The organism is Streptomyces sp. NPDC055189 (assembly GCF_053606765.1).
In genome coordinates, this window is sequence record NZ_JBSGSG010000023.1 from 1 (window position 1) to 56,912 (window position 56,912).

Genomic DNA, 56,912 nt, shown 5'->3' on the forward strand with positions numbered 1-56,912 from the left:
CGACCTTGCCGGTCTGGAAGGGCAGTTGGGCGTCACGGCCACCGACGACATCGACGCGGTCCTGGCCGCGGCGCCCGGGGCCGTGGTGTACGCGGCCTCCGGCGATCTGCGTCCCGACGAGGCCCTGGACGACATCGGCAGGGCGATCAGGGCCGGAGCCGTCGTCGTCACCCCCGCGCTCTACGCGTTCTACGACCAGCGCAGCGCCCCGCCCGAGCTGCGCGACCCGCTTCTCGCCGCGGTCGCGGAGGGCGGCGGCTCCCTCTTCGTGTCCGGCGTCGACCCGGGCTGGGGCAACGACGTCCTGCCGCTGCTCGTCAGCGGACTGGGCAGCACCATCGACGAGGTCCGCTGCCAGGAGATCTTCGACTACTCCACGTACGACCAGGAGGATTCCGTACGCCACCTGATCGGCATGGGCCATCCCATGGACTACGAGCCCCTGATGCTCGCCGAGACCATTCCGACCATGGTGTGGGGCGGTCAGATCCGGCTGATGGCCAGGGCGCTCGGCGTCGAACTCGACGACATACGCGAGACGTTGCAGCGACGCGCGCTCGACACCTCGGTGAGCACGCGGACGATGGGCGACTTCGAGGCGGGCACCCAGGGCGCCGTGCGGTTCGAGGTGCAGGGCATCGTCGGGGGCGTACCGCGCATCGTCATCGAGCACGTCACCCGCATCCACCCCTCCTGTGCACCGGACTGGCCGACGCCGCCCGACGGCGCGGGCGCGCACCGGGTCATCATCGAGGGCCGCCCGCGCATCCAGGTCACGGTCGAGGCGACCGACGAGGGCGACAACCGGTCGGCGGGCGGCAACGCCACCGCCGTCGGCCGGCTGGTCGGCGCCATCGACTGGCTCGTGGAGGCGGAACCCGGAATCTACGACGCCCTCGACGTCCCCCTGCGCCCCGCGACCGGCAAGCTCGGAAGGAGCAAGCAATGAGCGCAATGCACATAGACATCCCCGAGGGGCAGGAACCCATCGGGTACGTGTGGGGCGACATGGTCCCCGGCATCGGCACGGCCGCCGCGAACTTCTCCCTCGCTGTGTACGAGCACACGACCCTGGGACTGAGGGAGTTCGAGGCCGCCCGGCTGCGCGTCGCGCAGATCAACGGGTGCCTGTTCTGCCTCGACTGGCGCACCGAGCGCGAGGGGCAGAAGGTCGAGGAGGAGTTCGCCGAAGCGGTGACCCAGTGGCGCACCACCGACGCCTTCGACGACCGGACACGCCTGGCCGCCGAGTACGCCGAGCGGTACGCCCTGGATCACCATGGCCTCGACGAGGAGTTCTGGACGCGGATGACCGCGCACTACAGCCAGCGCGAGATCGTGGAACTGAGCATGAGCCTCGGTTCCTGGCTGGCGTTCGGCCGGCTCAACCACGTGCTCGGCCTCGATGCGGTGTGTGTGCTGCCCGGGCACTGAGTGTGTACTGCCCGGGCACTGACTCCCCGGTCAGCGAGGGATGGCGCTACACATCGGTGGCGATGATCTTCTCGATGTTCCGCTCGGCGAGCGCCGTGATGGTGACGAACGGGTTGACGCTCGTGTTGCCGGGGATCAGCGAACCGTCGATGACGTAGAGACCCGAATAGCCGTGCAGGCGGCCGTAGTTGTCGGTCGCCTTGTTCAGGACCGCGCCGCCGAGCGGGTGGTAGGTGAGATGGTCGCCCCAGATCTTGTACGTGCCGAACAGATCGGTGCGGTAGATCGTCCCCTCCTTTGAGTTGATCTTGTCGAAGATGGTCTTGGCGGCGTCGATGGCCGGCTGCTTCCAGGCGGTCTGCCAGTCGAGGTCGACCTTGCCCGCCGCCGCGTTCCAGGTGAAGGAGGCGCGGTGGGGGTTCTTGGTGATCGACAGGTAGAACGAGGCGTAGGTCTCGATCCCGGTGGGCAGCGGCGCGACCTCGGCGAAGGCGCCACCGGCCGCCCAGTTGTCGATGCCGCCCGTGGGGATGGCCGACTGGACCTTGCCCGTCGCGTCCCACATGTGGTTCGCGCGGCCGCACATGACGTTGCCGTTGTCGCCCCAGCCCTTGCCGATCTCGCCGTTGAGGTTCGGCAGCGCGCCGGTGGCTTTCAGTTTGACGAGCAGTTTGCTGGTGCCGACGCTGCCGGCCGCGAAGAACACCTTGGCCGCGGTCACGGACTTGGTGGCGGTGGTGGTGCCGCCGGTGTCGAGCTGCTCGATGACGACGGTGTAGCCGCCGCCGGACGCGGGGCGGACCGAAGTCACCCTGTGCAGCGGGGAGATGGTGACCTTGCCGGTCGCGGTGGCCTTGGCGATGTAGGTCTTCTGGAGTGACTTCTTGCCGTAGTTGTTGCCGTAGAGGATCTCCCCGGTGACCGCCGACTTGGGGACCGTCCCTGCCGCCTCCTGCTTCATGTAGTCCCAGTCGTAGACGCCGGGCACGAAGACGAACGGGAAGCCGGAACGCTGGGCGTGCTTACGGCCCACCCGTGAGTACTGGTAGCAGTCGACGCTGTCGAACCAGGCCGGGTCGATGGTGCTGACGCCGAGACCGGCGTTGGCGCGCGGGTAGTAGGTGGAGTACATCTCGTCGGCGTTCACCGACGGGAGGATGGCGCCGAAGTTCTCGCGCTTGGGCGTGACCGCCATGCCGCCGTTGACCAGCGAACCGCCGCCGACGCCGCGGCCCTGGTAGACGATGATCCCGCCCATCTCCTCGGCGTCGAGGATGCCGGTGTAGCGGGGGATGCTCTTGTCGATCGGGAAGCCGAGGAAGTTGCTCAGGGGCTGTTTGGTCTTGGTGCGCAGCCAGTAGGAGCGGCCGTCGGGCGAGGTCGTGTGGGCGAAGATCTTGCCGTCCGAGCCGGGGGTGTCCCAGGCCATGCCCATCTCGATCATGTGGACGTCGACGCCCGCCTGGGCGAGACGCAGGGCGGCGACGGAGCCGCCGTATCCGGTACCGATGATCAGCACGGGGACGCGGGCCCCGTCGCCGATGGGTCCGGCCGCGGCTGCGGACCGGGTGCGGGCGGCGGCCGGGAGGGCCTGAGCGGAGAGCGTGACGGCGCCAAGAATAGAACCAGTTCCAGCAATGAATCTTCGCCGCGTCACACCCTCTGAGCCAGTAATACGCATGGTAGTGCCACTCATGTGATGTTCCTCACTCTCGTAGGAATGGGAACGAGTTCTACTGCTACTGGCTTATTAAGTCACTGCATACCTAGAGGTAACTTCTGTCCGATCTTGTGCCGGTGCGGCGGCCCTTGTAAAGAAGTCTTTCTAAAGATAGCTTTACATCATGTCGGAGACTTCTGATCCAATCGACGCGGCCGGGAGTCACTTCCCGCCCCGCAGCATCCGCCTCACCGACCCCCGCGCCCTGCGCGCCTACGCCCACCCCACCCGCATGACCCTGGTCGGACTGCTGCGGCAGAGCGGGCCCTTCACGGCCACCCGCGCCGCCGAGCTGACCGGCGAGTCCGTCGCCAGTTGCTCGTACCACCTGCGGATACTCGCGAAGTACGGGCTCGTCGAGGTGGCGCCAGGCGGCCGGGGCCGCGAGAAGCCGTGGCGGGCGACGGCCCGGTTCACCGACTGGCCCGGATACAGCGAGGACGCCTCCGTGGCCGAGGCATCGGACGCCCTGAGCGCGGCGGTCGCCCGGCAGTACTTCGACCGTGCCGTCCGGGCCATGGAGCAGCGGCACCGGCTGCCGCGCGACTGGCGCGAGGCCGAGCAGTTCAGTGACTCGCTCCTCCACCTCACCCCCGAGGAGTTGACCGGCATCAGCGCGGGCGTCGACGCGCTGCTGCGGCCCTACGAGGACCGTGCGGCGGGCGAGCGCCCCGAGGGTGCGCGGCCCGTCAGCGTGCTGCGGCTCGCCTTCGTCGACCGGGAGATCCCGGAGGAAGTCCCGGACGGGGGAGCGGCGGACGGGGGAGCGGTGGACGAGGCGGCCGCGAACGAGGCGGCCGCGAACGAGGTGGGCTCGGACGGCGGAGACACCGGGACCGGCAGATGAAGTTACGGGAGCGGATACCCGGCCTGCTGCGCGAGCGCAGCTTCCGGCGCTACTGGACCGGGCAGACCGTCTCGCTCGTCGGCGACGAGATCTCGCTGATCGCCATCCCGCTCGCCGCCGTGCTCGTCCTCGGCGCCGACGCCGCCGAGATGGGCTGGCTCAAGGTCGCGGGGCTGCTGCCCACCCTGCTCCTGAGCCTGCCGCTCGGCGCATGGGCCGACCGGCAGACCCGGCGCAGGCGCGCCATGATCGCCGCAGACCTTGCCCGCGCGGCACTGGTCCTCACCCTGCCTCTCGCCTACCTGCTCGACGCCCTCACGCTCGGCCAGCTCTACGCGATCGCCTTCGGTGTCGGTGCGCTGACCGCCCTCTTCGACGTCTGCAACGCCACCCTGTTCGTGTCCCTCGTGCCCCCCGAGCGCTATGTGCAGGCCAACTCCCTTGTCAGCGGCAGCCGTTCGATGTCCTGGCTGGCCGGACCGGGGGTGGGCGGCTTGCTGGTGCAGTACCTCACCGCCCCCTTCGCCCTGGTCGCCGACGCCCTCACCTATCTGGTCTCGGCCCGCCAGCTCTCGACCATCAAGCCCGTCGAACCCGAACCGGCGCCGGTCACCAAGGGGCACTTCACGGCGGGGCTGCGCTGGGTCGTCGGGGACCCGACGATGCGGGCGCTGTTCGCGTGGTCCGGGACCATCCAGTTCTTCAACTTCATGTTCCACACGCTCTTCGTGCTCTACGCGACGGTCGAACTCGGCCTGAGCGCGGGCGTTCTCGGCGCGATACTCGGCGCCGGAGCCGTCGGCGGACTGATCGGGCGCCGCCTGCAGCGGCCGGCTCGTGCGCCGCTTCGGCGTCGGGGCTTCCGTTGTCGGCGGCTCCCTGGGATTCACGGTGCCCCTGCTGCTCGTACCACTCGCGGACGGGCCGCCGCCGCTGGTCGCCGGCACGCTCTTCCTCGCCGAATTCCTCTCCTGCGTCGGCGTGATGGTCGTCGACATCCCCGCCGCGTCGCTCCAGATGGCCCTGATCCCGCGCGCCATCCGGTCGCGGGTCATGGGCGCCTACCGCACCCTGAACCACGGCTTCCGCCCGCTCGGCGCACTGGCGGGCGGTGTGCTCGGCACGGCGATAGGTCTGCGCCCCACACTCTGGATCGGCACGGCGGGCGCCGTCATCGCGGTGCTGTGGCTCCTGCCGTCGCCGGTGCCGGGCATCCGGGAGCTGCCGGAGCCTGCCCCGCAGGACACCGTGCCCGCTTAGACCTCACAACTCCCTTACGCAACGGCCCTGTTGCGCGAACCGCAACCGCCCTGTTGCGCGAACCATTGACATCCCATCGCGGCGTGGAGAAGCTCCATCACGCCTGTGTTAACGCTAACACCGGGCCGTCACACACCTGGGGGAGCCGCCCATGTCAGGTAGACGCCACAGCCTTCAGCCGTCGCCGGGTGCCGTGTTCGACCGTCGTGCGCTCCTCGCCGCGGTCGGCGCCGGAGCACTCGTCACCGCCTGCGGGACCGCGAACGGGCAGCCGCCCGGCAAGGTCGCCGTGCTCGGCGACAGTGCCGCCTGGGAGAAGCCGATGGCCGCCGCGGGGGCGGCCATGGACGTGGTGGCGGGCCTGCGTCTCGTGCCGGAGGTCAATCCGTCCCTGGAGTCGTTCGAGCAGGTCGTCAAGTCCTCGCTGCGCACCTCCAAGACACCGGACATGCTCAAGTACTGGTCGGGCTACCGCCTCCAGGACCTGGCGCGGACCGGCGGCATCGTCGACCTGACCAGGCAGTGGGAGAACGCGGCCGGGAAGGGCTGGGTCGACGCCTCGTTACGGGACGCGTTCACCTACCGGGGACGGGTCTACGCCCTGCCGATGAACCTCGCGTACTGGGTGTTCTTCTACAACACCGAGGTGTTCGAGAAGCACCGCCTCAAGGCCCCCGGGACCTGGGACGACTTCCTCGCCGCCTGCGAGTGGCTGAAGAAGAGCGGGATCACCCCGCTGCACGGCTCGGCGGCCGACCGCTGGCCCGCCTTCATCTGGTTCCAGGAGGTCCTCAGCCGCCAGGACCCGCAGTTCTACGAGGACTTGATGAACGGGCGCGAGCGCCACACCGACCCGCGTGCCGAACGCGCCCTGCGCACGATCGAGTCCTTCTTCGACAAGGACTGGTTCACCCCCATGGACATGAGCCACGCCGACGCCGCCGCGGAGCTCGTCCACGGCAAGGTCGGCATGGTCCCCTGCGGCACCTGGCTCGGCTCGACCCTGGTGGGCGCGGGCGCGAAGCCCGGCAAGAACCTCGGCGCCTTCGTACTGCCCATGGCGGACCCGAAGGCCCGCCCCTGCGTCGTCTTCGAGTCCAGCGCCCTTGTCTGCACGGTGAAGGGACCCGACCGGACCGAGGCGGTGAAAGCAGCGGACAACTGGCTGCGTCCCCCCGTCATGGAGGCCTTCTCGCACAGCCTCCAGGACGGCTGCCCCAACCCGGCGACCATGCCTCCGAACCAGATGATCGCCGGCCTCGCGAGGAAGGTGCGCGGCGACAAACTCCGGCTGCTCAACCGCTTCTGGGAGCAAGGCCCGCCGGAACTGGTCGAAGCGACCGTCGACGACCTGGCCGGCTTCCTGCTGAACCCCTCCTCGTCCCGCGAGGTGCTGCGGACCATGCAGGAGCGCGCGGACGACGCATGGCAGGTGTGGCGGGAGGCGGAGGAGACATGACCGAGATCGTGACCCCGGCCCCGCACACGGCGAAGCCCGTACGCGTACGCCGCCGCGTCCCGACCCGCACCCCGCACCAGGCCGCCCGCGGCAACGGCAGACTCGGCGGACCGCTCGCCGCGCTGCCCTGGGCGCTGCCCGCCTTCGCCTTCGTCGGCGTACTCCTGGTCTATCCGTTCTTCCGCAGCGTCTACGACAGCTTCTTCGAGGCCAACGGCTTCACGAGCAGCTTCACCGGATTCGACAACTACGCGCGGCTCGCCGACGACCCGGTCTTCGGCCGCTCCCTGCTCAACACCCTGATGTGGGTGGCCGGGACGCTGCTTCTGCCCGTCCTTGCCGGACTGCTCATCGCCGTCGCCACGCACCGCATGCGGTTCGGCGGGATCGCGCAGCTGATCATCGTGCTGCCGTACGCGATCTCGGCCGCCGCCACCGCCGTCCTGTGGAACTTCATGCTGACCTCCGACGGCGCGGTCAATCAGGTCCTGCGCGGGATCGGCCTGGACTCCTGGGCGCAGACCTGGCTCCTGGAGTGGCCGCAGAACACCCTCTCGATGATCGTCGCCAGTACGTGGCAGGCCACCGGACTCAACGTCGTCCTCTTCGCGATCGGGCTGCGAGCCATTCCGAAGGACACCGTCGAGGCGGCCCAGCTGGACGGGGCGAGCGGCTGGCGGATGTTCCGGTACATCACACTGCCCCAGCTGCGGGCCGTGACCGTCGTCGTGGTCGGGATGGCCATCGTGAACAGCCTCAAGGCCTTCGACATGATCTGGATCCTCACCAAGGGCGGCCCCTCCCGCTCCTCCGAGACCCTCGCCCTGAGCATGTACCGCGAGGCCTTCCGGCTCTTCCACATCGGTTACGGCTCCGCGATCGCCCTGGTCCTCTCGGTGATCGTCGTCGCCTCCTCCTGGATGTACCTGCGCCGCCAGATGCCCGAGCCCGACTCCCGCGCCGCCGACGCCAAGGCCTGAGGAGGCTCCCATGGGACGCGCCCTGCGCCATGTCTTCGTCGCCGGATGCGTGCTGCTCTGGCTGATCCCGCTCTATCTCCTCGTGGTCAACGCCCTGACCCCGGCCGCCGAGTACACGGGCAAACCGGACTGGACCGTCCAGGGCTTCGACCTCGTCGAGAACCTCAAGACCGCCTGGAACGTGGCGGGCATCGGCGACAGCTTCCAGGCCTCGCTGCTCTACGCCGTGGTGTGCGGCCTCGCCGCGGTCCTCATCGCGGCCATGGCGGCGTTCGCCGTCGTCGTCCTGCCCATCCCGAAGCCCGCGTTCTGGTTCTGGCTGATCTACTCCGGCACGCTCTTCCCGCTCCAGATGTTCCTCGCACCGCTCTTCGGCCTGTACGCGGACGCCAACCTGTACGACACCAGGCTCGGGCTCATGCTCGTCTACTCCGCGTGGGCCGTGCCGTTCGCCTTCTTCCTGATCCGCAATCAGATGACGACCATGCCGCCCGAGTTGACCGAGGCGGCACTCATCGACGGGGCCTCCTTCCGGCGGATCTTCTGGCGCATTCACGTACCGCTGATGAAAGCGGGCCTCGCCGCGGCCTTCATCTTCCAGTTCACGGCCGTCTGGAACGACCTGCTCCTGGGCATCACGCTCAGCCGCAGCCCCGACGTCCAGCCGGTGATGGCCGCCCTGACCACCCTCAACAACGCCTACTCCTCGACAGGACCGCCCGTCATCCTGGCCGGCGCACTGATCGTCTCCGCGCCCACGCTCCTCCTCTTCCTGGTGTTCCGCGGTCTGTTCCTGCGCGGCGTCACCGCAACCGCCCGCTGAGACCCCCTGAGACCCGCCGAACCCCGCTGGAGGCAACCGCATGACGACACGGGCCCTCGTCCGCACCACCGACTGGGACAACGACCGGATTCGCGACAGCCTGCGCTCCTCCGTCGTCACCGCGGAGGGAAGTCTCGGCGACAGCGCCCTGAAGCTCACGCAGGAACCGCTGCTGCGCGAGGCGGCGCACGGCGACGGTCTCACACAGTCGCTGCGGATCGAGGCGGTCGACGGCTCGGCTCTGCCGTCGGAGTTCACCGTCCGCACCGAGTCCGGGACCGCACTGCCCGTCGAGCGACTCGAAGGCCCCGGCGGCTCCGTACGCCTCATGGTTCCCGCCGTCGACACCGGGACCCGCCTCACCGTCTGCCTCCCGGACAGCACCGAGGGCATCGGCATCGGACTCACCCCGCAGCGTCGCTGGACCCTCCACCTGATCCACCACTCCCACCTCGACATCGGCTACACCGACCCCCAGGGCCATGTCCTCGCCGAGCACCTCTCCTTCCTCGACTCCTGCCTGGAGCTGACCCGGGCCACCGACGACTGGCCCGCCGAGTCACAGTTCCGCTGGTGCGTCGAGTCGCTGTGGTCCTTCAGGCAGTGGGCCGACGCCCGCCCCGCCGAACAGGTCCGGGAGTTCGTACGCCGGGTGCGCGAGGGACGCATCGAGCTGACCGCGCTGCCGTTCAACCTGCACACCGAGACCTGCTCCACCGACGAGCTGCACGAACTGCTGCGCCTCGCCCGCGACGTGCGCGACCGGCACGGCGTCACGTTCACCTCCGCCATGCAGACCGACGTGCCCGGAGCGGTCGTCGGCCTGGTCGACGCGCTGTCCGCCGCCGGGATCAAGTACCTCTCCGTGGCGCACAACTGGGCCGGACGCTCCGTGCCCCACCTGGTCGGCGGGGAGAAGCTGCCCCGCCTCTTCCGCTGGCGCGCCCCCAGCGGCAACAGCGTCCTCGTCTGGGTCACCGACACCCCGCACGGCCTCGCCTACATGGAAGGCCCGCTGCTCGGCTTCGACACAAATTACGCGGACGTCGACGACCTGCTGCCCGCCTATCTGACCTCCCTGGCCACCAACCCCTACCCCTACCGCGGCGGCATCTTCGGCTGGGCCATGGACCAGACCGAGGTCAAGCGCGAGCCCTACCCCTGGGACGTGCTCCACCTGCGCGTCCAGGGCAAGTTCGGTGACAACGCGCCGCCCCGCCGCATCATCGCCGACACCGTCCGCCGCTGGAACGACACCTGGGCCTTCCCCCGGCTGCGGCTCTCCCGCAACGAGGACTTCTTCACCGACGCCGAGGCCAGGCTCGGCGGCGAGATCCGCACCTTCGAGGGTGACTGGACCGACTGGTGGGTCGACGGAGTCGGCTCCGGCGCGCGGCCGCTGTCCCTGGCCCGCACCGCACAGTCCGTGGTCGCCGACGCCCAGACCATCGGCACGTTCGCAGGCATCCTCGACGCCACGGGGGCCGAGGACGACACGCGGGACGCCGCCGGGGTCTACGAAGCGGTGTCGCTCTTCGACGAGCACACCTGGGGCGCCGGCGACCCGTGGACCCACGGCGACGAGGGCGGCCACTCCGGAGAACACCAGTGGCACTGGAAGTACGGGCAGGCGCTGCGCGCGTACGACGACGGCAACGCGCTCATCGGCCGGGCGAGCGCCCGCCTGGGGCAGCGGCTCGCGGTGTCACCGGGCGCCGCCGCCACCTACCACGTGATCAACACCTGCTCGTGGCCGCGCACGGACGTCGTACGGCTCTTCCTGCCGGAGAGCAGCGTGCCGCTTGAGCAGCCCGTGGCCGTGCACGACGCCCGCGACGGGCGCCGCCTCGACCACGAGGAACAGCCACAGACCAACGACGACCACCGCGACGCCGGACGGTTCCTGCTTGTCCGCGTGGACGAGGTGCCGCCCGCCGGGTCGGTACGCCTGGACATCACCGCCGACGCCACGCGGGCCGACGAGCGGTCACGGACCACCACCGTGAAGGCCGCCACCGGCTGGAACCCCACCGGCGGCACCGAGCGCGAGAACCCGGCCCAGACCGCCGCCGCGGCGCACGCCGTCCCCGGGGCGACCCTCCTGGAGAACGAACACCTCGCCGTCCGCGTCGACCTGGCGCACGCCTGTATCGCCTCGGTCGTCGACAAGGCGACCGGCCGCGAACTCGTCCGGCAGGACGCCACCGTCGGCTTCAACGGCTACATCCACGACAGCTACACCACCGCCGGAGCCTTCAACCACAACTCCAGCCGTACGACGGCGTCCGACCGCCTCGAACACCTCGGCAACCGCGCCGTGGCCCCGCCCGCCGCGCTCATCGCCCGCCGCTCCACGCCGACGGCCGAATCGATCACCTACGAGACCCGCCCCGCCGGAGCCAACCGGCTGCGCACCACCCTCACCCTGCCCGCGGGCGTACCCCGCCTCGACATCGAGAACCGCCTCGACAAGGACGCGACGCTGCGCAAGGAGAGCGCCTACTTCGCGTTCCCCTTCGCCTTCGAGGAGCCGGTCGTGCGGATGGAGGCCTCCGGCGGCCTGACGGGCACGAACCTCCCCGTGGTGCCGGGATCCGCCCTGCACATGCGGGCCGTACGCCGCTGGGTGACCCTCGCCGACGACGGGCTCGCGGTGGCCTGGTCGACGCAGGACGCGCCGCTGGTGCAGTTCGGCAACATCGCGCTGCCGTACGCGCCCTTCCCCAAGACCATGGGGCACGACGAGCCCGCCACCGTCTTCTCCTGGATCCACAACAACCTCTGGGACACCAACTTCCCCGGCGCGCAGGGCTTCGAGTTCACCTACCGCTACAGCCTGGCCTGCGGCCCCACCGCCGACGGGCTCGGCCCCCGGACGGCGGCGGCCCGGAGCCGTCCGCTGCGGGCCGTGCGTGCCAGAGGAGCCGAGCACGGCGGACCGGCGTCCCTCACCTTCGCCGACCTCGGGGACACCAGGGTCCGCCTGGTCGGTGCCACGACGCCGCGGCCCGGCGAGGTCCTGCTCCGGCTCCAGTCGTTCGCGCAGGAGCCGGTGGCCTGCCCGGTACGCGTCGGCTTCCCGGTCACGGCCGCCCACCGCGCGGACTATCTGGGCGGAGCAGTCAGTGAACTTCCGCTGTCGGGGGGCACGTTGACCGTCGACGTACCGGCACTCGGCACGACCGCCGTGCTGCTCGTACGTCCCTGAATTCCAGTGAAGAACCTCCGCTCGAAGGAGCATGCGTGTACCGGCTCGACCCGCGTTACCCCCCGGCACCGGGGACCGTACTGACCGGCGGCTGGCAGGCGGTGGCCGCCCAACTGCCCTCTGAACCCGCGATCGTGGCCGTCGAGGGGCCACCCGCCGCCGACTGGGAGACCATCGCGGCCCGGCTCACCGCCGCCTGCCCCTTCCCCGTGCGCACCCTCGACATCCGTACGCGCTACGCACCCCCCGCCGTGGTGCGCCGCCGCACCATGAGCGCCCCGGACGCCGACGACCCCTACTACTGCAAGCTCGCCGAGAACCCCCTGTCCGATCTGTTCGAGGAACTCCCGCGCGGCGACGACGGCGACAGCGACCTGGAGGACCTGCTGCTCGTCTACGGCCCCGGCGCCTCCCTGGTCCTGCACGACGTGCTCTGGTACGCCGACCTGCCCAAGCGGCACGCGGAGTCCGCGGTGGCGGCCGGGGAGGTGAGCAACCTCGGACTGCCCGGTGAGCGGGCCGAGTTGAAGCGGCTCTTCTTCGTGGACTGGCCGATGCTCGACCGCCACCGCGACGCGGTCGCCGGCCAGCTGGACGGATGGCTGGACGTGCAGGACCCCGAGCAGCCGGTGTACCTCGACGGGGACGGCCTGCGAGCGAGCTACGCCGACCTCGCGCGCCGCCCCGTCCGCACCAGACCGTTCTTCAACTCAACGCCCTGGGGCGGGCATTGGGGGCAGCGCGCACTCGGATTCAACTCGGGCGCACTCAACACCGCCCTCGGCTACGAACTCATCGCCCCCGAAGCGGGCATCCTCATCGGCCACGGTCCCGGGGCCCAGGCGGAGGTCCCCTTCCAGCTCCTGTGCGTCCTGCACCCCGACGAGGTGCTCGGGCCGGACGCGCACGCCCGCTTCGGCACGTCCTTCCCGATCCGCTTCGACTATCTGGACACCGTGGGCGGCGGCAACCTTTCGGTGCACTGCCACCCCAAGGAGCCGTACATGAGGGAGCGGTTCGGCTGGCACTACACGCAGCACGAGACGTACTACATGACCCTCGGCAGCGCGGACACCCGCGTCTATCTCGGCCTGCGCGAGGACGCCGACCCCGCGCTCTTCCGCAAGGAGATCGAGGAGGCGGCGCACGACGGGGTGGCGATGGACCCCGCCGACCACGTCATGACGTTCCCCGCCGACCAGGGCAGGCTCTTCATGATCCCGGCGGGCACCCCGCACGCCAGCGGCGCGGGCAACCTCGTACTGGAGATCAGCGCGACCCCGTACCTCTACAGCCTGCGCTTCTACGACTGGCTGCGGCCGGACGCCGACGGCAAACCGCGCCCCCTGCCCTACGAGCACGGCCTCGCCAACCTGGAGACCGAGCGGCGCGGGGACGCGGTGAGACGCGACCTGGTCCAGGAGCCGTACGTCCTGCGGCGCGGGCACGGCTGGCACGAGGAACTGCTCGGCTCGCTCGACGAGATGTTCTACGAGGTCCGGCGCTACGTCCTTGACGCGGACGCCGAAGCCGCCGACGACACGGCGGGGCGCTTCCACGTCCTGAACGTGGTGGAGGGCGAGGGGATCACGGTGCTCACCTCGGCGGGCGACCGGCACACACTGGCGTACGCGGAGACGCTGACGGTGCCCGCGGCCGTCGGCGGCTACCGCCTGCTGGCGCGGGGAGGCCCGGCCAAGGTGGTCAAGGCGCTCGTGCGGGACCGCCGCGGTGCGGGTGCGAGCCCGTCGTGAGAGCCGTCCTGGAGATCGGCGGCACCCATGTCACCGCCGCTCTCGTGGACCCGATGCGCGGCCGGGTGAGCCGGCGGATCCGGCGGCCACTGGACGCGTGGGGCAACGCCGAGCACATTCTCGGCACGGTCGTGCGCTGCGCCGGTGAGCTTCAGGTGCCCGCCGGTCAGGTGTGGGCCGCAGCGGTGCCGGGGCCCTTCGACCACGAGAAGGGCATCGCCCGCTTCAGGGGCGTGGGGAAGTTCGACGACCTGTACGGCATCGACGTGCGCGCGGTGCTCGTCGACGGCCTGTGGCCCCGGCCCGCGGACGTGGTGTTCCTGAACGACGCGCACGCGTTCGCGCTGGGGGAGTGGAGCGCGGGCGCGGCGGTCGGCCACCGCCGCTGTGTGGGCATCACCCTGGGGACGGGGGTGGGGTCGGCGTTCCTCGCGGACGGGATCGTGCGCCGCGAAGGGCCCGGCGTGCCGCCCGGCGGCCGCGTCGACCTGCTGCGCTGGTCCGGCGCGCCGCTGGAACACTTCGTGTCGCGGCGGGCGATCCTGGCCCGCTACGAAAGCCGGTACGGCGCACGCCCCGGCGAACGCCGCGTGGATGTCCGGGACATCGCCGTACGGGCGAGGGAGGGCGAGCGCTGGGCCGCGCAGGTGCTTGACGAGGCCCTGGCCGCTCTCGGTACTGTCCTGGCCCCGTACGTACGGGACTTCGGCGCGTCGGTGGTCGTGGTCGGCGGCGCCATGGCGCTTTCCTGGGACTTGGTCGGCCCCGCCCTGAGCACCGGCTTCGGGAATACTCCGGTAAGACCGCGCCAGGGCACGCTGGGCGCGGACGCGGCGCTGATCGGGGCGGCGGAGTACGCCGGTGTCGCCGGGCGGTGAGGGCGGCCCGTGGGACCCGGGAGAGAGGACAACACGTGACGATGCCTGAACCGCGTTCCCCCGCGGACGGCCCGGCCACCCTGCGGGACGTCGCCCAGCGGGTGGGAGTCAGCGCGATGACCGCGTCCAGGGCCCTGCGCGACGACCCCAGCGTGCTCCCGGCCACCCGGGAGCGCATCCGCGCCGCTGCGGCGGAGCTCGGCTACCGGCCCAACGAAGTGGCCCGCAGCCTCCGCCTGGGCCGGGGCACCGGCCTGGTCGGGCTCGTCGTCACGAACCTCGCCAATCCCTTCTACTCGCGCCTCGCCCTCGGAGTGGACTCCGTCATCGGGGGCGACGGCTTCAAGACCGTCATCGGGAACACCGGGCAGGACCTGGACAGCGAACGCGAACTCGTCGCCGACCTGGTGGCCCGCCGCGTCGACGGCATCATCGCCGTACCCGCCGCGGCCGATCAGCGCCATCTCGCCGCCGCGGCGGCCGACGGCGTACCCGTGGTGCTCGCCAGCAGGCCGCCCGAAGGGTTCGAGGCCGACTGCGTCCTGGTCGACGACTTCGGCGGGGCCCGCGCCGCCACCGCCCGGCTGATCACCCGCGGCCACCGCAGGATCGGCTTCCTCGGCTCACCGCCCGCCGTCTACACCGGAACCGAGCGCCTGCGCGGATACGCCGCCGCCCTCGCCGCCCATGGCATCCCCTTCGACGACAGCTGCGTACGGCAGGGCCAGACCGAGCCGCGCGAGGCCCGGCGCGCCGCAGCCGAACTCCTTGCGCTGCCCGAGCCGCCCACCGCGCTGTTCTGCTCCAACAACCGCAACACGATAGGGGCGTTCCGCGCCATCCGCGCGTCCGGCACCGACACCGCGCTCGCGGGCTTCGATGACTTCGAGCTCGCCGACTCGCTGGGCCTGCCGCTCACGCTCGTGGCGTACGACAGCGATGAAGTGGGCCGGGTGGCGGGCCAGTTGCTCGCGGACCGGCTGCGGGGGAAGGGCTCCGACCCCGACAAGAAGTCCGTACTGGGCTCGGTGCAGCGCATCGTGACGCCCACCAGCCTGGTGGAGTACGGCAGTTGACGCCAGGGCCGCTCGTTTGGATCAGGCCCTAGCCGCCCGGCGTCGGTTCCGCTTCGGCGCCCGCCCTGCGGCGCTGCCGCGAGGCCCGCAGGTTCGCGGCGTTCCCGCAGTCGCGGGTGGAGTGCCAGACGCCGCTGTTGTTGCGGGAGCGGTCGTAGAACGCCGTGGCGCAGCGTTCGTTGCGGCAGATCTTCAGGCGCCGCCACTCTCCGGTCGTCTGGGCGAGCAGCGCCTCGCACAGCACGGCCGAGGTCAGCCAGCGCCAGCCCTCGCCCTCGGGTTCGGTGGTCAGGGCCGCGTCGCCGTGCAGGCTGACCTGGAGGGCGCAGGAGGTGTAGCGCGGGGTGTCGCCCTCGCCGCCGTCGCTCTCGCCGCCGGTGCTGCCGCACCGCGAGTGCAGGGCGCGGCGCAGCTGTTCGCGCAGTTGCCGCAGCTTGGGCAGGTCCTCTTCGGTGAGGGTGAGCCGCACCGCCGTGCGCCCCGTCCGCTCGGCCCAGGTGGGCAGCGCCACGGAGATCCAGTCCTGCGCGGCGGTCACGTCACCGAGCAGATCGGCGTCGGGTGCGCCGCCGGAGGGCGCGGTGTTCAGCATGTCCTGCACGAGCCCCAGGCCGCCGGGGACGGCGGTGGGGAAATAACGCTCGGTGGCAGGCCAGGTCATGGACATATCCTACGCGACCGCGGGCGACAGTAGCGTATGGGCTTAGCTGCCGTCGCCCGGAGTGCGGTCCCGGGCGTCGCCGGGACCGCATCGGGTGGCTGTCGCTCAGACCAGGCTCGTCAGCTGCGACTTGTCGAAGGGCAGCGCGTCGCCGAGCCGGCTCTCCAGGGCCTTGGCCGCCCACTCCGGGTCGGCGATGAGGGCGCGGCCCACCGCGACCAGGTCGAACTCGTCCCGCTCCAGGCGGTCGATGAGCGGGTCGATGCCGGTGGCGGCGGACGGCGCCGCCCAGCCCTGCGCACCGATGAACACCTGGTCGAGGCCGACCGAGCCCACGGTGACCACGGGCACCCCGGACACCTTCTTGACCCAGCCCGCGAGGTTGAGGTCGCTGCCCTCGAACTCGGGCTCCCAGTAGCGGCGGGTGGAGGCGTGCAGGACGTCGACGCCCGCGTTCACCAGCGGCGTGAGCAGGCGCTCCAGTTCCTCGGGGGACTGGGCGAGCTGCGCGTCGTAGCTGCCGGCCTTCCACTGCGAGAGCCGGAAGAAGACGGGGAAGTCGGGCGAGACGGCGGCCCGTACGGCCGCGACGATCTCCGCGGCGAAGCGGGTGCGGGACTCGATGTCGCCGCCGTAGCCGTCGGTGCGCCGATTGGTGCGCTCCCAGAGGAACTGGTCGATCAAGTAGCCGTGCGCGCCGTGCAGTTCGACTCCGTCGAAGCCGATGCGCTCGGCGGCGGCAGCGGCGTCCGCGAACGCCCGGATCACGTCGTCGAGGTCGTCGGCCGTCAGGGCGCTGCCCTTGGGCTGTCCGTCCAGGCCGATCGCGGAGGGGCCCGCCGCGGGGGCGGAGGGCACCGGGCCCTTGCCCTCGTCGCGGGTGATGCCGACGTGCCACAGCTGCGGAATGATCTTCCCGCCCGCTCCGTGCACGGCGTCGACCACCTTGCGCCAGCCTTCGAGGGCGTCGTCGCCGTGGAAGCGCGGGACCCGGTCGCTCGTGCCGGCGGAGGCGTGGCCGACGTACGTCCCCTCGGTGATGATCAGGCCGACGCCGGCGGCGGCCCGGCGGGCGTAGTACTCCGCCACGTCCGCGCCCGGTACGCCGCCCGGCGAGAACTCCCGGGTCATGGGTGCCATCACGATGCGGTTGGGCAGGGTGAGGCTGCCGACGCTGAAGGGGCGATCGAGGGTCTGGGGGGTGCGCGCGGTCTGCGACGGCGAGGTCATGCGTCCTCCTGGCAGGGAACGAGGGTTGATCATTATGTGATCGATGACGCAAGCGTACCCGCTTTACTCATGTCGCCGGGTGTGGGTCCCGCCACGCCGTCCCCGCGGCCCCGACGCCGGCCCGCACCATCCGGGGCCCACGGTCATGAGCCGACGAGGGCCGAACCTCCCGACGGCCCACGGGAATACGCCGCAGCGTGGGACAATTCCCGCGTGGACGGGGGGATCCTCGAGCGGGATCGCGAACTGGTTCGGCTGACCGCCGCGGCACGGGAAGCGGCCGGCGGCGCGGGTTCGGTGGCGCTCGTCTTCGGCGAGGCCGGGATCGGCAAATCAAGCCTCGTGAACGCGCTGCCGGGAGCACTGTCCGCGCAGGCCAGGGTGCTTGTGGGGCAGTGCGACGACCTCGCCATGCGGCGCCCGCTCGGCCCCTTCCGTGACCTTGTCGGGAGCGTACGGGCGGAGCTGGCGCAGGCGGTCACCGAGGGCGGCGACCGGTACCGGGTGTACGACGCGCTGCGGGCCGAGCTCGGTGATCCGCCGCATCCGACGGTCCTGGTCGTAGAGGACGTGCACTGGGCGGACGAGGCCTCTCTCGACGCACTGCGATTCCTGGTACGCCGCATGGACCGCATGCCCGCGGTCCTCGTGCTGACCTACCGTGACGACGAGCTGAGCCGCGAACACCCCCTGCGCCACCTCCTGGGCCAGGTGTCACAGGCCGCCCGCGTGCACCGGGTCCCGCTGTCCCGCCTGTCCCGCACCGCGGTGCGCACCCTGAGCGCGGCGAGCCGCCTCGACGCCGCCCAGGTGTACGCCGTGACGTCGGGCAACCCCTTCTACGTCGCCGAGGTCGTCGCGGCTGGCGGCACCGGGGACGTGCCCCCGACCGTGGTCGACGCCGTCCTGGCCCGGCTTCGCGGCCTGGACGACGCGGCACGCGACGCGCTCGAACAGCTCGCCGTGGTGCCGTCGGCGGCCGAGCGCCCCCTGGCCGACGCGCTGCTGCCGGAGGGCCTCGGCCAGCTGACCGCGGCCGAGCGGCGCGGCCTGCTCGTCGTGTCCCCGGAGCGCGTGATGTTCCGGCACGAGATCATCCGGCGGGCCATCGCGGACTCGCTGCCCGCGGCACGGCGCATCGAGCTCAACCGCAAGGTGCTCACCGTCCTGGTCGCACAGCCCGGCGCCGACTACTCGCGCATCGTCCACCACGCCGCCCAGGCCGGCGACCAGGACGCCATCGCACGCTACGGCCCCGACGCGGCCAGGGACGCCGCGCGCACCGGCGCGCACCGGGAGGCCGCCGCCCAGCTGCGCCTTGTCCTGCGCCAGCGCGGCCGCTACGGCCCGGCGGAACTCGCCGACCTGCTCGAACGATTCGCGGTGGAGAGCTACACCATCGCCGACTCCCCGGCCGCCGTCGGCGCCCAGCGGGAAGCCGTCGCCCTGCGCCGCTCGCTGGGCGACCTGCGGGCGCTCGGCGCCGATCTGCGCTGGCTCTCGCGCATCCACTGGTGGGCGGGCGACGCGGACGCGGCGCAGGAGGCCGCCAGGGAAGCCATCGACGTACTCGAACAGGCCGGGGACGAGAAGCTGCTCGCGCTCGCGCTCAGCAACACCTCCCAGCTGCGCATGCTCTCCGACCGGTATGCCGAGGCCGTCGGATTCGGCGAGCGCGCCATCACCCTGGCCCGGCGCACCGGCGACGCGGCGATCCTCTCGCACGCCCTGAACAACGTGGGCACCGCACGCTGGCGCGGCGGCGATCCGCTGGGGCGCCCGCAGCTGGAGGAGAGCCTGGCGGTCGCCCTGAAGGCGGACGAGGCCGAGCACGCCTGCCGGGCCTACGCCAACGTCATCTGGACGCTCCTGGAGAACCTCCGCTTCGCGGAGGCGGACCACTTCCTGGGGCCCGCCATGGAGTTCGCCGACCGCACGGAACATCTGGGGTTCCTGCGCTACCTCCAAGTGGAGCTCGCGCTGCGGCAGTTCGCCGCGGGGAAGTGGGACGAGGCGGAGCAGCAGGCCGAGTCCGGTGACGCGCAGGAGTTCCCGCCCGCGCGCTGCCCCGCGCTGACCGTCCTCGCGCGCGTGCGGATCCGGCGCGGCGCGGACGGCGGCGAGGAACTTCTGGGACGGGCCTGGGAGGTCGCCGCGCGGACGAGGGAGCTCCAGCGCACGGCCCCGGTCGCGGCGGCCCGTGCGGAGGCGGCCTGGCTGCGCGGTGACCTCGCGGCCGTGACCGACGCCGTCGGCCCGCTCTACGCACAGGCGCGCTCCCTGGCCGCGACGCCGTACCGCGCGGAGCTCGGCCACTGGCTCGCCAAGGCGGGGCAGCCCGTCTCCGTGGACGGCTCGGACCATCCCTACGACCTGCAGGCCGCCGGGCGATGGCGCCCGGCCGCCGAGGCCTGGCGGGCGGCCGGCTGCCCCTACGAGCACGCCGCCGCCCTCGCGGACAGCCCGGACCCGACGGACAAGCTCACCGCGCTCGCCGCCCTCGACGCCCTGGGCGCCGAGCCCCTGGCCCGCATCGTCCGCGCCGATCTGCGCACCCTGGGCGTGGCCCGCATTCCGCGCGGTCCGCACGCGGCGACCCGCCGCAACCCCGCCGGCCTCACCGGACGCCAGCTCCAGGTCGGCCGCCTCCTGGCGGAGGGCCTGACCAACATCGAGATCGCCGCCCGGCTCTTCCTGTCCGTCCGCACGGTCGACAACCACGTCCGTGCGGTCCTGGAGAAGCTCGGCGCCCGCACCCGGCGCGAGGTCGCCGCCCGCGCGGCGCAGCTGGGCATCGAGATCGACCGCGAAAAGTAGGCAACGGCCGGACATTAGCTGGGTGGCGAGGACGTCTACCGGCGCGGCGGGGGCGGCACTAGAACGGGCTCATCGGATGCCCCGATCCAACGGGGGAGACCATGACGGGGGAGCCCATGACGCCAGCACAGGAAGCACGCAGGGAACTGGCCGGATTCAAAGGGGAGTTGAAGGGACCGGACGACGCCGGGTACGACGAGGCGCGCGCCGTCTACAACGCCATGGCCGACAAGCGTCCCGCACTCGTCGCCCGCTGCACCGACGCCGACGACGTCTCCCGCGTCATCGGCTTCGCCCGCGCGCACGGCCTGCCGCTCGCGGTCCGCGGCGGCGGCCACCACGGAGCGGGCCTGGGCACCGTCGAGGGCGGCGTGGTCGCCGACCTGTCACCGCTCAAGGCGATCGAGGTCGACGCGGCGGCCCGCACGGTACGGGTCGGCGGCGGCTGTGTGTGGGGCGAGGTGGACCGTGCCACGCACGAACACGGCCTGGCCGCACCGAGCGGCATCATCTCCTCGACGGGCGTCGGCGGCCTCACCCTGGGCGGCGGCCTCGGCCACCTCACGCGCAGGTTCGGGCTGAGCATCGACAACCTCCTGGAGGCCGACCTCGTCCTCGCCGACGGCCGTCAGGTGCGGGCCGGCGCCGAGGAGAACAGCGACCTGTACTGGGCGGTCCGCGGGGGCGGCGGCAACTTCGGCGTCGTCACCTCTTTCCTCTTCCGGCTGCACGAACTGAGCACGGTCATCGCGGGCCCCACCTTCTGGGCCGCCGAACAGGGCGGTGAAGTCCTCGCCGCCTACCGCGACTTCCTGCCCGGGCTGCCCCGCGAGGTGACCGGCTTCTTCATGTTCGGCACCGTGCCCCCCGCCCCGCCCTTCCCCGAGAGCCTCCACCTGCGCAAGATCTGCGGCGTCGTGTGGTGCCACACCGCCGGGAACCAGGCCGCCGCGGACCGGGCCATGGCGCCCCTCCTCGACGCGCTGCCCGATCCGCTCCTGCACGCCGTGGGGGAGATGCCGCATCCGGTGCTCCAGTCCATGTTCGACGGGCTCTACCCGCCCGGCGACCAGTGGTACTGGCGGGCGGACTTCGTCGACGAGATCCCGGACGACGCCGTCGCCCTGCACGCCAAGTTCGGCGTCGAGGTGCCGACCATGAAGTCGACGATGCACCTGTATCCCATCGACGGGGCCGCCCACGACCCCGGCGCCGCCGACACCGCCTGGAGCTACCGCGGCGCCCGCTGGGCCTGCGTGTACGCGGGAGTGGACACCGACCCGGCCAACGCCGACCTCATCAAACGCTGGACCGTCGACTACTTCGACGCGCTGCACCCGTACTCGGCGGGCGGCGCCTACGTGAACATGATGATGGACGAGGGCCAGGAACGCGTACGGGCGAGCTACCGGGACAATTACCCGCGCCTGGCGCGCATCAAGGCCGCCTACGACCCGGACAACGTCTTCCGCCTCAACCAGAACATCGAGCCCGACCCGCACGGCCCCGCGTAACTCCCGCGGCCCGCCCGCCGCGCCGGTGCGCTGCGGGGACCGTAGCGTGGGCCCATGTGCTGGAGCGAGACGGCCGATCTCGTGGCGGGCGCGGGTGTCGCGGCCGTGGGGGTGGCCTGTGTGACCAGGGCGGTCCGCGGCGGGCGCCCGCGCGACGTGCCGATCGCCGCGCTCCCGCTGCTGCTCGGCGCCCACCAGATCATCGAGTCGCAGGTATGGCGGGGCGACGGCGGCACGGGCCCCGCCACCCTCGCCTGGGCCGTGATCGCCCTGCCGCTGCTCCCGCTGTGGCTGCCCCTCGCGGTGCTGTGCGCGGCGCCGCCCGAAGCGCGCCGCCGCCTCGCGATCCCTCTTGCGGCGGGGATCGCGACGGCGGCGGCGCTGTCATACTGCCTGGCGACCCGCACCGTGACGGCCGAGATCCGCGGCCACACCGTCGGGTACGTGCTCGACCTGCCGCAGTCCGGTCTCATCGTCGCCGGATACCTCCTGGCCACGGTCGGCTCCCTGTTCCTCTCCGGCGACCGGGGTCTCGTCCTGTTCGGGGTCCTGGTCGCCGCCGGTGCGGCGGTGTGCGTGCTGCTGTGGCGCCGGGAGTACATCTCCACGTGGTGCGCGTTCGCGGCGGTGTGCTCGGTGGTCCTGTACTTCTGGATCAGAAGGCGTTCTCGTCCAGTTCGAGTGCGGTCCGGTCCAGGCTTTCGAGAAGCGTGAACTGGGCCTCGGTCTTGGGCAGTTCATGGCGGAAGAAGTAGCGGCAGGCCGCGAGCTTGCCCGCGTGGAAGTCCTCGGTGCCCGCTTCGGCCGCCAGCATCTGCTCCAGCCACATCCAGGCGACGACCACGTGCCCGACCGCTTCGAGGTAGACGCTCGCGTTGGCGAGCGCCGTCTGCGGGTCACCCGTCGACCACAGCCGCTGGGTCACGTCCACCGCACGGGCCACGGACGCGTCGAGCGCACGCCCGTACCCGGCCGCGGAGCCGCCCGCCGCGGCGGCACGCGCGCTCGTCCGCGAGATGCGCTCGCCGAGCAGCCGCAGCCCGGCGCCGCCGCCCATGACGACCTTGCGGCCGAGCAGGTCGAGGCCGTGGATGCCGTGCGTGCCCTCGTGGATGGGGTTGAGGCGGTTGTCGCGGTAGAACTGCTCGACGTTGTACTCACGTGTGTAGCCGTAGCCGCCGTGCACCTGGATCGCCAGGTTGTTGGCCTCCAGGCACCACTGCGACGGCCAGCTCTTGGCGATGGGCGTGAGCACGTCGAGCAGCAGCTTGGCCTCGTCGCGGTCCTGCTGCGAGGCGCCGGTGTTCTGCTCGTCGAGCAGCCGCCCGCAGTACAGGTTCAGCGCCAGAGCGCCCTCCACGTACGCCTTCTGGGCCAGGAGCATCCTGCGGACGTCGGCGTGCTCGATGATCGGGACCTGCGGTGACGCCGGGTCCTTGGCGGTGACGGGGCGGCCCTGCGGGCGGGTGCGCGCGTAGTCCAGGGCGTGCAGATAGCCGGTGTAGCCGAGCGCGGTGGCGCCCAGGCCCACGCCGATCCGGGCCTCGTTCATCATGTGGAACATGTACGCGAGGCCGTGATGGGCCTCCCCGATGAGGTGGCCGACCGCGCCGGGCTCACCGCCGGGCCGGTGGGCGCCCTCGCCGAAGTTGAGCAGGGTGTTGGTGGTCCCGCGATAGCCCATCTTGTGGTTGAGGCCCGCGAGCACGACGTCGTTGCGCTCGCCGAGCACGCCGTCGTCGCCGACCAGGACCTTGGGCACGATGAACAGCGAGAGCCCCTTGACGCCGGGCGGGCCGCCGGGGATGCGGGCGAGCACCAGATGCACGATGTTCTCCGACAGATCGTGCTCGCCGCCGGAGATCCACATCTTGTTCCCGAAGAGGCGGTACGTCCCGTCCTGCCGCTCCTCGGCCCGCGTCGCCACATCGGCGAGCGACGAACCGGCCTGCGGCTCCGACAGACACATCGTCCCCAGGAAGCGGCCCTCCACCATGGGGCGTACGTAGGTGTCGATCTGCTCCTTCGACGCGTGCGCCAGGAGCAGATTGGCGTTGCCCATGGTCAGGAAGGGATAGGCGGCCGTGCCGACGTTGGCCGCCTGGAACCAGGCGAAGCAGGCCTGCGCCACCACGGCGGGCAGCTGCCCGCCGCCGATCTCGTGATCCATGGCGCTGGCGAGGAGCCCCGAGTCCCCGAAGACGCGCAGCGCCTCCTTCACCTCGGGGATGATGTGCACCCGCTCCCCGTCGAAGGTGGGCTCCTGCGCGTCGGCCTTCTTGTTGTGCGGGGCGAAGTGCCGCGTGGCGATCTGCTCGCTGAGTTCGAGGGCGGCGTCGAAGGTCTCGCGGGAGTGGTCCGCATACCGCTCCCGGCCGGTGAGCGCGGGCACGTCCAGCCACTCGTAGAGCAGGAACTCGAGATCGCGACGGGACAGGAGCAGGGATGCCATGCGGATTCTCCATGCGGTGACGGTTACGGCGGGACCGATCCCGGGGCAGGGAGCCCCGCACACCCGATACTAAGCGGTTGCTTATGGGGTTTGTCGAGGGTGTCCGCGGCGAGGAGCCTCACTCGGCCCCTTCCGCCCGGAACGTGGCCGCGTGCACGGCCTCGAACAGCGCCGTGACGTCCTGCCCGGTGAGCCCCTCGGACCGCGCCTGGCGCATCCACTGGGCGAGGGCGTTCTGCAGGGGGGAGTCCGGGCCTGCCTGCGGCCGGGCCAGCGAGCGGGTGATGAACGTGCCCGCTCCCTGGCGGACCTCGGCGAGGCCCGCGCGCTCCAGCTCGCGGTAGGCCTTGAGCGTCGTGTTCGGATTGACCTTCGTGGCCGCGGCGACCTGCGCGGCCGTGGGCAGCCGGTCGCCTTCCACCAACGCGCCCATGTGCAGGGCCTGTTCGACCTGGCGCACGATCTGCAGATACGTGGCCACCCCGCTGCGCCGGTCGATGCGGAATTCGACCACTGTCCCCACTCTCTGCTCGTTTGCGGACACTTTACGTATGTGCCTTCGTGATCGCCCTAGAGGGGCCGCCGCGACGCCCACCACAGGACGAAGACGGCCACGGCGGCGGTCGCGCCGAGCAGCAGGGCGGCGCCGGTCCACTGCATGCCCGGCATCTGGTCGTAGCCGAAGTACTCGACCACGTTGTTGACGATGCCGTGCTCCTTGATGCAGGCGTTGGTGGCCTTCTCGGTCTGCTCGGCGCAGGTGCCCCATCCGTAGAGCTGCCCGTCGGCGCTGCCGATCCAGCGGTCCGTCTCCACCGCGCTGCCGCTGTCGAGGATGGGGGGCGCGTCGCCGTTCAGCGGATACGTGATCAGGCGCGGGGTGGCGAGACGGCCACGGGACTCGCCCCAGGCCACCACCACGAACAGGGCGAAGAAGAAGGTGGCCAGCATGGCGGGCAGCACCCTGCGCAGCAGCATGCCGATCGCGACGCCGCTGATGGTGAGGAAGAGGGAGAGCGCGGCGAGCATGGGGCCGGTGTTGTCGAACACCTCGCCCGACAGCCAGTCCGTGAGCATGAGATCGCGGTAGGGCTCCCACCACCAGAAGAGCAGCGTGGAGAGTACGACGGTGGACAGCAGGACGAGCGAGAGGCACCAGGCGAGCTTGGCCGCGAGCCAGCGGCGGCGCGGCACCGACTGCGTGGTGACCAGCTGGGCGGTGCCGTGTTCCTGGTCGCTCGCGATCAGTGGGGCGCCGAGGAAGACACCGAAGAAGACGGGCAGGGCGCCAAGCGCCGAGGTGATGTACTCGAAACCGTGCGGGGCCGACATCAGGTGGACCTCTCGGTCCGGCCAGCCCTTCCCGGCGAGCATGTCGGCCATCGCGCCGCGCTCGTGGATGATCCCGGCCGCGCCGAGCACGACCAGGGCGACGACGAGCCACGTCGTGGCGCGGTGCTGGCGCAGGACGAGCCAGGTGAGCCCGTGCAGCAGGCCGGGCTTCTTGGCGGGCTGCCCCGTGCGCGGCTGCTCGGTGAGGGTGGTGCTCATGCGGCGGCGATCCCTTCGGCGGCGATGCGTGCGTCGTGCGTGAACAGCGGCTCCGTGTCCGGCGAGCGGAGGTGGGCGAGCAGGACTTCCTCCAGGCTCGGTTCGGTGACCTCCCAGTCCGGGGCCATCGGCCCGCCCGGGCGCAGCAGGGCGCGGAACTGCCGTCCCTGGGAACGGAACTCGACCACCGTGTGCGGGGTGAGGTCCGCGGGCGGCTTCCCGTCGGGAGCGAGGCCGGTCACCAGGGCGTGGGCACTGACCAGCTCATCGGCGTCGCCGGCCATCCGGATCCTGCCGCCGGCGACGACCAGGAGGTAGTCGCACATGTCCTCCAGCTCGGCCAGCATGTGGGAGGACATCACTACCGTCGTGCCGCGCTCGACGGCCTCGGACATCAGCAGGGAGCTCATCTCGTCGCGGGCCAGCGGGTCGAGGTCGGCCATCGGCTCGTCGAGCAGCAGCAGTTCGGGCCGCTTGCCGAAGGCGAGGGCGAACGCGACGCGGGTGCGCTGACCGCCGGAGAGCGTGCCGACCTTGGCGCCCATCGGGACATCGCCGGAGCGCACGATCCGCTCGGCGGCGGCCATGTCCCAGCCGGGGTTGAGTTCGCTGCCCATGCGCAGCGTCTCGGCCACGGTGAAGCGCTTGTACAGCGACTTGTCCTGGGAGAGGAAGGCGTAGCGGGGCATCGCGGCCGGATCGTCCGCCGGTACGCCGAAGATGCGCAGTTCGCCCTCGGTCGGGTTCACCAGACGGGTGGCGAGCCCCAACAGGGTGCTCTTTCCTGCGCCGTTGGGTCCGACGAGGCCGCAGATCCGCCCGGCGGGCAGCCGGAAGGAGCAGTCACGCAGCGCCCAGCCGCGACGATAGCGCTTGCCCAGGCCGCGGGCCTCGAGCGCGGTCACGCCCGAGGGGTCGCCGGTCTCGGCGGGATCGGCAGGGGTCATGTCCATGCGCGCCTCTCTCGATTCCATTAAACAATTAATGGAATGATGATCTGCGCGACGCGCACCTGTCAAACCCTCCTGGGTCACTGGGTTTCGGGCAGGGGTGAGCCCCTCAAGGGGCTTTAGGGGCGCGGGGAACTGCGCGACAAGCCCCCACCGGCCCGCGGTGAACGGCTCGCCCCGGAGGGAACTGCGGGCGCCTTTAACGCCCCGCGCCGGCGGAGTGCCCCTCGCCGTCAAGGGAAGACTGCAGCCGTACGTTCGCCATACGCATGTGCTCCGCCATCGCCCGGTCCGCCGCCTCGGGGTCGCCCGCGCGGATCGCGTCGAGGACCGCGCCGTGCTCGCACAGGGTGCCGCTGACGGTGCCCTCGATGTCGCCGGCCCGCTCCATCCACACCTGGAGCAGCGCGCGGATGCTGTGCAGGATGTCGCTGAGCACGGAGTTGCGCGCGATGTGCGCCGTCTCCAGGTGGAAGGCGATGTCGGCGTCGACGAACGCCTTGACGTCCGAGCCCGCCTCGCGCATCCGCTCCAAGTGCCCTTCCAGGCGCCGCACATCCTCTTCCCCGGCCCGCTCGGCGGCCAGCCGCGCCGAGACGCCCTCCATGTACGTACGCACCTCGACCAGGTCCTGGGTGCGCCGCTGCCCCAGCATCAGGCCCCAGTTGATGGCGCGCGGCAGGAACTCCGATGTGCCCTCGCGGACGTAGGAGCCCGAGCCGGGCCTGATCTCGATGATGCCGAGGACGTCGAGCGCGGACAGCGCCCCGCGCACGCTGGAGCGGGCCACCCCCAGGGCCTCGGCGAGCTGGCGCTCGGCGGGCAGCCGGGTGCCCGGCTTGATGTTCCCGGCGGAGAGGTGGTCGAGGAGGCGCTTGGCGACCTCGCTGACCGAGGACTCGCGCACCACCGGGCGCAGGAGCTGGGCGAGATCCGGCTGCTGCTGATCGGGCTGACTGGTCACGGTCACCAGTAGACCAGACCGCCGTATCCGGTGGCCGGGGAGTCCTGGCTCCGCGCCCGCGTGCCTCCCGCCGCCTGGTGTTTGTCAAGGCTTCAACGACTCCGACCCTTGCGACATTCGCCACTTTGGTAAATTGGTGACCAATTTGAAAATCGGGCCTAGCGTGAACTCCAGATCGGCCCCGGCGTGGCCGCCCCCCGCTGCCCACGCCACCTGCCGAGAGTGACCCAGACCGGACAAAGCCGTCCGGCGAGCCGAGGAGTCGCCACATGCCTGCCAGCGCAGCGCCCCCCGTAGCACCGGTGACGAGACAAGCCGTCGAGAAATCGGCGATCAGGAAGGTCTCGACCCGTCTCGTTCCCTTCGTGGCCCTGATGTTCTTCGTGAACTATCTGGACCGCACCGCCGTCTCCTTCGCGGAACCCAACGGGATGGGCCACGATCTGGCGCTCACCGCCGCGCAGTTCGGCTTCGCCTCGGGGATCTTCTTCCTCGGATACATCGTTCTCGAAGTCCCCAGCAACATGGCCCTGCACCGCTTCGGCGCCCGCCGCTGGCTGGCCCGCATCATGGTGACCTGGGGCGTCGTCTCCCTCCTCTTCACCTGGGTGAACAGCAGCACCGAGCTCTACGCCCTGCGCTTCCTGCTCGGCGTCGCGGAGGCCGGGTTCTTCCCCGGCGCGATCCTCTTCCTGAGCCAGTGGGTGCCCAGCCGCCACCGCACCAAGATCCTCGGGCTCTTCTACCTGGCCCAGCCGCTGACCACGGTCTTCGGTGCCCCGCTCGCGGGCTGGCTGATCGGCCACCACGGCCTGTTGGGCCTGGAGGGCTGGCGGGTGATGTTCCTCTTCGTGTCGGTCCCCGCGATCCTGCTCGGCGTCATCGCCTGGTTCTATCTGATCGACCGCCCGGCCGACGCCAAGTGGCTGACCCCGGACGAGAAGGCCTGGCTCACCGAGGAACTGGCCGCCGAGAACGCCCATAAGACCGGTCACGAGTCCGGCGACGAGTCCGGTCACGCGACCGACGAGGGCAAGCACGCCAAGGGCGACCTGAAGGCCGCGTTCACCAACGGCCGCGTCTGGACCCTCGCCGTCGTCTACTTCGGCTTCATCTACGGCCTCTACGCCCTCGCGTTCTTCCTGCCGACCATCATCAACGGCTTCCAGGACCAGTACGGCACCACGTTCAGCGTGATGGACAAGGCCTGGATCACCGCGATCCCCTACCTCCCTGCCGCGATCGTCCTCTACTTCTGGACCCGGCACGCCACCCGCAAGGGCACCCGCACCTGGCACATCGCCGGGCCCGCGATCGTCGGCGGCGTCACCATCCCACTGGCCCTCTACATGGGCTCGCCCATGGCCACCGTCGCCGTCATCACCGTCACCGCGTGTTCGATCTTCGCCGCCCTGCCGGTCTTCTGGTCCGTGCCGTCCAGGTTCCTCACCGGCGCCGCCGCGGCAGCGGGCATCGCCCTGATCAACACCGCGGGCAACATCGCGGGCTTCGCGTCCAGCTACATCACCGGCTGGCTCAAGGACTTGAGCGGCGCCTACTACCTGCCGCTCTACCTGGTCGGCTTCTTCATGCTGCTCTCCGCCGCCCTGATGATCCGGCTCGGCGCCCGCGGCGGGACCGACACAGAGCCGGCAGCCCACGAGCCGACGGAGGCCATGCGATGACCCGCCTGCACAACGACCCCGCCGCGTTCGCCGACGAGGCGCTCGAAGGGTTCGCCGCGGCCCACGCCCGCTGGGTGCGCTCCGTGCCCGGCGGTGTCGTCCGCGCGACCCCTAAGACCCGCGGCCAGGTCGCGGTCGTCATCGGCGGCGGCTCCGGCCACTACCCGGCCTTCTCCGGCCTGGTCGGCCAGGGCCTCGCGCACGGAGCCGCCGTCGGCAACGTCTTCGCCTCGCCCTCCGCCCAGCAGATACGCAACGTGGCCAAGGCCGCCCACTGCGGCGGCGGGGTACTCCTCATGTACGGCAACTACGCGGGCGACGTCCTGCACTTCGGCCAGGCGGCCGAGCGGCTGCGGGGCGAGGGCGTCGACACCCGTACCGTCGCCGTCACCGACGACGTGGCGAGCGCGGCCCCCGCCGAGTCCGCCAAGCGGCGCGGCATCGCGGGCGACCTGCCCGTCTTCAAGGTGGCCGCGGCGGCAGCGGAACAGGGCCACTCCCTCGCCGAGGTGACCCGTGTCGCCGAGCACGCGAGCGCCCGTACCCGCTCCTTCGGAATCGCCTTCTCCGGCTGCACCCTGCCCGGCGCCGAAGAGCCGCTGTTCACCGTCCCCGAGGGACGGATGGCCGTCGGCCTCGGCATCCACGGCGAACCCGGCATCGACGAGCGGCCCGTGCCGAGCGCGGACGAGGCCGCCGAACTGCTCGTCGCCACCCTCCTCAAGGAACTCCCCGACGAAATCAGCGAGTTGAGGGGGCAGCGAGCCGCCGTCATCCTCAACGGCCTCGGCTCGGTGAAGTACGAGGAGCTGTTCGTCGTCTACCGCAGAGTCGCCTCGCTCCTCGCCGAAGCGGGCATCGAGTCCGTCGACCCCGAGGTCGGCGAACTGGTCACCAGCTTCGACATGGCGGGCGTCTCGCTCACGCTGACCTGGCTCGACGACGAACTCGAAACCCTGTGGACGGCCCCCGCCGACACCCCCGCGTACCGCAAGGGCGCCGTCACCGCCTCCGCGGACGACTCCTCGTACGAGGACGAGGGCGAGGGTGAGAGCGGCCTCGACGACATCTACGTCAGCGAGACCGCCCTGCCCGAAGCCACCGACGACTCCCGCCGCGCCGCCGCCACCGCCCTGGACGCCCTGCGGGTCATCAAGGACACCGTCGAGGAGCACGCCGACGAACTCGGCCGCATCGACGCCGTCGCGGGCGACGGGGACCACGGCATCGGCATGCGGCGCGGATCGACCGGCGCGTACGAAGCAGCCGTACGGGCCCGGGAGTCGGGCGCCGGAGCGCAGTCCCTGCTCACCCTCGCGGGCGACGCCTGGGCCGACAAGGCGGGCGGCACATCGGGCGCCCTGTGGGGCGTGATCCTGCGTTCCGTCGGCGCCGCGCTCGGCAACACCGAGCGCCCCGATGCCGAAGCCGTCGCCCACGGCGTACGAGAGGCGTCCGAGGGCGTGATCGCCCTGGGCGGCGCGCAGGCGGGCGACAAGACGATGGTCGACGTCCTCGTGCCGCTCGCCGAGACCCTCGGCGCACAGGTCACCGCCGGAGCCGACCTCGCCGCCGCCTGGAACGCCGCCGCCACCGCCGCCGAACAGGCAGCCCGGGACACCGCACACCTGCTGCCCCGGATGGGCCGGGCACGTCCGCACGCCGAGAAGTCCCTGGGCACCGTCGACGCCGGCGCCCACTCACTCGCCCTGATCGTCCGCGCCGTGCACGGCGTTCTCACCCAGCGCGGCTGAGCGTCACCACCCACCGCAGTCAAAGGAAAGAGCCATGACCGAGAAGCTCCGTGTCGTCGTCGGCTGCGACGACGCCGGTTACCAGTACAAGGAAGCCCTCAAGCAGGACCTCCAGGGCAGTGACCTGGTCGCCTCCGTCACCGACGTGGGCGTGGACGCCGACGGGCACACCGCCTACCCCAAGGTCGCCATCGCCGCCGCCGAGATGATCGCGCGCGGCGAGGCCGACCGCGCCCTCCTGGTGTGCGGCACCGGACTCGGCGTGGCGATCGCGGCCAACAAGGTGAAGGGGGTGCGGGCGGTCACCGCGCACGACTCGTTCTCCGTGGAGCGCGCGATCCTCTCCAACAACGCCCAGGTGCTCACCTTCGGGCAGCGCGTCGTCGGCATCGAGCTGGCCCGCCGCCTCGCCGCCGAGTGGCTGACCTACCGATTCGACGAGACCTCGCCGTCCGCCGCCAAGGTGCAGCTGATGAGCGACTACGAGGCCGCCTGATGCCCGCAGTACCTGCACCTGCACCGGCACCGGCACCGGTCACCATCGGCGTCAGTCTGAAGATGTACTTCGGGCACACCCAGACCCTCAACTGGGCCCGCCGCCTGGCCCGCACGGCCGACCGGCACCCCGCCGTCACCGGTGGCGCGGCCCGCCTCTTCGTCCTGCCCGCGTTCCCCGCGATCGTCCCGGTCGCCGGGATCCTGGCCGGGTCCGGCGTCGCGGTCGGCGCCCAGGACATCGCCACCGAGGACGCGGGCCCGTACACCGGCGAGGTCTCGGGACCCTCACTCAAGGAGATCGGCTGCCGCTACGCCGAGGTCGGTCACGCCGAGCGCCGCCGCCTCTACGGCGAGGGCGACACCGTCGTCGCAGCCAAGACGGCCGCCGCCCTGCGCAACGGCCTCACCCCGGTGCTCTGCGTCGGCGAACTCGACCCGGTCACCCCGGACGAGGCGGCCCGCCGCACCGTCGCCGAGGCCGAACGGCTGCTGCACACAACGTCCGGTGAAGTCGTCCTCGCCTACGAGCCGCAGTGGGCGATCGGTGCCCCCGAGCCCGCCTCGGCCGAGCACATCACCACGGTGTGCGCGGCCCTGACCCGCTGGCTCGACGAACACCCCGCGCACACCGGCTCGACCGTCATCTACGGCGGCAGCGCGGGCCCCGGCCTGCTCACCCGGCTCGGCCCGGACGTCGGCGGCCTCTTCCTCGGCCGGTTCGCGCACGACCCGGCCGCCGTCGAAGCCATCCTCGACGAGGTGCTCAACAGTTCCAGCTCCCGCGCGGAGGTGGCCTGATGGCGTACGGCATCAGCACCTACGCGTACTTCTGGCGCATCTCCGAGCGCGCCCCGCGGCCCATGACACTGCCGGACATGCTGCGCGACACCCGCGCCCTGGGCGGCGAGGTTTTCCAGATCTGCGACTACCCCGAGATCGAGACGTACGACGCGGCGCAGCTCGCAGACGTCCGTGCCGCCGCCGACGACCTGGGCCTCACCCTGGAGCTCGGCACCCGCGGTGTGCGGCCGGACCACCTGCTCAAGTGTCTCGACATTGCGGGGCAGTTGGGCGCCACGCTCGTCCGTTCCATGATGAACACCGCCACCCACCGGCCGACCCCGGGCGAGGCCGTCGCGCTGCTCGGCGAGTCCGTGCCCGCCTACGAGGCGGCCGGAGTGACGCTCGGCCTGGAGACGTACGAGCAGGTCTCCACGGAGGATCTGCTCACCGTCGTCCGCGGTGTGGCGAGCCCGCACCTCGGTGTCGTCCTCGACCCCGGCAACAGCGTGGCCCGCCTGGAGCGCCCGGCCGACGTGGTCGCGGCGACCGCGCCGTACGTCGTGAACATCCACGTCAAGGACTTCGCCTTCACCCGCCGTGACGGCTGGGTCGGCTTCACCTACGCGGGCTGCCCGCTCGGCACCGGCCTCCTCGACTACGACGGCATGATCGCCGCGGTCGACGGGGCCCGCACACCGGGCGCCCCCGGCGTGAACCAGATCGTGGAGCACTGGCTCCCGTGGCAGGACGGCGGCTTCGACGCCACCGCCCGGCTCGAACACCAGTGGACGCACATCAGCATCAGCACACTTCTGAGGAGCGAGTAATGGCCACCGAGATCAACACTGAGGCCGGCGTGCAGACCGTCGCCGTCATCGGGGCCGCCGGCAAGATGGGCCAGCGTGTCTCCGACAACCTGGTGAAGAGCGACTTCAAGGTCCTCTTCTCCGAGGCGTCCGCCAAGGGCCAGGAGCTCATCCGCGGCCTCGGCCGCGAACTGACCGAGTCCGCCGACGCCGTCGCGGAGGCGGACGTCGTGATCCTCGCCGTGCCGGACGTCGTGCTCGGCACCGTCTCCGCCGAACTCGTCCCGCTGATGCGGTCCGGAGCCGTCGTCCTGACCCTCGACCCGGCCGCCGCCTACGCGGGCCTGCTCTTCGAGCGCGACGACATCCACTACGCGTGCGCCCACCCCTGCCACCCCTCCGTCTTCCTTGAGCGCACCACCAAGGAGGAGTGGCAGGACACCTTCGGCGGGATCGCCGCGCCCCAGGAGGTCGTCGCCGCCTACGAAGGCGGCGACGAGGACAGGCGCGAACTCGCCGACTCCGTGATCCGCGTGATGTACGCGCCGGTCGTCGACGTCCACTGGGTGACCGTCAAGCAGCTCGCCGTCCTGGAGCCGACCCTCGTCGAGACCATCGCCTGCATGGTCGGCGCGCTGCTCACCGAGGCGCTGCACGAGACCGTGCACACCGTCGGAGTCCCCGAGAAGGCCGCCCGCGCGATGCTGCTCGGCCACACCCAGGTGGCCCTCGCCAACACCCTCAAGGGCTCCAACCCGTTCTCCGACGCGTGCCTGATCGCGATGGACTACGGCCGTGAGTCGATCGTGCGCGACGACTGGAAGAAGGTCTTCGAGGACGAGGAGCTCGACAAGGTCATCACGCGCATGCTGAAGATCAAGGAGATCAAGCGCTGATCCGTGCGCGGGTTACGGCACCGGCTTCGTCGCCGGTGCCGGGGCCTCGCGCTGGTGCGGGATCAGGCCCGGCGGCAGCTCGCCCTGCTGGACGTTCACCGTCCTGACCGGGGCGGGCACCCGGATGCCCTCGGCGCGGTAGCGCTGGTGGAGCTGCTTGATGAACTCGTGCTTGATGCGGTACTGGTCGCTGAACTCGCCGACGCCCAGGATCACCGTGAAGCTGATCCTGGAGTCGCCGAACGTGTGGAAGCGCACGGCCGGTTCGTGCTCGGGGAGAGCGCCGTCGACGTCCTTCATGACGCTCTCCACGACCTCGGTCGTGACGCGCTCGACCTGCTCCAGATCACTGTCGTAGCTGACACCGACCTGGACCATGATGGACAGGTCCTGCTCGGGGCGGCTGAAGTTGGTCATGTTCGTGCCCGCGAGCTGGGCGTTGGGGATGATGACGAGGTTGTTCGACAGCTGACGCACCACCGTGTTGCGCCAGTTGATGTCGACGACGTAGCCCTCCTCGCCGCTGCTGAGCTTGATGTAGTCGCCCGGCTGGACCGTCTTCGCGGCGAGGATGTGCACGCCCGCGAAGAGGTTGGCCAGGGTGTCCTGAAGGGCCAGGGCCACCGCGAGGCCGCCCACGCCGAGGGCCGTGAGCAGCGGGGCTATGGAGACGCCGAGCGTCTGCAGGACGACGAGGAAGCCCATCGCGAGCACGACGACACGGGTGATGTTGACGAAGATCGTCGCCGAGCCCGCGACGCCCGACCGTGACTGGGCGAGGGACTTGACCAGGGTGGTGACCACGCGGGCCGCCGTCAGGGTCCCGGCCAGGACGAGCAGGGCGGTCAGCGTCATCGAGACGTTGCGGCCGGTCCGGGGCGTGAGCGGGAGCGCCGCGGCGGCGACGGCCGCGCCGGCGGTTATCGCCGCGCAGGGGACCAGGGTGCGCACGGCGTCGACGATGACGTCGTCGCCGCTCCACCGGGTCCGGCTGGCCCGCTCACCGAGCCACCGCAGGATCATGCGCAGCAGCAGACCAGCCGCGATGCCGACGGCCACCGCGATACCGGCGGTGATCAGGTCGTGCCATGTGAGGGCTCGCTCCATCAGTTCCTTCTCCAGGTCGTACGGGCGCGCCGGACGTGTGTTCGTATCCGGCGCGAGCGTCATCCTGCCCCATGGGTGCGGCACCGTTGCCGGGGGCCCGCGCCAAGCCTGCCGTCAACCGGCCGGGCGCAGGGCGATTTCAGACATCCCGTGCACCTGGCCCTACGGTTTGCGCGCCACCCCCGCGTACATCGACACCGGGGTCTCGTTCCTGACCTCGTCGACGCCCAGCTCGGGATGCCAGTCCGGCACCCAGCCGATGCCCGGGTCGAGCAGCTCCAGGCCTTCGAAGAACCGCTCCACCTCGCCCCGGGCGCGCGGCACGAGCGTGACGCCGCCCGCCTTGTACATCTCCACCGCCTGCCGCGTCCGTACCGGATCGAAGTCGCTCGAAATCTGGGAGAGGACCAGATGGCTGCCCGGCGCGAGCGCGGCCACCAGCTTCTCCACGACGTCGTACGCACCGTCGTCGTCACTGATGAAGTGCAGCAGCGCGTTCAGCGAGACGGCGACCGGACGGGTGAAGTCCAGTACGCCCTCCGCCTGTTCGAGGATCTTGTCCGGCTCGCGCGCGTCCGCCTGGAGGAACTCCGTCGCCCCCTCGGGCGTCCCCTGGAGCAGCGTCTCCGCGTGCGCGAGCACGGTCGGATCGTTGTCCACGTACACGACGCGTGCCTCGGGGGCGGCCGACTGGGCGATGCGGTGGAGATTGGGCTCGGTGGGAATCCCTGCGCCGATGTCCAGAAACTGGCGTATCCCGGCCTCTCCCACCAGATGGCGCGTGGCGCGCTGCATGAACCAGCGGTTGTGCTGCGCGTAGTACTTGGCCTGCGGTTCGAGCGAAACGATCTGCTGCCCGAGCTCCACGTCCACCGGGTAGTTGTCCTTGCCGCCCAGGTACCAGTCGTAGACCCGGGCGGGGTGTGCCTTGCTGGTGTCGATCGGGTGGGTGGCGGGCGGCGGGATCGCGGTCATGCGTCAACTCCCATGCGGTGGGCGGGCGTTCAGACGGACTTCGCGTGCATCCGGCCATCGTGCCCGCTCGGCCCACCGCGCTCAAGAACCACTCGGCTCCCGCAGCAGACTGCCCGCGCCCGGCACATGCGGCGGCAGACCCAGTTCCGTCAGGATGCGGTACGCCGTCGCGGTGGCCGCAGAGAGGACGGGCAAGCCCGCCGCGTCCTCCACCGCCTGGATCGAAGCCAGCGAGGGCATCTGCACACAGGCCGAGAGCACGAGCGCGTCGGCGCGGCCCAAGTCCACACGCCGCCAGTGCTCGCGCAGGTCGGCGGGGTCGAGCCGGGCGACCGCCAGATTGTCCGGCACCTCGAGGCTGAGCGCGTCCACGACCTCGACCCCGGTGTCCTCGATGTAGTCGGCGACCAGCTTCGTCAGCGGCTTCATGTACGGGGTGATGATCGCGACCCGTGAGGCGCCGAGCGCCTTGATGCCGTCGAGCAGGGCGCCCGCGCTGGAGATCACCGGCGCCCGCGCACCCTCGGAGCGCAGGGCGGCGGTGATCTCGTCCTCCGCCGCGCAGTGGTGGCCGGGACCCTGCGCCATGATCGCGACGAGGCAGGCCGTGGCGACCACATCGGGCCTGGCGTCGGCGAGTTCGAGCGCGGCGCGCTCGGTCTGCGCGTTCATGGCCTTCAGCTGCTCGGGCGTCACGTGCTTCATGCGCATCCGGCTGCTGTGGAAGACGAACCGATCCTGCGGGGCCACCGACTCGCGGTCGCGCAGCATGCGCGGAAGCTCCGTCTCCATCGTCAGATTCGAGCTGGGCACGATCATGCCGATGTGGTGGTCGGTCGCTGTCGTCGCTGTCGTCGCGGTCATGGCCACGGGATCCTCCGGATGTTCTCGTACGGCGATGCGTACGGCTATGAGTCCTCGGTGAGCCCCTCCCAGTGATCGGCGAGGGACGTGAGGAGATGCATGACTTCTTCGCGCCGCTCGGCGCCGAACGGCTCAAGGAGCCGCTCGTCGAGCTCACGGGCGCGACGGTTGGCGTCGAGGAGGGTGCGCTCACCCTCCTCGGTCAGATAGAGCAGCTTGCGGCGGCCGTCGTCGGCGGCCGTTTTGCGCAGGAGCAGTCCCCGGTTCTCCAGGCGGCGCGCGACGTCCGCCATCGTCGACGTGTCCAGGGCCACCGCCGACGCCATCGACCGCTGGTCGCGGCCGGGCGACGCGTCCACGGCCTGGAGGACGGCGAACTGCGGTCCGGTGAGGGTCGGGTCCACCGCACGGATCCACACCGCGAGGTATGCCTGGTAGAGGCGCCGGACCTGGTATCCGGGGGCGGCGGTGAGGGCGGCGGGCGGCCCGGGCTGCCCTGACGTCGCAGCCGTCGTGATGGAGGTTTCGTCAGCCATGGGGCCCACTTAAGCATGGGGATTGATCGGTTCGGACGGTCAGGTCAGCATCGGGCGCAGCGCCTCTCGCAGGGCGGTGAGGGCGGCACGGCCGCTGTCCCAGAACAGCATGTGACCGGCGTCCGGGACGCTGCCGAGAACGGCCGCGGGGTGCAGCCGCGCGGCCTCGGCGGCACCCGCCGCGGTGACCACGGGACTGTCCGCCCCGTACAGGAGCGCCGTGGGACCGGGCACGGAGGGCCACCAGTCGAAGAAGTCCTCCGACTCGAAGCCGCGGTGCGTGGCCGCGATCGCCTCCGCGTCGCAGCTCGCGAGCCAGCGGGCCCTCAGCTCCTGCTCCCTGCGCGGCCAGCGCGGCCAGGACAGGGCCACCTCGTCCGCGTCGGTGCCGCGCCGGGCCTGCGCCAGCTGGTCGAGGAAGGCCGCCAGAGGGGTCGGATAGGGCCCGCGTCCGGGGCCGCTCATCGGCGGGTCCCCGAGCACCGTGCCGCGCAGCGCCACCTTGCCGCGGACCGCGGTCACCGCGGCGATGCGCGCGCCCATGGAGTGCCCGAACAGGATCGGACGGTCGAGGCCGAGCCCCGTGACGACGGCTTCGACGTCCTCGGCGTACTCCTCCAGGGTGTAGGAGCCGCCGCCGTCGGAGAGCCCGCGCCCCCGGACATCGAGCACCAACGGCCTTATGGAAGAGACCAGTTCGCGCGCCACGAAGTCCATCGTCACGGCGGGGCTCGTGATGCCGGGCAGGACGAGGAGCGGGACGCCGTGGCCGCCGTAGTCCAGGACGTGCAGGCGCGCGGCGCCCGAGCGGACCCAGCGGCCGGTGGCGGGCACGTCGGCCAGGTCGGCGAGTGCCGACTGGGGCAGGCAGCGATCGGGCGGGGTCATGTGTTCCTCCCGGAGAGGGCTTCGAGGTAGGCGGTCGCTTCCTTGAGGTCGATGACGTCGCCGTACTTGGCCTGGATGTCGAAGAGGCTCGCCTCGTGGGGCCCGGCCGCACGGTCGCCGACGCACGCGCGCGGCACGAGCACCGAGAACCCGCTCTGCACGGCATCGACCGCCGTGGCCCGCACACATCCGCTGGTCGTCGCCCCGCACACCAGGACCGTGTCGCAGCCGAGACCGGTGAGCAGGGCGGCGAGCGAGGTCCCGAAGAAGGCCGATGCGCCCTTCTTCACCACCATCAAGTCCTGCGGCTCGCGCGGCAGTCGGGGATCGAGCGCGACCTCCTCGCTGCCTTCGACCAGGGATCGCATGCCCTGCGCCTTGTGCAGCCAGGTGACGGCGTCGCCCGTGGCCTCCGCGGGCGTGTAGGAGATCGCGGTGAAGATGACGGGCACGTCGGCCGGGCGTCCGCTGCCGATCAACTCACCTACCGCGCCGACCACATCGGTCAGATCCGCGCCCGAGGGGAAGCCGTCCTCGGTGAAGCCGCGGGTGAGGTCGACGACCAGGATCGCGGGGCGGCTGCCCCTGCGTACGGGGGCGCCGAACCCGGCTCGCTCGTAGGTACGTTCCGTCTCCTGACCGTAGTTCACGATGCCCTCCTCAGCGCGCGCAGCTCCCTCGCCTGTGCGCCCAGCCGGCCGAGCAGCCAGCCCTCGAAGAGGCCGAAGGCGAAGGCGCCCGCGACGACGCCGTACTTGGCGGCGGCCGGACCGAGCAGCATGGAGAGGCCGTCGAGTTCGGCCTCCGCCGGGGCCGCGGGGTGCGGGGTCCGGGGTGCCGCGGCGGACGGGGACGAAGAGGGGGCCGGTGCCGTCGACCGGTCCTGGTCGAGCAGGCTCCCCAGGTTCTGCGCGAACTGCTGAAGGATGCGGTCGGACACCGTCGCGATGGCGCCCTTCCCGAACTGCGCGATCTTGCCGCGGATCACCAGGTCCGTGGAGATCTGGAGCAGCGCGCCCTCCGGCGCCGCGAGCACTTCGAGCGCGACCTCGGCCTCCGCGTCGCCGCTGCCGTGGGTGTCGGCCCCGCGCGCCTGGACCCGGAGGCGCCGCCCTTGCGGATCGACCTCGAGGAAACGGACCGTACCGGCGTACGCGGCACCGATCGGGCCGACCTTGACCTTCACGGAGCCCTGCCAGGAGTCCCCGTCGCGCCCGTCGAGTGCCGCGCCCGGCATGCACGAGGCGACCCGCTCGACGTCGTTCAGCAGGGCGAAGACCTCATCGGGCGAGGCCTTGACCGGGACGGAATTGGTGAGCCGCATCAGCACTCCTTGGGGCAGCGCCGGGCGACGGCGCACCCGTCGATCGCCTCGACGATGGTCTGGTAGCCGGTGCACCGGCAGAGGTTGGAGGCGACGACCTCGCGGATCTCGTCCTTGGTCGCCCCGGGCCGCTCGGCGAGGAACCCCTCGGCGAGCATCAGGAAGCCGGGGGTGCAGAAGCCGCACTGCAGACCGTGGTGTTCGCTGAACGCCGCCTGAAGATCGCTCAGTTCGGACCCGTCCGACAGCGACTCCACGGTCCGGATGCGGGCGCCCTCGGCCTGCGCCGCGAACATCAGACACGCGCGCACGGGCCGGTCGTCGACCAGAACCGTGCACGCCCCGCAGATGCCGTGCTCACATCCGACATGGGTGCCGGTCAGGCGCAGCTCGTGCCGGAGCACGTCCACCAGGGTGCGGCGCGGCTCGGTGATCACTTCGTGCCGCTCGCCGTTGACGTCGAGCGTGAGCAGCAGGGCGTCGGTCGTATGGCCGGGGCCGGCCATGTTGTCGGTACTGGTCATGGCGGTACTTGTCATGTCGGTACGGGTCATGAGGACAGCTCCAGGTTCAGGGCGCGGTGCACCGTCTCCGGGGTGATGGGGGTGTGGTCGAGCTCGACGCCCGTGGGCCGCAGGGCGTCGTTGACCGCGTTGAGCACGGCGGCCGGCGCCCCGATGGTGCCGCCCTCACCCGCGCCCTTCGCGCCGGTCTCGGTGAACGCGCACGGCGTCTGAAGGTGGTGGATCAGCACGTCGGGGATCTCGTGGGCGGTGGGCACCTTGTAGTCCATGAAGCTGGTCGCCGACGGCTCGCCCTGCGCGTCGTACGTCACCTGCTCGAAGAGCGCCCCCGCGATGCCCTGCGCGATGCCGCCCCGGCACTGCCCCTCCACGACCTGCGGATTGATCGCAACGCCGCAGTCCTCGACGCAGACGTACCGCAGGATCTCCACCTGCCCGGTGCCTTCGTGGAGTTCGACGACCACGGCGTGGGTGGCGTTGGAGAAGGTGCCGTCGTTGAAGACGTCGAACGTGGCGGTGGCGCTCAGGCCGGGCTCGATGTCCTTGGGCAGCAGGTGCGCCCGGAGGTAGGCGATGTCCGCCAGTTCCTCGTAGGTCAGGCTCGTCCCGTCACGGAGTCGTGCGCTCCCTCCTGCGAGCTCCACCTCCTGCGGTGCGACCTCCCAGCGGGCCGCCGCGATCCGGATCAGCTTCTCGCCGAGCTTCGCCGCCGCGCGCCGTACCGCGCTGCCGCCCACCGTGATGGAGCGGCTCGCGAACGTTCCCCAGCCGTAGGTGATGCGCTCGGTGTCGCCTTGATGGAGCTTCACCTTGGCCATGTCCAGGCCCAGTTCGTCGGCCACGATCTGCGCCATCGTCGTCTCGTGGCTCTGCCCGTGGCTCATCGTGCCGGTGGTGACGGTCACCGCGCCGCTGGTGTCCATCCGGACCTCGGAGATGTCGAAGCCCGGCACGACCCGCATCTTGCGCTGGGCGAAGGCCGCCGAGCCGTATCCGGTGCGCTCGCTGAAGCAGGAGTAGCCGATGCCGATGTGCCGCCCCCGCGCCGCCGCCTCCGAGCGCTTCTCGTACCAGCCCTCGTCCTTGACGAGCCGCTCGCACAGGTTCAGCGACTCCAGATAGGAGCCCGGGTCGTACGTGATGTTGTTGACGCCCGTGTACGGGAACTCGGTGATGACATTGCGGCGGCGGATCTCGACGGCGTCCAGGCCCAGTTCACGTGCGGCCCGCTCGAAGAGCCGCTCCACCACCATCACGTACTGCGGACGGCTCACCCCGCGATACGGCGCGGTGGGCGCCTTGTTGGTGGTGATCGCCCGGCCGCGTACCCGATAGGCGGGCACTTTGTAGACGCCCGGCATCTCGGCCGACGCCATCAGCGGCTCGATTCCCGCCGTGAACGGATAGCAGGAGTAGGCACCCATGTCGCACACCACATCGGCGTCCAGGCCCAGGATGCGGCCCTCCTCGTCGAAGGCGGCGCGCACGTCGTAGTGCTGTTCGCGGGCGAGGAAGGAGGCGGACAGGGCGTCTTTGCGGTCCTCGATCCACTTCACCGGCCTGCGCAGGCGCAGTGCGGCGGCGGCCGCGGCTAGCTCCTCGCGTCCCACGACGCACTTCTGGCCGAAGCCGCCGCCCATGTCGGGCACCACGACGCGCACCGCCCGTTCGTCCAGGCGCAGACAGCGGGACGCCACCGTCCTTACCTGGTGCGGGACTTGGGTGCAGGTCTGCAGGACGAGTTGTTCCTCGCGGTCGTCCCAGTTCGCGACGACACCGCGCGTCTCCAGGGGCAGGGCGTTCTGCCGACCGGTCCGCGACGTGACGTGCACGACGCAGGTCGCGGTGTCGAAGATCGTGTCGATGCCGTCGGTGGCGAAGAGCGAGACGTCCACGAGGGTGTTGCGCGCGGCCTCTTCGTGGAGGAGGGGAGCGCCGGGTGCGAGGGCCGCCTCCTCGGAGGTGACGGGCTGAAGCGGCGCGTAACTCACCTTGGCCGCTTCCAGGCCGTCCTCCGCGGCGTACGCGTTCCGTGCCACGACGATCGCGACGGGCTCCCCGACGTAGCGGACCCGGTCGCGGGCCAGGACGGGCATCGCGGTCGGCACGAACTCCGTGAGCGGGCGGCCCAGTTCGGCGGTGATGTCGAGGAGCTCCAGATCGTCGGCGGTGAACGCCGCGATGACGCCGGGCACATCGCGTACCGCCGTCAGGTCGATCGAGGTGATCTCGCCGTGCGCGACCGTGCTGCGGACGAACTGGGCGTGCAGCATGCCCGGCAGCGCGATGTCGTCGACGAACCGGCCGCGCCCGGTGAGGAGCCGGGGATCCTCGCGCCGGGACACGGAACGGCCGACCAACTGGCCTTCTTTCGCCGGTTTGTTCATCGGGACATCGCCTCCTCACAGGCACGCCGGACCAGCGTGCGGACGAGCTGCTTGCGGTAGTGCGTGCTGCCGGACGCGTCGGCCGGCGGGTCGACGGCATCGGCCGCCGCGTCGGCGCACTCGGCGAAGGAACCGCCGTCCGCGAGGACGGCCTCGGCCTCCGGCACGCGCACCACGGCCGCGGCGACCCCGCCGAGCGCGACGCGCCCGCCGCGCACCGCACCGCCTGCGGCATCGAGGTCCACGACGGCCGAGACGAGGGCGAAGTCCCCCTGCCGCTCGGCGAATTCGGTGAGCGCGGCGTGCGGTGCAGGGCGCGGGAAGACGATCTCGACGAGGATCTCGTCGAAGTCGATGGCGGTGGTGTAGTAGCCGAGGAAGAAGTCCCCGGCGGCGATCCCGCGCTCGCCGCGCGGCCCGCGGACCACGAACTCGGCGTCAAGGGCGAGGGCGAGCAGACACCACTCGGCGGTGGCGTCGGCGTGCGCGATGCTGCCGCCGACCGTGCCGCGGGTGCGGATCGGCAGATGCCCGATCCACCGCATGGCCTCGCGCAGCACGCCGAAGTCCGCCCCCAGCCGCCCCGCCGGGTCCCTCTCCACCGTGTGGTGGGTGGTGAGCGCCCCTATGCGCAGCCCGCCCGCCGCGTCGGTGTGCACCCGGTCCAGCTCGCGAAGACCGGCTATGTCGACCAGGTGCCGGGGCCGGGCGAGCCGGAAGTTCATCATCGCGACCAGGCTCTGGCCGCCGGCGACGACCTTGGCATCGTCACCGAGTTCGGCGAGCAGCCGCGTGGCGCCTTCGAGGTCGCGGGCCCGGTGATAGGCGAAGGGGGCGGGCTTCATGGTCCTCCTGTCGTACGTGCGTACAGGGCATGGGGTGGCGGACGGGCGGGACGGGCAGGGCGGGCGGGACCGGCAGGACCGGCGTACTCAGTGCGCCGCCTGCTCGGTGATGGGCAGGGGCGTCGGCGCCGGAGGCTCGTCCCCGCCGTCCAGCTCACGCCCCTTCGTCTCCGGTGCCGCCACCGCCATCCACACGACGGCCACCAGGACCGTCCCGCCGAGCACGGCGAAGGTCAGGGGCAGCCCGAGCAGCGGCCACATCACCGAACCGAAGAGCAGCGGCGCGAACCCGGTGAGCGCCCGGCTGACCGAGGAGGCCCAGCCGAAGCCGCTGGCCCGCAGGGGAGTGGGGTAGAGCTCGGAGACGTACGCGTACAGGGCGGGGATGGCCAGCTGGGCCAGGAAGCCGAAGACGCCGATGGCCACCACCGAGCCGGTCGGCATATCCCTGACCAGCGCGAACACCACCAGGGCGAGCGAGGCGACCGGGGCCGACACGCCGATCAGCCACTTGCGGCCGACGAGGTCGACCAGGGCGGTGGAGACCAGCACACCCACGATGCCGACGCCGCTCATCAGCGTGGTGCTCATGAACGCGGCCGTGTCGCCCTGGCCCTCCTCCTTGAGGATCGAGGGCATCCAGCTCAGTGCCGCGTAGTAGACGAGCATGATCGTGGCGAAGAGCAGCCAGGCAGCGGAGGTGACGCGCGGGCTGAAGGCCCAGATGCGGCGCAACTGGTCGAGGGCTGCGGCCACACCGCGCGGCCCGTCGTCCACCGGCGGCTCGGGGATGACGTAGGGCTCCACGGGGGCGCCGGTCCGGGCCACCAGGTCGTCGATGACCTTGCGTGCCTCGGCCTCGCGGCCCTTCTTCGTCAGATAGATCGGCGATTCCGGGATGCCGCGCCGGGCCCAGAAGAGCAGCAGCGCGGGCAGGACCATCGTCGCCAGCATCCACCGCCAGTTGCCGTCGAGGGTCAGCATCGCCGTCGACACCAGCCCGCACAGGGTCACGCCCACCGGCCACCACGCGTCGAGCGCGGTCAGGATCCGGCCCCGGTACTTGCGCGGCGAGAACTCGCCCACCAGGGCGTAGTCCACGGGGATGCAGCCGCCGAGTCCCACACCCGCGAGGAACCGCAGGGCGAGGAAGACCGGATAGGTCGGCGCGAGCGCTCCGAGCACGGAGAACATGGCGAAGATCAGCAGCGTGACGCTGAACGCCTTCTTGCGCCCGATGCGGTCGGCGACCGCGCCCCAGGCGACGGCGCCCACGGCCATGCCCACCAGGTTGGCGGTGGCGACGAGCCCGCGCTCGCTGAGCGAGAGGTCGAAGTGCTTGCCCAGGAGCGGCATGAGGAAGCCGTTCAAGGCGATGTCGTACGCGTCGAAGAGGTAGCCGAGGCCACCGATGATGAAGATCTTGCCCTGGACCGACCATCTCCAGGGAAGTTCCTGAACGATCTGATCGCCTGTTTTCACGTTCGCTCCCAATGGGCTCAGCGTGTGAACTGGTACTCAGCGTGTGAACTGGTAGGAGAACGCGCCGAGATCGGGGTCATTGAGCGGGCTGCCGCCCCAGAGCCAGTCGTAGGAGAGATCGGACTCGCCGTCGAAGTTCCGCCGGAGCTTCTCGTCCCTGGCCTGCTGCTCGGGGCCGTCGGGGAAGTGGTAGAAGGTCTTGTTCTGCAGCGAGGCGTCCTGGACCATCCCGGCGTGCTTGGCGCGCCGGCCGACGTAGCGGCGCAGCGCCTCCTCGATGCCGCCCGTCGTGACCGCGCCCAGTTCCTCGGCGAGCACGGCGGCGTCCTCCATGGCTTGGGAGGCGCCCTGCGCCTGGTACGGGAGCATCGCATGGCAGGCGTCGCCGAGCAGGGCGACGCGGCCGTCCTGCCACACCGGGTCGCGGCGCCGGTGGTAGAGCGCGAAGCAGGAGACGTCCTCCTTCGCCTTGGAGAGCATCGCGGGGACGCGGTCGTCCCAGCCGGGGAAGGCGTCGACGAGGTCCTGCGCGGTGGCGGCGACGGACCACTTCTCGGCGACCTCGTCCGTGCAGGGGACACAGGCCACGATGTTGAGGTACTCGCCGCCGCGGATCATGTAGTGCACCAGATGGCGGTCGGGCCCGTACCAGATCGTGGACTGGTAGCGGTCGACGAGCCAGCGCGTCGCCGGGTCGGCCGCGATCAACTCGCCCGGTATCAGCGCCCGGTAGGCCATCTCGCCGGAGAACTGCAGGGTGTCGGGGGCGCCCATCAGATCGCGCACCCGGGAGCGGATCCCGTCGGCGCCGATGACGACGTCGGACTCGTACCGCCGCCCGTCGTCCGTGACCGCCACCGGGCGCGCCGGGTCCGTGCGGTCGAGCTCGGCGACCTTGCTCGCGGTGTGCAGCGCGACGGCGGGTCCTGGACCGGCCGGGTCGACGCAGGCGTCCATGAGGACGCGGTGCAGATCGGCCCGGTGGTAGTGCCAGTACGGCGCGTTGAACTGCTCCTTGCACCGCCGGCCCAGCGAGGTCAGACCGACGACGCTGCCGTCCTTCCAGCGCCGCCGCACCTGGTCGAGCGGTTCGGTGTGGATGGCTTCCAGCTGCCGGCGCAGCCCCAGGCCGAGCAGGACGCGGCTGGCGTTCGGCGCCGTCTGGATGCCCGCGCCGACCTCGCCGAGCTGCGGCGCCTGTTCGAGCACGGTGACCCGCAGACCGCGGTGCCGCAGGGCGAGGGCCGCGGTCAGGCCACCGAGACCGCCCCCGACGACGGTGACTTCGTACGACTGGCTGGACGCCACGCTTCCTCCATCTTCCTTGTGCCTAAAGGCAGTTGCCGCGTGGGTCGGATCAGCGCTCGGTGAGCCTGCCGCCCGTGACGACCTCGGTCTCGTCGACCGTGACCGTGCAGCCGCGCATGGCGATGTCGAGGTGTGCGTACGACTCGCGCCCGAGGACGGGGTGGGGTCCGGTGGACCACAGGAAGTTCCCGGCGAAGGCGCGGGCGTCCATGCCCATCAGGTCGTCCTTGCCGTACATCGCGGTGGCGAACCAGTCGGCCGTGCGCATCAGGCCCCAGCCCATGTGGGAGAGGCTGCGCGCCCACTGGTCGTCCGCGTCCTCGAAGAACGTGTTCAGGAGCTCGGCCTCGGCGCCGCCCGACACCTTCTCGATCTGCCCGCCCGAGATCTGCAGGGTCACGGGCTGGCGCACGTATTCCTTGAAGGGCAGCAGGATGTCTCCCTCGGCGAGCACGATCTGCCCGTCGGAGATCTCCGGCCAGGCGAGGACCATGGTGCTCGGCCAGTGGTCCCAGCGGCCCGGGTCGTCGGCGAAGCCGCACTGGAACTCGGGCTTGGAACCCGCGAGTTGCACGGTCAGATCCGTCCCCGCGTCCGAGGTGACCTGCATGACGGTCGACCGCTTGAGGAGCTGGACACCTTCGAGCACCTCGTCCTTGTCGGACTCCTTGGGGAGGTTGCGGATGAGGACGTCGGGTGCGTCGCAGACGAAGATGATGCGGGTGCCCGCGCGCAGGATCTCCTGCTGCACCGGCGCGTGGATGAAGCCCTCGCGGGTGATGTCGACGACCAGATCGGCGGACTTCAGCAGGTCCTGCGCGGTGGAGTCGTTGAGCACCGAGACGAGGCCGGGGCCCGCCCCCGTGTGGGTGCTCGGCATCGGTGCGGGGCTGCCGCCGGGGACGGTCGCGGCGATGACATGGGCGCCGCACGCCTTCGCGGCGCCGAACGCCGCCGCCACGTAGTCGCCGCGGCTGCCGGGCTCGGAGAGGACGACGACGTGTTCGCCCTCCTGGAGCTTGCACAGTCGCAGTTCGCGGGTGAACGCGTCGAGCAGATCGACGGACGAAAGATCGAACACGGGGGATCCCTTCTTGCGGGCTGCCGCAGACACGGGGGCATGCGGGCAGCACGACTCCGGACACATCGTGCGAGGGGGAATTTCGTGCGGGGGACGGTGGCAGTCGTGGGCGAGCTATGAGGTGCTCGGGCAGGCCTCACCGGCCCGCCGCACAGGGTCTGAACTGCGGATACGAGGCGGTGGGTGGCCGCCCGACTGAGATAATCCGAACACGTACGATCTGCCTTGGCAAGGGGTCGCGCACGGAGTTAACGCGGCTCTTTCCTGACGGCCCATCAAGAAACCTCGGCGTAATTCTGTTCCCGCGCAGGGGGTTCCCCGGCGCCGGTGATTATGCAAGTCTCCTCCCTAATCTCCGGGAGAAGCGGTTGACCCACAGGTCAACAGGGCTGCCCTGGCCTCGACATGGGGTGAAGAAGTGTTGCGGAACGGAACACGGGGGCACGACCTCGCCTCGCTGCGCCGCCTGAACACCACCGTGGTGCTGCGCGCCCTGCACCGCCGCAGCCCGCAGACCCTCGCGGAGCTCGCCGCGGGCACCGGACTGTCCCGGCCCACCGTGGAAGCCGCCGTCGAGGAGCTGGCCGCGCACGGCTGGGCGGGGGAGGCCGGGCGCGACGAAGGCGAGCGCACCCCCGGCCGCCCCGCCCGGCGATTCCGGTTCCGCGTGGAGGCGGGCCGGGTCGTGGGCGCCGACATCGGCCTGCACAAGATGGTGCTGCTCCTCGCCGACCTCGGCGGGACGGTGCTCGCCGCGCACCGCGAGGACATCGACCCGGAGCTGGGCGGAGCCCGGCGGCTCGACCTTCTGCGCAGGGCACTCGAAGCATTCCTGGCCGCCCATGCCGTACGGCGCGACGACATCCTCGCCCGCTGCGTCGGCGTACCCGGAGTGGTCGACGCGGGCGGCACCATCACGTCCCACGTCATCCCCGAATGGTCCGGCGTCGACCTCGGGCGGCTCCTCGCCGACCAGGAGCCGGGCCACACCCTCGTCGAGAACGACGTGAACCTCGCCGTGCTCGCCGAGCGCTGGCAGGGCGCGGCCACCCTCGCCGGTGACGTCGTCTGCGTCCTGACCGGCCACCGGGTGGCCTGCAGCCTCACCATCGGCGGGCGTCTGCACCGGGGGCGGCGCGGCGGCGCCGGTGAACTGGGCCTGCTTCCGCTGCTCGGCATGAACACCGCGCAGGAAGCCCTCAGCTGGCAGGGCGCACGACAGCCCGGCGAGTCCGAGGTGGCCGCACTGGCCCGCGCGGCGGACGACGCGGACCCGCGTGCCCTCGCCGCCGTCGCCGACTTCGCCGACCGCATCACGCCGGGCATCGCCGCCCTCGCCCTCGCCGTCGACCCGGAACTGGTGGTGCTCACCGGCGGCGCTACTCCGCTGGGCGGCCATCTCGTGCCGCTGATCGAGGACAGGCTGCGCCCGCTGACCCTGCACGTCCCCCGCATCGCGCTGAGCACGCTCGGCGAACAGGGCGTCGCGATCGGCGCCGTACGCAAGGCACTTGACCAGGTCGAATCCGATCTCCTGACGGACGCGACACCGTAGGACAACGAAGGCGGAGGCGCTCATGCGCAGGAGAACTCTGCTGTACGGAGCGATGGCGGCGCCCCTGCTCGCCGCCTGCTCCGGCCGGAGTGACGACGGCAAGGAGGGCGGTGGCCGGACCACCCTCTCGTACGGGGTGTGGGACGTGGCCCAGGTGCCGGGCCTGCAGAAGGTGATCGACGCCTTCGAGAAGGAGAACCCCGGCATATCCGTGCGCATGGAGCTCACCCCCTGGTCGAGCTACTGGACCACCCTCAAGACCTCCATGCGCGGCGGCACTGCACCCGACGTGTTCTGGATGAACGCGGTCAACCTCCAGCTGTACGCGTCCAACGGCGTCCTGGAACCCCTGAGCGGCCACATCAAGAGCGACGCGACCCCCGTGGACCGCCACCCCGAATCGCTCGTCAAGATCTACGCCTACCAGGGCACGCAGTACGGCATTCCCAAGGACCTCGACACCATCGGCCTCTTCTACAACAAGGCGCTCTTCGACAAGGCGGGCATCGAGTACCCCGACGCGACATGGACCTGGGACGACGTGCGCGACGCCGCCGCCGAACTCACCGATCCGCGCGAGCGCGTGCACGGCATGGCCGCCGAGATGGACCGTCAGGGCCAGCTCTACCCCGCCATCCACGCGGCAGGCGGCTACGTCCTGAAGGACGGCAAGTCAGGCTTCGGCGACGAGCGCTCCATCGAGGGCCTGCGCTACTGGACCGACATGATCGACCGCGGCTGGTCACCGCCGCAGAGTGCGATGGTCGAGTCCAAGGCGCGCAACCGCTTCTGGTCGGAGAAGGCCGCCATGACCTACGAGATATCCGCGTTCTCCGGGCAGTACTACGCCGTCCCCGCCCTCAAGGATCACGCCGGCGTCGCCGTCCTGCCCAAGGGCCGCGAGCGCGCCACGATCATCCACGGCCTCGCCAACGTCATCTCCGCCAAGAGCCGCAAGAAGGCGGCGGCCTGGAAGTTCGTCCACTTCATGGCGGGCCGCAAGGCCGCCGAGATCCAGGCGTCGGCGGGCATCACCATCTCCTCGTACGAGGGGACGCAGGACGCCTGGTTCAAGTCGATGCCCGAGTTCGAACTGAAGCACTTCATCGAGATGCTGGAGTACGCCGTGCCGTACCCGAGCTCGAAGAACACCGCGGTCTGGGAAAACCTCCAGTACCCGCTCCTGGGCGCCGCGTTCAGCGGGAAGGGCGGCATCGAGAGCGCCGCCCGCACACTCGGCGAACAGATGGACCGGGCCCTGAAGGAGGAGCGCGCATGATGAGCGTCTTTCCCTCCACGGCCGCCGCGAAGGCGGCAGGTCGCCGCAAGCCGGCGACCGGGCGCGGTGCCTCGGCGGGCGGATCTCCGCCCAAGTCCCGCAGCCGGCGTGCCGCTTACGTCTTCGTCGCGCCGCTCGGCATCGGCTTCGCCGTCTTCTACTTCTGGCCGCTGCTCCAGACCTTCTTCTACAGCTTCACCGAGTTCGGGGCGTTCGGCGGCAACACCTGGGTCGGAACCGACAACTATGTGCGCGTCCTCAAGGACGTCACCGTCTGGCAGGCGCTCGGCAACACGCTGATCTACTGCGTCATCGGGCTGCTCGCCCTGCCGCTCGCGATCGGCGTCGCGGCGCTGCTCAACCGGCGCGGACTGCGTGGCGTCGCGGTCTACCGCGCCCTCTACTTCATCCCGTTCGTGACGCTGCCCGTGGCCGTCGGCCTCGTCTGGAACTGGCTCTACAACGGCGACTACGGACTGATCAACGAAGTCTTCGAGTGGTTCGGCGCGGACCGCCGCTACTGGGTCTCCGACCCCTCGACCGCCGTGTACGCGATCGGCACCGTCATGGTCTGGTCGACCACCGGCTACTACTTGATCATCTTCATGGCGGGCATCAAGGGCATCCCGCAGGACTACTACGAAGCCGCCGAACTGGACGGCGCGGGACCGCTGCGCCGCTTCTTCACGATCACGCTGCCGCTGCTCAGCCCGACGATCTTCTTCGCGTCCATCATCTGCATGATCAACTCACTGCAGACCTTCGACCTGATCTACATCATGATGGCCGAGAAGAACCCGGCCATCGGCGACACCCAGTCCGTGGTGAGCCTCTTCTACAAATGGGCCTTCATCGAGAACGCCCAGGGCGCCGCCGCCGCGCTCGCCTTCCTGCTCATGCTGATCATCGCGGCGCTGACGCTGGTGCAGTTCAGGCTGCAGAAGAGGTGGGTGCACTATGCGTGAGTCCTCCGCGCGATCGCTGAGCCGTCGACGCTTCGACGCCGGTTCGGTCGCCACCCACGCGGCGCTCTCGCTCGGCGCCCTGGTGATGGTCTTCCCCTTCCTGTGGCAGCTGCTCACCGCGGCCAAATCCCTCGCCGAGACGGCAAAGGTGCCGCCGACCTTCCTGCCCGACACCTGGAACTGGTCGAGCTTCGAGGAGGTCTTCACCGCGCTGCCGTTCCGGGAGATGCTCTTCAACAGCGTCTTCAACACCGTGGGGCGCACGGTCGGCCAGCTGGTGTTCTGCTCGCTTGCCGCCTACGCCTTCGCCCGCATGCAGTTCCGGGGCCGCAACGTCCTGTTCGCGCTCTTCCTGTCCGTGCTCATGGTGCCGAGCTCGCTGCTCGTCCTCCCGCAGTACGACATCATCCAGCGGCTCGGCCTGCTCAACTCGGCGCCCGCCCTTTTCCTGCCCGGCATGTTCAGCGCGTTCGGCACCTTCATGCTGCGGCAGTTCTTCCTCACGCTCCCCAAGGAGCTGGAGGAGGCCGCGCGGATCGACGGCGCGGGTCCGTTCCGCATCTTCTGGTCGATCATGCTGCCGCTCGTGCGGCCCGCACTCGCCGCGCTCGCCGTCATCACCGCGATGTGGTCGTGGAACGACCTCCTGTGGCCGCTGATCGTGAACACCGACCCACAGAAGATGCCCATCAGCGCCGGACTGACCTCCCTGGAGGGGCAGTTCGAGACCAACTATCCCGTGATGATGGCCGGTTCGCTCATCGCCAGCCTGCCCATGCTCCTCGTCTACGTCTTCCTGCAGCGGCACTTCGTGCAGAGCGTCGCGCTCTCCGGCTCCAAGAGCTGACTCCCATCTCAGGACCACGAAAGGTAACTCTGCCCATGCGAATAGGTCTGATCGGCGCGGGCGGCATCGCCCGCGCCCATCTCCCCGGCTGGCTGGAACTGGGTGCGCGCGTCAGCGTGTACACCGTCGACGGCTCGGCGGAGAAGCTCGCCGCCGAGTACGCGGGGCGCGAGGTCACCGCGGCGGGCAGCCTCGACGAACTGCTCGCCGACTGCACGGCCGTCGACATCTGCACCCCCACGCCCACCCACAAGGAGCTGGCCCTCGCGGCCGTCGCCGCGGGCCGGCACGTCATCTGCGAGAAACCCCTCGCACTCAATGTCTCCGACGCCGAGGAGATCGCGGCAGCCGCCGAAGCGGCGGGCGTCCGGCTGCACCCGGCGCACGTCGTGCGGTACTTCCCGGCGTACGCAGCGATGCAACGGGCAGTGGAGAGAGGTGAGTTGGGTGATCTCGCCGTACTGCGGTTCACGCGGGGCGGTGCGCGCCCGCAGTGGGCGCCATGGTTCGCCGACCCCGCCCAGTCCGGCGGCGTGATCATGGACTTGATGGTGCACGACATCGACATCGCCCGCTGGATCGCGGGCGACGTGGTCCGCGTGCACGCGCAGACGCGGGGCGTCGAGCACGCCACGGGCGGCGCACAGGCCGAGGTCGTCTCGGCGACCGCCGTCCTCACCCACGCCTCCGGCGCGATCAGCCACATCACCGGCCTCTGGGGGCTTCCGGACCAGCAGTTCCGTACGACGTTCCGGATCGCGGGCAGCGACGGACTCCTGCGGCACGACTCCACGTCCGTGCCCGGCTACCGCATCACCGCGCAGGGGGTGCGCGCGGCCAACGAGGGCATCCCTTCCACCCCGATGACGGAGAGCCCCTACCTCTCCGAGCTGCGGGAGTTCGCGGCCTCGTGGGAGGCGGGCGGCGGTGAACCGCGGGTGAGCGCAGGGGACGGGATCGAAGCGGTGCGGATCGCCGAGGCGGCGGTGGAATCGAGCCGTACGGGCCGGGCCGTCGAGCTCCGCACGGGTAGCGAGTCGGACACCAAGGAGGTCACGCGATGAAGGTCGCCGTGCTGTCGTTCGCCCATGTCCACGCGGCCGGATACCTGCGGCTCCTGGCCGGTATGCCGGATGTCGAGGTCATCGGCAGCGACCCGGACACCGGGTCGGCCGCGCCCGGCGAGGTGCGGGGACGCGCGTTCGCCGAGGAGATGGGCGTCGCGTACGCGCAGACGTACGAGGAGGTCTTCGCCTGGGGCCCGGACGCGGTGATCATCTGCTCCGAGAACGCCGGTCATCGCCCCCTGGTGGAGCTCGCCGCCTCCCACGGAGTGGACGTCCTGTGCGAGAAGCCCCTGGCCACCACGGTCGCGGACGGGGAGGCGATGCTCGCGGCCTGCCGGGCGGCCGGCGTGCGGCTCGCGGTCGCCTTCCCCGTGCGCTTCAGCCCCGCGTACGCGGCCGTGAAGGCGGCCGTCGCTTCGGGCGACGCGGGCCGGGTCCTGACGGTGTCCGGCGCGAACAACGGGTCCATGCCGACTGTCCGGCGCTGGTTCGCCGACCCTGAACTCGCGGGTGGCGGCGCCCTGATGGACCACACGGTCCACATCGCCGACCTCCTGGACGACCTCTTCGGCGAGGCCCGCCCCGTCGACGTGTACGCCCAGACGAACAACCGCATGTACGAGGGCGAGGTCGAGGCCGAGACCAGCGGTCTGGTCACCGTGACCTACGACAACGGCTCGGTGGCCACGATCGACTGCAGCTGGTCGCACCCCCGCTCCCACCACTCCTGGGGCGGGCTCGAACTCACCGTGGTCGGCGAGCGGGCGACCCTGGAGATGGACGCTTTCGACCAGGCGGTCCACGGCTTCAGCGAACGCCGAGGACAGGGTCTTGAACTGCCCTTCGGCGCCGATCTGGACGAACTGATGGTGCGGGCGTTCCTGTACGGGCCGGGCGAGGGCGGTATGGACGTGGCCGACGGCGAGGGCGGGCTGCGGACGCTGAAGATCGTGACGGCGGGTTACGAGTCGGCCCGGAGCGGGGTTCCGGTGGCGGTGGGGTAAGGAGGCGGCGGCCCGGGGCGTCCGGGGCGTACGGGGGATGGTGTCGGTTTCCGGCGGGCCCCGGCGCTCGTTGCCACCGGCTCCGCCGAGCCTCAGCCTGCGCCGGGCGATCTCGGCCTCCGGCGGGGTCCAGCCTTCGGCGGGGTTCAGCCTTTGGCTGGCGCGGGGAGTGGTCTTCGCGCGGAGAGGTTTCCGCTGGGGGTGGCCTTCGCCGGGAGGCTTTCGCGCGGACCGGTCTTCGCCAGGGCGGGCATCTGTTGGGGCTGGCACCCGCCGGGACGGGCACCCGCCGGGACGGGCACCCGCCTGGGCCGGCACCCGCCTGGACGGGCACCCGCCTGGACGGGCACCCGCCTGGACCGGCACCCCCAGGACAAGCACTCCCCAGGACAAGCCCCCGCTGGACAGGAGCCCCCTGGACAGGCACCCGCAGGGCAGGTGCCCCAGGGCCGGCGCCCGCAGGACAGGCACCCACCAGGACCGGCGCCCGCCGCTCTCACCCGCCGAACAGTTGCGTCCAGTACGTTCCCGCCGAGCCGCCGCCCGCGAAGCCCACGCCGAGGTGGGTGAAGGAGGGCTTGAGGATGTTGGCGCGGTGGCCGGGGCTGTTCATCCAGCCGTCCACCACCTCGGCGGGCGTGCGCTGCCCGCAGGCGATGTTCTCGCCGATCGAGCGGTGCGTGCTGCCCGCCGCGGACGCGCGGTGCCAGGGTTCGCCGCCGTCGGGCGCCGTGTGGGCGTAGAAGGCCCGGGCGATCATGTCCGCGCTGTGGTTCTGCGCCGCCACCGTCAGGAGCGGGTCGGGGGAGAGGGGGCGCAGACCGGCCGCGGTCCGTTCGGCGTTGGTGAGGCGCAGCACGGCGTTCGCCCACTCCGTGAGCCCCTGCGAGGTGAACGGGGACGCCCACAGCGCCGTCCAGTAGATGTCGCCGGAGCGCGTGTCGGCGGTGTGGGCCACTCCGACGTGCGTGTACGCGCGGCCGTGCACCGTACGCCGTGACTCTTCGCCGGAGAGGCAGTACTCCACGAAGTCGGCGGGCGTGCGCGGCCCCGAGACCAGATGCTCGCCGATGGCCAGATACGCGTACCCGCCCGCGACGACCCGCTGGTAGAGGGACGTGCCGTCCGCGTGCTCCGAGCTGAGAGTGGACCGCGCCGCCATCCCGGCGGCGTGCGCGCTCGCGGCGGCGCTCAGCCGGGCGTCGAGGGTGACCGGAGGCGCCCCCACCGATGCCCGCGCGGCGTTGACCAGGGGGAGGAATCCGTCGGGGGCGGGCGGGCCGGAGGAGGCGGTCGGCCCGGCGGGTGCGGGGCGGAAAGGCGCCGGGGGCGCGGAGGCGACGGGCATCCGTGGACCGGGAGGGCTGCCGGGCCGTGGAGCGGAAGAGCTGCCCGGCCTTGGGCCGGGAGGGCTGCCCGGGCGTGTACCGGAAGCGCCGCCCGGCCCTGTCCCGGAACGGCCGCTCTGCCCCGCACCGGAAGCCACCGGCGGCTGCGGCGCCGCGTCCTCCGTCTGGTCCTCCGCCACATCCACCCCGAAGTCCCTGGCCACCCCCGCGAGCCCGTCCGCGTACCCCTGGCCGAGCGCCCGCAGCTTCCACCCCGTCCCCCGGCGGTAGATCTCCGCGAGCAGCAGCACCGTCTCGCGGTCGGGGCGCGGCGGTGTGAATCGGGCCACTGCCTGACCGCCGGGTCCGTGCACCTGGAGTGCGATGCCGGGAAGGCGGCCCAGGGGAGTGCCGGGATCGGTGGGGCTGACGGCCACGGTGACGCGGCTGGCACCGGCCCGCAGGTGCCGCCCGTCGACGGTGACCGTGTCGCCCTGGAGCCGGGCACCGGGCGCGGCGGGCTGGTTGTAGAAGACGAAGTCGCCGTCGCCCGCGACCTTTCCGCTGTCACCCGTGACGATCACGGACAGGTCGAAGGGGCCCGGCACCCGGAGGGTGACGGCACCGTCCGGCAGCGGAACGTTCCCCCCGGCAACCAGCTCATTCATGCAAGGACAACGCGAGAACGGCACCACCGGGTTCCCGGCCGGGCAGAGCGGAGGGCAGAGCGGCGGCAGGCCGCGGACGGAGCGTCGGGCAAGGCGGCAGGGCAAGGCGGCAGGGCAAGGCGGCAGGGCAAGGCGGAGGCCGCTCAGACCGGAGGCGGATCCGCGCCGAAATCGGCGGGTATTAGCGTGGGACCCACGGGAAAGCACAATTCACCGACAGGATCCGAGGTGCCCGGCAGATGGCAAGCCGCAGCGAGAGCCGTACCCAGCTCGTCGAAGGACTCATGGAGCGGTTCCCGCAGGTGCCGCGAGAGGCGGTGATCAAGGAGGACCTGCTCAGGGGCGGGATGGCCTTCGACGAGTCCGCCCTCAGCGACAACGAGGGGGGCGAGGTCAAGCCGAAGTCGTACTTCATCTTCTCCTTCGACCACAGCACCCTGCCCGAACTCGGCGCCGCCGCCCTGCGCCGCCCGCCCGAGGAGATCGTCCTCACCGGCGGCCCCTACGACCTGCGCCGCACGGTCGTCTCGGTCCGCGTGAACCCCTCGTCGCCCTACCGGGTGGCGGCTGACGACGACGGCGTCCTCGGCCTCTACCTGGACGGCGCCAGGATCTCCGACGTGGGCCTGCCGCCGATGCCGGACTACTACCGGCACACCCTGGAGAACGGCAAGTCCGTCATGGAGGTGGCGCCCACCATCCAGTGGGGCTACCTGATCTACCTGACGGTCTTCCGGGTCTGCCAGTACTTCGGCGCCAAGGAGGAGTGCGGGTACTGCGACATCAACCACAACTGGCGCCAGCAGAAGGCGGCCGGCCGCCCCTACACGGGCGTGAAGCCGATGGACGAGGTCCTCGAAGCCCTCGCCATCATCGAC

49 protein-coding genes and 1 pseudogene (1 of these 50 running past the window's edge) are annotated in these 56,912 nt (G+C 71.1%); 28 read left to right on the forward strand and 22 right to left on the reverse strand.

All coding sequences use genetic code 11. The features are described 5' to 3' along the window. On the forward strand, nt 1-949 hold a 949-nt coding region (locus ACWFR3_RS18830; RefSeq protein ID WP_453735714.1), incomplete at its 5' end, for an NAD(P)H-dependent amine dehydrogenase family protein. Nucleotides 950-954: 5 nt separating this feature from the next. Then, on the forward strand, nt 955-1,434 hold the full coding sequence (locus ACWFR3_RS18835) for a carboxymuconolactone decarboxylase family protein (protein ID WP_453735794.1): 480 nt from the start codon (nt 955-957) through the stop codon (nt 1,432-1,434). A 46-nt stretch (nt 1,435-1,480) separates the two neighbouring features. On the opposite strand, the gene ACWFR3_RS18840 is transcribed toward ACWFR3_RS18835, so the two are convergent. Continuing rightward, nucleotides 1,481-3,130: a GMC oxidoreductase gene (locus ACWFR3_RS18840; RefSeq protein ID WP_453735715.1), complete on the reverse strand. Its 1,650-nt coding sequence runs from the start codon at nt 3,128-3,130 to the stop codon at nt 1,481-1,483. A 148-nt stretch (nt 3,131-3,278) separates the two neighbouring features. Here ACWFR3_RS18840 and ACWFR3_RS18845 point away from each other — a divergent pair, with 148 nt between their 5' ends. From ACWFR3_RS18845 to ACWFR3_RS18890, 10 genes and pseudogenes are all read left to right on the forward strand, one after another. Then, the gene (locus tag ACWFR3_RS18845) at nt 3,279-4,001 is read left to right on the forward strand and encodes a winged helix-turn-helix domain-containing protein (RefSeq protein WP_453735716.1); all 723 of its coding nucleotides are present in this window, start codon (nt 3,279-3,281) and stop codon (nt 3,999-4,001) included. Beyond that, nucleotides 3,998-4,768 (forward strand): annotated as a pseudogene (locus ACWFR3_RS18850) (MFS transporter); the annotation flags it as partial. The gene ACWFR3_RS18845 and the pseudogene ACWFR3_RS18850, both read left to right, overlap by 4 nt. 70 nt (nt 4,769-4,838) lie before the next feature. After that, a complete protein-coding gene (locus ACWFR3_RS18855) occupies nt 4,839-5,261 on the forward strand; it encodes a hypothetical protein (protein WP_453735717.1) in 423 nt (140 codons plus the stop codon). A gap of 151 nt (nt 5,262-5,412) precedes the next feature. Further along, nucleotides 5,413-6,720 (forward strand): ABC transporter substrate-binding protein, encoded by a 1,308-nt coding sequence (locus ACWFR3_RS18860; RefSeq protein WP_453735718.1) that lies wholly within the window; start codon nt 5,413-5,415, stop codon nt 6,718-6,720. After that, entirely contained in the window at nt 6,717-7,700 is a 984-nt protein-coding gene (locus ACWFR3_RS18865; RefSeq protein WP_453735719.1) for a carbohydrate ABC transporter permease, read from the forward strand. Before ACWFR3_RS18860 ends, ACWFR3_RS18865 begins: the two co-directional genes overlap by 4 nt. Nucleotides 7,701-7,710: 10 nt before the next feature. After that, entirely contained in the window at nt 7,711-8,523 is an 813-nt protein-coding gene (locus tag ACWFR3_RS18870) for a carbohydrate ABC transporter permease (RefSeq protein ID WP_453735720.1), read from the forward strand. A 40-nt stretch (nt 8,524-8,563) separates the two neighbouring features. Continuing rightward, nucleotides 8,564-11,731 (forward strand): glycoside hydrolase family 38 N-terminal domain-containing protein, encoded by a 3,168-nt coding sequence (locus tag ACWFR3_RS18875; RefSeq protein WP_453735721.1) that lies wholly within the window; start codon nt 8,564-8,566, stop codon nt 11,729-11,731. A gap of 35 nt (nt 11,732-11,766) precedes the next feature. Further along, complete coding sequence (locus tag ACWFR3_RS18880; RefSeq protein ID WP_453735722.1) at nt 11,767-13,485, forward strand: class I mannose-6-phosphate isomerase; 1,719 nt, start codon at nt 11,767-11,769, stop codon at nt 13,483-13,485. Further along, the gene (locus tag ACWFR3_RS18885) at nt 13,482-14,363 is read left to right on the forward strand and encodes an ROK family protein (RefSeq protein ID WP_453735723.1); all 882 of its coding nucleotides are present in this window, start codon (nt 13,482-13,484) and stop codon (nt 14,361-14,363) included. Before ACWFR3_RS18880 ends, ACWFR3_RS18885 begins: the two co-directional genes overlap by 4 nt. 41 nt (nt 14,364-14,404) lie before the next feature. After that, a complete protein-coding gene (locus tag ACWFR3_RS18890; protein ID WP_453735795.1) occupies nt 14,405-15,439 on the forward strand; it encodes a LacI family DNA-binding transcriptional regulator in 1,035 nt (344 codons plus the stop codon). A gap of 28 nt (nt 15,440-15,467) precedes the next feature. Here ACWFR3_RS18890 and ACWFR3_RS18895 read toward each other — a convergent pair whose 3' ends face one another. Beyond that, nucleotides 15,468-16,100 carry a CGNR zinc finger domain-containing protein gene (locus ACWFR3_RS18895; RefSeq protein ID WP_453735724.1) on the reverse strand — a complete coding sequence of 211 codons (633 nt, stop codon included), beginning with the start codon at nt 16,098-16,100 and terminating at the stop codon, nt 15,468-15,470. A gap of 105 nt (nt 16,101-16,205) precedes the next feature. Then, nucleotides 16,206-17,330, reverse strand: coding sequence for an NADH:flavin oxidoreductase (locus tag ACWFR3_RS18900; protein ID WP_453735725.1), 1,125 nt, complete (start codon nt 17,328-17,330; stop codon nt 16,206-16,208). A 213-nt stretch (nt 17,331-17,543) separates the two neighbouring features. Here ACWFR3_RS18900 and ACWFR3_RS18905 point away from each other — a divergent pair, with 213 nt between their 5' ends. The 3 genes from ACWFR3_RS18905 to ACWFR3_RS18915 all read left to right on the forward strand — a co-directional run bounded on the left by ACWFR3_RS18905 (nt 17,544) and on the right by ACWFR3_RS18915 (nt 22,375). After that, entirely contained in the window at nt 17,544-20,147 is a 2,604-nt protein-coding gene (locus ACWFR3_RS18905) for an ATP-binding protein (protein ID WP_453735726.1), read from the forward strand. A gap of 116 nt (nt 20,148-20,263) precedes the next feature. Continuing rightward, entirely contained in the window at nt 20,264-21,661 is a 1,398-nt protein-coding gene (locus ACWFR3_RS18910) for an FAD-binding oxidoreductase (RefSeq protein ID WP_453735727.1), read from the forward strand. Between the two features lie 54 nt (nt 21,662-21,715). Further along, nucleotides 21,716-22,375 (forward strand): DUF6629 family protein, encoded by a 660-nt coding sequence (locus ACWFR3_RS18915; protein WP_453735728.1) that lies wholly within the window; start codon nt 21,716-21,718, stop codon nt 22,373-22,375. On the opposite strand, the gene ACWFR3_RS18920 is transcribed toward ACWFR3_RS18915, so the two are convergent. The 5 genes from ACWFR3_RS18920 to ACWFR3_RS18940 form a co-directional block, all read right to left on the reverse strand. Next, on the reverse strand, nt 22,317-24,113 hold the full coding sequence (locus tag ACWFR3_RS18920) for an acyl-CoA dehydrogenase (RefSeq protein WP_453735729.1): 1,797 nt from the start codon (nt 24,111-24,113) through the stop codon (nt 22,317-22,319). The genes ACWFR3_RS18915 and ACWFR3_RS18920 overlap by 59 nt on opposite strands. A 118-nt stretch (nt 24,114-24,231) precedes the next feature. Continuing rightward, entirely contained in the window at nt 24,232-24,636 is a 405-nt protein-coding gene (locus ACWFR3_RS18925; RefSeq protein ID WP_453735730.1) for a GntR family transcriptional regulator, read from the reverse strand. 47 nt (nt 24,637-24,683) lie between these two features. Beyond that, nucleotides 24,684-25,664 (reverse strand): ABC transporter permease, encoded by a 981-nt coding sequence (locus ACWFR3_RS18930; protein WP_453735731.1) that lies wholly within the window; start codon nt 25,662-25,664, stop codon nt 24,684-24,686. Continuing rightward, nucleotides 25,661-26,611 (reverse strand): ABC transporter ATP-binding protein, encoded by a 951-nt coding sequence (locus ACWFR3_RS18935; RefSeq protein WP_453735796.1) that lies wholly within the window; start codon nt 26,609-26,611, stop codon nt 25,661-25,663. The genes ACWFR3_RS18930 and ACWFR3_RS18935 overlap by 4 nt, the downstream gene beginning before the upstream one ends. 202 nt (nt 26,612-26,813) lie before the next feature. Next, complete coding sequence (locus ACWFR3_RS18940; protein WP_453735732.1) at nt 26,814-27,584, reverse strand: FadR/GntR family transcriptional regulator; 771 nt, start codon at nt 27,582-27,584, stop codon at nt 26,814-26,816. A gap of 263 nt (nt 27,585-27,847) precedes the next feature. Here ACWFR3_RS18940 and ACWFR3_RS18945 point away from each other — a divergent pair, with 263 nt between their 5' ends. The 6 genes from ACWFR3_RS18945 to ACWFR3_RS18970 are packed head-to-tail and all read left to right on the forward strand — an operon-like array spanning nt 27,848 to nt 34,000. Continuing rightward, entirely contained in the window at nt 27,848-29,263 is a 1,416-nt protein-coding gene (locus ACWFR3_RS18945; protein ID WP_453735733.1) for an MFS transporter, read from the forward strand. After that, a complete protein-coding gene (locus ACWFR3_RS18950) occupies nt 29,260-31,017 on the forward strand; it encodes a dihydroxyacetone kinase family protein (RefSeq protein WP_453735734.1) in 1,758 nt (585 codons plus the stop codon). Before ACWFR3_RS18945 ends, ACWFR3_RS18950 begins: the two co-directional genes overlap by 4 nt. A gap of 34 nt (nt 31,018-31,051) precedes the next feature. Then, nucleotides 31,052-31,513: a ribose-5-phosphate isomerase gene (locus ACWFR3_RS18955; RefSeq protein ID WP_453538235.1), complete on the forward strand. Its 462-nt coding sequence runs from the start codon at nt 31,052-31,054 to the stop codon at nt 31,511-31,513. Further along, nucleotides 31,513-32,313, forward strand: coding sequence for a triose-phosphate isomerase family protein (locus ACWFR3_RS18960; RefSeq protein WP_453735735.1), 801 nt, complete (start codon nt 31,513-31,515; stop codon nt 32,311-32,313). The genes ACWFR3_RS18955 and ACWFR3_RS18960 overlap by 1 nt, the downstream gene beginning before the upstream one ends. After that, on the forward strand, nt 32,313-33,125 hold the full coding sequence (locus tag ACWFR3_RS18965) for a sugar phosphate isomerase/epimerase family protein (RefSeq protein ID WP_453735736.1): 813 nt from the start codon (nt 32,313-32,315) through the stop codon (nt 33,123-33,125). The genes ACWFR3_RS18960 and ACWFR3_RS18965 overlap by 1 nt, the downstream gene beginning before the upstream one ends. Continuing rightward, a complete protein-coding gene (locus tag ACWFR3_RS18970) occupies nt 33,125-34,000 on the forward strand; it encodes a phosphogluconate dehydrogenase C-terminal domain-containing protein (protein WP_453735737.1) in 876 nt (291 codons plus the stop codon). The genes ACWFR3_RS18965 and ACWFR3_RS18970 overlap by 1 nt, the downstream gene beginning before the upstream one ends. 12 nt (nt 34,001-34,012) lie before the next feature. On the opposite strand, the gene ACWFR3_RS18975 is transcribed toward ACWFR3_RS18970, so the two are convergent. The 13 genes from ACWFR3_RS18975 to ACWFR3_RS19035 all read right to left on the reverse strand — a co-directional run bounded on the left by ACWFR3_RS18975 (nt 34,013) and on the right by ACWFR3_RS19035 (nt 47,321). Further along, nucleotides 34,013-35,107: a mechanosensitive ion channel family protein gene (locus tag ACWFR3_RS18975; RefSeq protein WP_453735797.1), complete on the reverse strand. Its 1,095-nt coding sequence runs from the start codon at nt 35,105-35,107 to the stop codon at nt 34,013-34,015. A 162-nt stretch (nt 35,108-35,269) separates the two neighbouring features. After that, nucleotides 35,270-36,082 carry an SAM-dependent methyltransferase gene (locus tag ACWFR3_RS18980; RefSeq protein WP_453735738.1) on the reverse strand — a complete coding sequence of 271 codons (813 nt, stop codon included), beginning with the start codon at nt 36,080-36,082 and terminating at the stop codon, nt 35,270-35,272. A gap of 81 nt (nt 36,083-36,163) precedes the next feature. Further along, complete coding sequence (locus ACWFR3_RS18985) at nt 36,164-36,946, reverse strand: maleate cis-trans isomerase family protein (RefSeq protein ID WP_453735739.1); 783 nt, start codon at nt 36,944-36,946, stop codon at nt 36,164-36,166. Between the two features lie 44 nt (nt 36,947-36,990). Further along, nucleotides 36,991-37,482: a MarR family winged helix-turn-helix transcriptional regulator gene (locus tag ACWFR3_RS18990; RefSeq protein WP_453735740.1), complete on the reverse strand. Its 492-nt coding sequence runs from the start codon at nt 37,480-37,482 to the stop codon at nt 36,991-36,993. A 39-nt stretch (nt 37,483-37,521) separates the two neighbouring features. After that, nucleotides 37,522-38,370 (reverse strand): alpha/beta fold hydrolase, encoded by an 849-nt coding sequence (locus tag ACWFR3_RS18995; protein ID WP_453735741.1) that lies wholly within the window; start codon nt 38,368-38,370, stop codon nt 37,522-37,524. Beyond that, complete coding sequence (locus ACWFR3_RS19000; protein WP_453735742.1) at nt 38,367-39,020, reverse strand: isochorismatase family protein; 654 nt, start codon at nt 39,018-39,020, stop codon at nt 38,367-38,369. Before ACWFR3_RS19000 ends, ACWFR3_RS18995 begins: the two co-directional genes overlap by 4 nt. Beyond that, entirely contained in the window at nt 39,017-39,694 is a 678-nt protein-coding gene (locus ACWFR3_RS19005) for an SRPBCC family protein (protein WP_453735743.1), read from the reverse strand. Before ACWFR3_RS19005 ends, ACWFR3_RS19000 begins: the two co-directional genes overlap by 4 nt. Further along, nucleotides 39,694-40,200 carry a (2Fe-2S)-binding protein gene (locus ACWFR3_RS19010; RefSeq protein WP_453735798.1) on the reverse strand — a complete coding sequence of 169 codons (507 nt, stop codon included), beginning with the start codon at nt 40,198-40,200 and terminating at the stop codon, nt 39,694-39,696. Before ACWFR3_RS19010 ends, ACWFR3_RS19005 begins: the two co-directional genes overlap by 1 nt. Nucleotides 40,201-40,244: 44 nt before the next feature. Then, entirely contained in the window at nt 40,245-42,605 is a 2,361-nt protein-coding gene (locus ACWFR3_RS19015; protein ID WP_453735744.1) for a xanthine dehydrogenase family protein molybdopterin-binding subunit, read from the reverse strand. Next, a complete protein-coding gene (locus tag ACWFR3_RS19020; RefSeq protein WP_453735745.1) occupies nt 42,602-43,450 on the reverse strand; it encodes an FAD binding domain-containing protein in 849 nt (282 codons plus the stop codon). The genes ACWFR3_RS19015 and ACWFR3_RS19020 overlap by 4 nt, the downstream gene beginning before the upstream one ends. Before the next feature lie 87 nt (nt 43,451-43,537). Continuing rightward, entirely contained in the window at nt 43,538-44,932 is a 1,395-nt protein-coding gene (locus tag ACWFR3_RS19025) for an MFS transporter (protein WP_453735746.1), read from the reverse strand. A gap of 36 nt (nt 44,933-44,968) precedes the next feature. Beyond that, nucleotides 44,969-46,240 (reverse strand): FAD-dependent monooxygenase, encoded by a 1,272-nt coding sequence (locus tag ACWFR3_RS19030; protein WP_453735747.1) that lies wholly within the window; start codon nt 46,238-46,240, stop codon nt 44,969-44,971. A gap of 49 nt (nt 46,241-46,289) precedes the next feature. After that, entirely contained in the window at nt 46,290-47,321 is a 1,032-nt protein-coding gene (locus ACWFR3_RS19035) for a hypothetical protein (protein ID WP_453735748.1), read from the reverse strand. A 421-nt stretch (nt 47,322-47,742) separates the two neighbouring features. Between ACWFR3_RS19035 and ACWFR3_RS19040 the strand changes: the two genes are divergently transcribed. From ACWFR3_RS19040 to ACWFR3_RS19065, 6 genes are read left to right on the forward strand one after another with little or no spacing between them, the layout of a single operon-like run. After that, complete coding sequence (locus ACWFR3_RS19040; RefSeq protein ID WP_453735749.1) at nt 47,743-48,876, forward strand: ROK family protein; 1,134 nt, start codon at nt 47,743-47,745, stop codon at nt 48,874-48,876. Between the two features lie 22 nt (nt 48,877-48,898). Then, nucleotides 48,899-50,155: an ABC transporter substrate-binding protein gene (locus tag ACWFR3_RS19045; RefSeq protein ID WP_453735750.1), complete on the forward strand. Its 1,257-nt coding sequence runs from the start codon at nt 48,899-48,901 to the stop codon at nt 50,153-50,155. Next, nucleotides 50,152-51,120: a carbohydrate ABC transporter permease gene (locus ACWFR3_RS19050; protein ID WP_453735751.1), complete on the forward strand. Its 969-nt coding sequence runs from the start codon at nt 50,152-50,154 to the stop codon at nt 51,118-51,120. Before ACWFR3_RS19045 ends, ACWFR3_RS19050 begins: the two co-directional genes overlap by 4 nt. Next, nucleotides 51,113-51,967 (forward strand): carbohydrate ABC transporter permease, encoded by an 855-nt coding sequence (locus ACWFR3_RS19055; RefSeq protein WP_453735752.1) that lies wholly within the window; start codon nt 51,113-51,115, stop codon nt 51,965-51,967. Before ACWFR3_RS19050 ends, ACWFR3_RS19055 begins: the two co-directional genes overlap by 8 nt. Nucleotides 51,968-52,002: 35 nt before the next feature. Then, nucleotides 52,003-53,031: a Gfo/Idh/MocA family protein gene (locus ACWFR3_RS19060; protein ID WP_453735753.1), complete on the forward strand. Its 1,029-nt coding sequence runs from the start codon at nt 52,003-52,005 to the stop codon at nt 53,029-53,031. Beyond that, on the forward strand, nt 53,028-54,038 hold the full coding sequence (locus ACWFR3_RS19065) for a Gfo/Idh/MocA family protein (RefSeq protein ID WP_453735754.1): 1,011 nt from the start codon (nt 53,028-53,030) through the stop codon (nt 54,036-54,038). Before ACWFR3_RS19060 ends, ACWFR3_RS19065 begins: the two co-directional genes overlap by 4 nt. A 496-nt stretch (nt 54,039-54,534) precedes the next feature. Here ACWFR3_RS19065 and ACWFR3_RS19070 read toward each other — a convergent pair whose 3' ends face one another. Next, complete coding sequence (locus tag ACWFR3_RS19070; RefSeq protein ID WP_453735755.1) at nt 54,535-56,034, reverse strand: CAP domain-containing protein; 1,500 nt, start codon at nt 56,032-56,034, stop codon at nt 54,535-54,537. A 239-nt stretch (nt 56,035-56,273) separates the two neighbouring features. On the opposite strand from ACWFR3_RS19070, the gene ACWFR3_RS19075 reads away from it, so the two are divergent. Further along, nucleotides 56,274-56,912, forward strand: the beginning of a protein-coding gene (locus tag ACWFR3_RS19075; protein ID WP_453735756.1) for a radical SAM protein. It continues 729 nt past the right edge of the window; only the first 639 of its 1,368 coding nucleotides appear in the window; it begins with the start codon at nt 56,274-56,276; its stop codon lies beyond the right edge, outside the window.

Excerpts from the sequence above, each read along its gene's own strand:
- ACWFR3_RS18835 (WP_453735794.1), top strand. The coding sequence starts at position 955 with ATGCACATAGACATCCCCGAGGGGCAGGAACCCATCGGGTACGTGTGG.
- ACWFR3_RS18840 (WP_453735715.1), bottom strand. The coding sequence starts at position 3,130 with ATGAGTGGCACTACCATGCGTATTACTGGCTCAGAGGGTGTGACGCGG.
- ACWFR3_RS18845 (WP_453735716.1), top strand. The coding sequence starts at position 3,279 with ATGTCGGAGACTTCTGATCCAATCGACGCGGCCGGGAGTCACTTCCCG.
- ACWFR3_RS18860 (WP_453735718.1), top strand. The coding sequence starts at position 5,413 with ATGTCAGGTAGACGCCACAGCCTTCAGCCGTCGCCGGGTGCCGTGTTC.
- ACWFR3_RS18865 (WP_453735719.1), top strand. The coding sequence starts at position 6,717 with ATGACCGAGATCGTGACCCCGGCCCCGCACACGGCGAAGCCCGTACGC.
- ACWFR3_RS18870 (WP_453735720.1), top strand. The coding sequence starts at position 7,711 with ATGGGACGCGCCCTGCGCCATGTCTTCGTCGCCGGATGCGTGCTGCTC.
- ACWFR3_RS18875 (WP_453735721.1), top strand. The coding sequence starts at position 8,564 with ATGACGACACGGGCCCTCGTCCGCACCACCGACTGGGACAACGACCGG.
- ACWFR3_RS18890 (WP_453735795.1), top strand. The coding sequence starts at position 14,405 with ATGCCTGAACCGCGTTCCCCCGCGGACGGCCCGGCCACCCTGCGGGAC.
- ACWFR3_RS18895 (WP_453735724.1), bottom strand. The coding sequence starts at position 16,100 with ATGACCTGGCCTGCCACCGAGCGTTATTTCCCCACCGCCGTCCCCGGC.
- ACWFR3_RS18900 (WP_453735725.1), bottom strand. The coding sequence starts at position 17,330 with ATGACCTCGCCGTCGCAGACCGCGCGCACCCCCCAGACCCTCGATCGC.
- ACWFR3_RS18910 (WP_453735727.1), top strand. The coding sequence starts at position 20,264 with ATGACGCCAGCACAGGAAGCACGCAGGGAACTGGCCGGATTCAAAGGG.
- ACWFR3_RS18915 (WP_453735728.1), top strand. The coding sequence starts at position 21,716 with ATGTGCTGGAGCGAGACGGCCGATCTCGTGGCGGGCGCGGGTGTCGCG.
- ACWFR3_RS18920 (WP_453735729.1), bottom strand. The coding sequence starts at position 24,113 with ATGGCATCCCTGCTCCTGTCCCGTCGCGATCTCGAGTTCCTGCTCTAC.
- ACWFR3_RS18930 (WP_453735731.1), bottom strand. The coding sequence starts at position 25,664 with ATGAGCACCACCCTCACCGAGCAGCCGCGCACGGGGCAGCCCGCCAAG.
- ACWFR3_RS18935 (WP_453735796.1), bottom strand. The coding sequence starts at position 26,611 with ATGACCCCTGCCGATCCCGCCGAGACCGGCGACCCCTCGGGCGTGACC.
- ACWFR3_RS18945 (WP_453735733.1), top strand. The coding sequence starts at position 27,848 with ATGCCTGCCAGCGCAGCGCCCCCCGTAGCACCGGTGACGAGACAAGCC.
- ACWFR3_RS18950 (WP_453735734.1), top strand. The coding sequence starts at position 29,260 with ATGACCCGCCTGCACAACGACCCCGCCGCGTTCGCCGACGAGGCGCTC.
- ACWFR3_RS18955 (WP_453538235.1), top strand. The coding sequence starts at position 31,052 with ATGACCGAGAAGCTCCGTGTCGTCGTCGGCTGCGACGACGCCGGTTAC.
- ACWFR3_RS18960 (WP_453735735.1), top strand. The coding sequence starts at position 31,513 with ATGCCCGCAGTACCTGCACCTGCACCGGCACCGGCACCGGTCACCATC.
- ACWFR3_RS18965 (WP_453735736.1), top strand. The coding sequence starts at position 32,313 with ATGGCGTACGGCATCAGCACCTACGCGTACTTCTGGCGCATCTCCGAG.
- ACWFR3_RS18970 (WP_453735737.1), top strand. The coding sequence starts at position 33,125 with ATGGCCACCGAGATCAACACTGAGGCCGGCGTGCAGACCGTCGCCGTC.
- ACWFR3_RS18975 (WP_453735797.1), bottom strand. The coding sequence starts at position 35,107 with ATGGAGCGAGCCCTCACATGGCACGACCTGATCACCGCCGGTATCGCG.
- ACWFR3_RS18980 (WP_453735738.1), bottom strand. The coding sequence starts at position 36,082 with ATGACCGCGATCCCGCCGCCCGCCACCCACCCGATCGACACCAGCAAG.
- ACWFR3_RS18985 (WP_453735739.1), bottom strand. The coding sequence starts at position 36,946 with ATGACCGCGACGACAGCGACGACAGCGACCGACCACCACATCGGCATG.
- ACWFR3_RS18990 (WP_453735740.1), bottom strand. The coding sequence starts at position 37,482 with ATGGCTGACGAAACCTCCATCACGACGGCTGCGACGTCAGGGCAGCCC.
- ACWFR3_RS18995 (WP_453735741.1), bottom strand. The coding sequence starts at position 38,370 with ATGACCCCGCCCGATCGCTGCCTGCCCCAGTCGGCACTCGCCGACCTG.
- ACWFR3_RS19005 (WP_453735743.1), bottom strand. The coding sequence starts at position 39,694 with ATGCGGCTCACCAATTCCGTCCCGGTCAAGGCCTCGCCCGATGAGGTC.
- ACWFR3_RS19010 (WP_453735798.1), bottom strand. The coding sequence starts at position 40,200 with ATGGCCGGCCCCGGCCATACGACCGACGCCCTGCTGCTCACGCTCGAC.
- ACWFR3_RS19015 (WP_453735744.1), bottom strand. The coding sequence starts at position 42,605 with ATGAACAAACCGGCGAAAGAAGGCCAGTTGGTCGGCCGTTCCGTGTCC.
- ACWFR3_RS19020 (WP_453735745.1), bottom strand. The coding sequence starts at position 43,450 with ATGAAGCCCGCCCCCTTCGCCTATCACCGGGCCCGCGACCTCGAAGGC.
- ACWFR3_RS19045 (WP_453735750.1), top strand. The coding sequence starts at position 48,899 with ATGCGCAGGAGAACTCTGCTGTACGGAGCGATGGCGGCGCCCCTGCTC.
- ACWFR3_RS19050 (WP_453735751.1), top strand. The coding sequence starts at position 50,152 with ATGATGAGCGTCTTTCCCTCCACGGCCGCCGCGAAGGCGGCAGGTCGC.
- ACWFR3_RS19055 (WP_453735752.1), top strand. The coding sequence starts at position 51,113 with ATGCGTGAGTCCTCCGCGCGATCGCTGAGCCGTCGACGCTTCGACGCC.
- ACWFR3_RS19060 (WP_453735753.1), top strand. The coding sequence starts at position 52,003 with ATGCGAATAGGTCTGATCGGCGCGGGCGGCATCGCCCGCGCCCATCTC.
- ACWFR3_RS19065 (WP_453735754.1), top strand. The coding sequence starts at position 53,028 with ATGAAGGTCGCCGTGCTGTCGTTCGCCCATGTCCACGCGGCCGGATAC.
- ACWFR3_RS19070 (WP_453735755.1), bottom strand. The coding sequence starts at position 56,034 with ATGAATGAGCTGGTTGCCGGGGGGAACGTTCCGCTGCCGGACGGTGCC.